A 54,722-nucleotide genomic window follows, 5' to 3' on the forward strand; every position below is an offset into this window, starting at 1 on the left:
GCTGTTGTCGACCAGGTTCTCCACCACCACGACCCGGGCGCCGGAGCCGGCCGCCTTCACCACGTTGGCGAGGGTCCGGCGGGTGCTCTCGTCGTCCCACTCCAGGATGTTCTTGATGATGTAGAGGTCGGCGCGGACCGGGATCTCCACCCGGCAGTCGCCCGGCACCAGGCGGGCCCGGGCGGCGAAGGCGCCGCCGGGCTGGAGCCGGGGGTCGGCGCCGGCCACCACCTTGGGCAGGTCGAGCAGGGTCCCGTGCAGTGCCGGGTGCCGCTCCAGCAGGCTGGCCAGCACGTGGCCCTGGCCGCCGCCGATGTCCGCCACCGAGTCGACGCCGGTGAGGTCCAGGTAGTCGGCGAAGTCCTCGGCGGACTGCCGGCTGGAGGTGGTCATCGCCTTGTCGAAGACCTTCGCCGAGTCGCCCCCGTCGCTGTGCAGGTAGTCGAAGAACTCCTTGCCGAACAGCTCGGGGAAGACGTTGCGGCCGGAGCGGACCGCCTCGTCCAGCTTCGGCCAGGCCTCCCAGGTCCACGGCTCGGTGCACCAGAGGGAGATGTAGCGCAGCGAGTTGGGCGCGTCCTCGCGCAGCAGCCGGGACATCTCGGTGTGCTCGAAGCGGTCGTCGCCGCTCTCCGCGAAGATCCCGTAGCAGGAGAGGGCGCGCAGCAGGCGGCGCAGCTGGCGGGGCTCGATGTCCAGTGCGGCGGCGAGGTCGGTGACGGCGGTCGGGGTGTCGCCGAGCACGTCGGCGACGCCGAGCCGGGCGGCCGCGCGGACGGCGGCGGCGCAGGCGGCGCCGAAGACGAGCTCGCGCAGGCGCATCGCGGACTGGGGGCTGGTGTGGGCGGGGGCGGTGGTCATGGCGTGGCTCCTCGGATCCATGGGAGTGCCTGGGGCGGCGGGCGGCGAGGGGGTGCCGGGGCTCAGCAGCGGCCGGCCGGCTCGGAGCGCTCGCAGGCGTTGCGGGCGAAGGTGTTGTCGGCGCCGGGGTCGCGGTCGGCGAGGTCGGCGGGGCCGTTGCCGCTCAGCTGGTTGTCGGTGATCACGGCGCGGGCGTTGGAGACGCCGACCACGCTCCGGAAGAGGACGATGCCGCCGGAGAAGTCCGAGGTGCCCGTGTTGTCGCGGACCTCGTTGTCCGTCACCCGGGTGTCCTCGGTGCCGGTGAGCACGATGCCGGCACCCTGGATGGCCCCCAGCCGCGGGTTGGCCGCGCAGAACTTGTTGTTGCCGATGACGGTGTTGCGCCGGATGTCGAGGTTCCCGGCGCGGGGCACGCCCTCGTCGCCGACCACGAAGACGCCGGCGCAGTTGCCGCTGATCCCGTTGTCCTGGACGGCCAGACCTCGCAGCCGGCGGACGGTGACGCCGACCCGGTTGCCGGTCAGCACGTTGCCCTCGACCACGGTGCCGCCGGTGTCGGGCGAGCCGCCCTCGCGGTAGGCGTAGTTGGCGAGGAAGACGCCGGACTGGCCGTTGTCGGTCGAGCGGTTGCCGCGGATGACGGCCCGGGTGGACATCTCCTGGCTGATGCCCTGCTGGGCGTTGTCGTGGACGTAGGTGCCGCTGACGGTCAGGCCGGTGGTGCCGCTGGCGTCGATGCCGTTCTTGCGGAAGCCGGTGACGGCGAGGTTGTCGATGGTCACGCCGGACAGCGGCTGCTCCTCGGTGCCGACCACGCAGAGGCCGTGCCCGGCGGTGCCGCAGGCGTTCTCGGTACCGTCGCCGGGGACGATCACGCTGTCCGCGCCGGAGCCGCGCAGGGTGAGGCCGGGAGTGGTGATGCGGACGCTGCCCCGGTAGGTGCCGGGGAGCAGCTGGACGGTGTCGCCCGGCCTGGCGGCGTCGACGGCCTGCTGGATCGACTGCCCGGGGTGGACGAAGTGCGGGGAGCTGCCGATGTCCGCGCGGGCCGCGGGGGCGGCGGCCAGTGCGGCGAGGGCGGTGGTCAGAGCGGTGGCGGCGGCGGTGGCCGCGGCGAGGTGGTGGACCCGTCGCGTGGGCATGAGTGGTGACCTGTCTCTTTCGGCGCGCGTGGTGTTCGAGCTGGTGTGGTGGTCCCGCACGGTCCGGCGGCGTGGGCTGACGCGCTGTGCGCGGGCGGTGACGGCCGGTGGGTGCGGCCGTGTCGACGGTATGGGCGGCCTGGTGGGCCCGCCACCAGGGCTGGGCTGCGGGGCTGACGGGGTGTCGGCCGGAGGTGGGACGGCCCGGCGTGGCGCGCGGTCGCGGGCGGTCGGGCGTGGCGCGGTCGCGGGCGGTCGGGCGCGGCGGGCGCGGGGTGGAGGGGAGTGGACGCCTTCTCGCCGGGGACGGTGGCGGGCGGGGCGGCGCCTCCGGACCTCCCGGACCGGCCCGCCCGACGCCGGGGGCCCGCCGCGTGGCATGCTCGGGACCATGAGCACCGTGCCCGTACCGTCCGCCGCCGCCCGCCGCAACCCGATCGGCGCCCACGTCCCGGTGGCCGGTCGCGGGCTGGCCGGCACCGGCCTGGCGTACGCGGACCGGGTCGGTGCGGAGACGGTGCAGGTGTTCGTGGCCAACCCGCGCGGCTGGGCCACTCCCCCGGGCAATCCGGCCCAGGACGAGGTGTTCCGCACCGCCTGCGCCGAACGGGGCATCCCGGCCTGGGTGCACGCCCCGTACCTGATCAACTTCGGCTCGGACAACCCGGCCACCCGGGAGCGCTCGGCCGACTCGCTGCGCCACTCGCTGCGCCGCGGCCACGCCATCGGCGCGCTCGGCGTCGTCCTGCACACCGGCTCGGCGGTCGGCACCGCGCCCGGCGGCGGCTCGCGCCGGGCCGAGGCGATGGCGCAGGTCCGCGCGGACGTCCGGCCGCTGCTGGAGGAGCTGGACGGGCTGGGCGACGACGCGCCCTGGCTGCTGCTGGAGCCCACGGCGGGCCAGGGCAGCTCGCTCTGCTCGCGGCTGGAGGAGCTGGCCGAGTACGTGGAGGCGCTGGACCATCACCCGAAGGTGGGAATCTGCCTGGACACCTGCCACGCCTTCGCCGCCGGACACGACCTGGCGGAGCCGGGCGGGGTGACGGCCGCGCTGGACGCCCTGGCCGCCGCGGCCGGTCCGGGCCGGCTGCGGCTGATCCACGCCAACGACTCCGAGGACGTCGTCGGCGCCCGCAAGGACCGGCACGCCAACATCGGCGCCGGGATGATCGGCGCCGAGCCGTTCCGCGAGCTGTTCGAGCACCCGGAGACGGCCGGGGTGCCGCTGGTGGTGGAGACCCCGGACCGCAAGCACGGCGGGGACGGCACCGGGCACGCGGCGGACATCGCGGTGCTGAGGGAGCTGCGGGCCCGGGCGGCGTTCCGGGGCCTCGCGGCCCGTGCGGCGCAGCCGCGGGAGCCGGTGGGCGCCGGACAGGCGTGAGCCCGGAGGCCGACGGACGGCCTCCGGGCCCGGAGGGTGCGGGGATCAGCAGCCGCAGTCGCTCTGGCCGTGCTCGGCGTAGTTGAACCAGGTGGCGTGCGGGCCGAACAGGCCGACGCCCGCCGTTCCGGACTCCAGGCTCTGCCCCTCCGACTGCGTCGGAGCGAAGCCGCCCGCCATGGCCGAGGTCGGGACCGCCACCACGGCACCGGCCACGGCGACGATCACGGCGAGCTTGCGGATCTTCCCACGAAGCGACATCTGATGTCCTTTTGGTTCGTCTCTGGTCCTCAACCCGCGCCCCCGACCGGCCGGTTCGACCGCCCGACGGGCCGGGCGGCGCCCCCACCGGGGAGGCGCCGCGCCAACGTTGGCACACGAACGCGCGGCTTCGGGCGCACGCCGCAACCGGGCTGAGGCATTCGGGTGAGGCAACTCCCCCGGCCGGACGAATCCGGGCGTACGTCTGCGAATCCGGTCGAACAGGCGGCGGAGGGTGCCGGACGAGTGCCCGTCGGGCCGCCCCGCGACCGCAAGTCTTGCGGTGAGGGACCGAGCGAACTGAACAAATCCCGTCGATTTGGTGCAAGGTGCCGCCCAGTCCGAGCATGAACGGTCGCTCCACGACGCTCCACCGAGCGCGAGCAGCAACAGGAGCAGCACCACGAAAGGCGCACCACCCTCATGCAGACCAGTCCCGCCGCACCCCGGCAGGCGACCCGACCGAGCGGCCCGGAGACCCCGGGGCCGGTCGGCTCCCCGTCGGACGGCCCGGCGCCGACCGGCCCCACACCACAGAAGACCGGCCCCGCATCGCAGAAGACCGGCCTGGCGCCGCAGAGCACCGGCCGCCGCTTCGGGCTGGTGACCGCCACCGCCCTGGTCATGGGCAACATCATCGGCGGCGGCATCTTCATGATCCCGGCCGCCGTCGCCCCGTTCGGCACCGTCAGCCTGGCCGCCTTCGCGGTGCTCACCGTGGGCGCGATCGCGCTGGCACTGGTCTTCGGGCAGCTGGCGCGCCGCAGCCCGCGCACCGGCGGACCGTACGTCTACGCCCGCGAGGCCTTCGGGGACTTCGCCGGCTTCCTGTCCGCCTGGTCGTACTGGATCACCACCTGGGTCAGCAACGCCGCGCTGGCCGTGGCCGCCGTCGGGTACCTGGACGTGCTGCTGCCGCTCCACCACTCCGTCCCGCTGGAGATCACCGCCGCGCTGGCCATCCAGTGGCTGCCGGCGCTGGCCAACCTGGCCGGCACCCGCTACGTCGGGGCGGTCCAACTCGTCTCCACCGTGCTGAAGTTCGTCCCGCTGCTGCTGGTCTCGGTGGGCGGCCTGTTCTTCTTCGACCCGGAGAACCTCGGCCCCTTCGACGCCGACGGCCGGGGCTGGGCGGGCGGCATGACCGCCGCCGCGGCGATCCTGCTGTTCAGCTACCTGGGCGTGGAGTCGGCCGCGATGAGCGCCGGCAAGGTCCGCGACCCGGAGCGCAACGTCGGCCGGGCCAGCGTGCTCGGCACCACCGGTGCGGCGGTGGTCTACCTGCTCGGCACGATCGCGGTGTTCGGCACCGTGGCGCACCAGCGGCTCGTCCACTCCACCGCGCCGTTCTCGGACGCCGTGGACGCCATGTTCGGCGGCACCTGGGGCGGCACGGCGATCGCCGTCGCCGCGCTGGTCTCGATGACCGGCGCCCTCAACGGCTGGACCCTGCTCTCCGCCCAGGCCCCGTACGCGGCCGCCAGGGACGGCCTGTTCCCGGCCTCCTTCGGCAGGGAACGGCGCGGGGTGCCGACCTTCGGCGTGCTGGTCAGCGTGGCGCTGGCCTCGGTGCTGACCGTGCTCAACTTCGCCAGCGGCGCGAAGGGTGCCTTCGACACGCTGGTGCTGGTCACCACCTTCACCGCCACCGTGCCGTACCTGCTGTCCACCGCCGCCCAGCTGTACTGGCTGGTGCGCGGGGCCGGCGAGAAGGTCGACCGCGGGCGGCTGGTGCGGGACGCCGTCCTCGGCCTCGGCGCCTTCGCCTTCTCGCTCTGGCTGCTCGCCGGGGCCGGCTATGCCGCCGTCTACCAGGGCGTCCTGTTCCTGTTCGCGGGCATCCTGGTCTACGTCTGGATGGCGGGCCGCCGCCGCGACTGAACTTCCCGGCGGCAGCCGGAAACCGGACACACCACCCCGAACCCCGTGCCGCGCGCCGGACTTGTCCGGTGCACGTCCGATGTGCACGAGGATTTCACTTCCCGGGTCTACCCGCGTAGGTGACCGGATCGCCACACTGGCGCACGCAACTCAGCAGTTCTTCCGATCTGATGATGGAGCGTTCGCCATGGCCCCCACCGCACCCGCGCGCCGGTTCCTGTCCTCCATAGCGGCTGCCGCCGCCCTCGCCGCCGTGACCGTGCTCACGGCCGGCACCCCCGCCCAGGCCGCCCTGCCGACCCCGATCTCCGCCGCCACCGCCCGCAGCTACCTCGCCGCGATGCCCGCCACCGCGGAGACCCACGGCGACACCTACGACCGCACGCTGTTCCCGACCTGGATCACCATCGCCGGCACCTGCGACACCCGCGAGTGGATCGTCAAGCGGGACGGCAGCAACGTCGTCACCGACACCGCCTGCAAGGCCACCAGCGGCAACTGGTCCTCGCCGTACGACGGCGCGACCACCACCACCGCCTCCTCCTTCGACGTCGACCACCTGGTGCCGCTCTCCGAGGCCTGGGCCTCCGGCGCCTGGGCCTGGACCACCGCCCAGCGCCAGTCCTTCGCCAACGACGTCACCCGCCCCCAGCTGCTGCTCGTCTCCGCCACCAGCAACCGCTCCAAGGGCGACCGCGACCCGGCCGAGTGGCTCCCCCAGGCCTCCTACCGCTGCACCTACGCCCGCGCCTGGGTGCAGGTGAAGCAGTACTACGGCCTGGGTGTGGACAGCGCCGAGAAGAGCGCGCTCACCGGCATCCTCGACAACTGCTGAACCCGGCGGGCCCGGCGGCCCGGCGCCCACCCCGCGCCGGGCCGCCGGGCCGCGGGGCCGTAGGACTGCGGGGCCGCACGGCCGCGCCCCTCGGACCGATCAGGCCGCCGAGTCCGCCCAGTCGGTCGTGTCCGCCGGGAAGGCGACCGGGTAGGCCTCCGCGAAGTCGGCCGAGCGGGCCACGTCGCGCCACCTGGTGTCCTCCGCCAGGAGCCGCCGGTCCATGGCGATCGAGCCCTCGGCGGCGTTGACCCCGAGCGGCAGGTGGTGGGGAACGTCGCGCCGCTTGGCCACCCGGACCAGGATCTCGGCGGCGCGGACCGGGTCGCCCGCGGTGCCGTCGCCGCCCTGCCGCAGCCGCCTGTTCACGGCGCCGACCGTCTCGCGGTAGGCCTCCGGGACGTCGTGGACGACCATCGAGGTGCCGGCCCAGTCGGTACGGAAGCCGCTGGGTTCGACCACCAGCACCCGTACGCCGAACGGCGCGGTCTCGGCGCGCAGCACCCGGCTGAACCCGTCGATGGCGAACTTCGCCGCCTGGTACGAGGCGATGCCCGGGGAGCCGCCGACCCGCCCGCCCATCGAGGAGAACTGCACGACCAGCCCGCCCTTCTGCTCGCGCAGGATGGGGAGCGCGGCCTTGGTGACGTGGTAGACGCCCCAGAAGTTGGTCTCGAACTGGGCGCGGAAGTCGGCGTCCTCGGTGGTCTCGATCGGCGAGACGTTGGCGTAGCCGGCGTTGTTCACCAGCACGTCGATCCGGCCGAAGGCGGCGCGCGCCTCGGCCAGGGCCGCGCGGGCGGCCGCCGGGTCGGTGACGTCCAGTGCGACCGGGCGAATCCGGTCGCCGAACTCCTCGACGAGGTCGGCGAGTTGCTCGGGCTTCCGGGCGGTCGCGACCACCCGGTCGCCGGCTTCGAGTGCGGCGCGCACGAGGGCGCGGCCGAAACCGCGCGAGCTGCCGGTGATGAACCAGGTCTGTTCGCTGTCCTGCTGCATGTTCTGCTCCATGCGGCTAGTAAAACACCGTTGCGTTATTAGCGCAACGCCGTTGCGGTATTACGGCAACGGCGTTGCCCTACCATGGGCGAGTGGAAGACGCATCGGAGTTCCAGCGCGCACGCTCGCCCGAGGCCAAGCGCCGGCGCGAGGCCGCGATCCTGGCGGCGGCCCGGTCGCTCGGCGCCCAGCAGGGCGTCAGGGACGTCACCCTGACCGACATCGCCGCCGCGGTGGGGATGCACAAGTCGGCGCTGCTGCGGTACTTCGAGACCCGCGAGGAGATCTTCCTGCGGCTGACCGCCGAGGGCTGGGCGGAGTGGTCGGACGCCCTGACCGCGCGGCTGCGGGAGAGCTCGGAGCCGGGCCCGGCCGCCGTGGCCCGGGCGTTCGCCGCCACCCTCGCGGCCCGCGGGATGTTCTGCGACCTGCTCGCCCACGCCCCGCTCAACCTCGAACGCAACGTCTCGCTCGACGCGGTGCGCGACTTCAAACTCGCCACGCTCGCCGCCCGCGAACCGATCAGCGCGGCCGTCCGCGAACGGCTGCCCGCCCTCGACGAGCAGGACGTCGTCGACCTGGTCGCCACGGCCGTCTCGCTGGCCGGGGCGATGTGGCAGATCGCGAACCCGGGCGCCGAGGTCGCCGCCCTCTACCGCGGCGACCCCCGGCTGGCCCACGCCGTCATCGAGGTCGAACCCCGGCTCGCCCGCATCCTGACCGCCACCCTCACCGGGCTGGCCGCCGGACGGAGCCGGCCGCAGGCCTGAACCGGCCACGCCCGACGCGCCCGCCCCGGTGCACTCGGATGGATCATCTGACGTGCCGCACAAGGGATTTGACCCTACGGTGCGGCCAGGGGGTCATCCGAGCGGAAGGCTGTTTCTGGCATGGCTGGCAAATTCGAGCTGTACATGGACGAGGGCGGCATGCACCGGTTCCGGCTCAAGGCGAGCAACGGGGCGATCGTGGTGACCGGCGACCCGCAGGAGAGCAAGGACGACTGCCTGAAGAGCATCGAGTCGATCCGCAAGCTCGCGCCGTACGCGGAGCTCAAGGAGACCGCCGGGTCGGTGTGACGGGACGCGTTCCGGAACGCGGGTGGGTGGTGCGAATCGCCGACCCGCGTTCGCCTGTACGACAGATCCCTTTGGCCGGGAGCACGCCGGGCGCGGACAGAACTCCGGCATGCGCGTCGTCATCGTCACCGAATCCTTCCCGCCCGAGGTCAACGGAGTCGCCCACAGCGTGCTGCGGACGGCCGAGCATCTGGTCCGCCGGGGCCACCGGCCCCTTGTCGTCACCCCCGCCCCGGCGCGGGGCACCGAGTGCCCGCCGGAGACCTTCGGGGGCGCCGGGGCGGACGGGATCCCCGTGGTGCGCATCCCGTCGGTGCCGCTGCCGGGGTACCCGCAGGTGCGGATCGCGCTCCCCAGCCGGCAGCTGGCCGCCGCGATCGCCGGACACCGGCCGGACATCGTCCACCTGGCCAGCCCGTTCGTGCTCGGCGCGCGCGGGACGCAGGTCGCGGCACGGCTCGGAGTGCCCGCCGTCGCCGTCTACCAGACCGACCTGGCCGGGTACGCGCACGCCTACCGGGCCGGGCGGGGGCTCGGGGAGGCCGCCGCCTGGCGGCGGATCCGGGCCGTGCACCGGGCGGCCGCCCGCACCCTGGCGCCGTCCACCCCCGCCGCCCAGGACCTGACCGCGCACGGGGTGCCGCGGGTGCGGCTGTGGCCGCGCGGGGTGGACTCGGTGCGGTTCCACCCCCGGCACCGGGACGAGGCGCTGCACCGGGCGCTCGCCCCGGGCGGGGAGGTCCTGGTCGGATACGTCGGACGGCTGGCGCCGGAGAAGCGGGTCGACCTGCTGACGGCAGCCTCGGCGCTGCCCGGGGTCCGGGTGGTGGTCGTCGGCGACGGCCCCTCGGCACCCGGGCTGAAGGCCTCGATGCCGGGCGCGGTGTTCCTCGGCCGGCGCACCGGTGACGAACTGGCGCGCTGCTTCGCCACCCTGGACGTCTTCGTGCACACCGGCCCGCTGGAGACCTTCTGTCAGACCATCCAGGAGGCGATGGCCAGCGGCGTGCCGGTGATCGGCCCGGCGGCGGGCGGCCCCCTGGACCTGGTCGCCCACCACCGCACCGGCCTGCTGGTCCCGCCCCGGGACGGTGCGGCGGTGGCCCGGGCGGTCGCGGACCTGGCCGCCGACCCGGCGCGGCGCGCCGCGTACGGGCGGGCCGGGCGGGCCGAGGTCACCGCGCGCACCTGGGAGGCGGTCGGGGACCTGCTGCTACGGCACTACGCCGAGGTGCTGGCCGAGCACCGCGGGCTGGCGCCGGCGCCCACCGCCCCGACGGCGGTCGAGCCGGTGGCGCCCGTCCTGCCGGAGGAGCTGCCGGCATGACCTCCGTTCCCGACGGCGGGGCGCCGGGGGTGGGCGCGGCTCCGGTGAGCGGCGGGGCGCCGACGATCGGTGGCGCGCCGGTGAACGGCGGGGCCCTGGCGAGCGGCGGGGCTCTGACGATCGTCCGGCTCGCCAACTTCGTCACCCCGGTCTCCGGCGGCCTGCGCACCGCGCTGCGCCACCTGGGCGCCGGGTACCGGGCGGCCGGGCACCGTCCGGTGCTGATCGTCCCCGGGGAGCGGCGCTCCGAGGAGGAGACCGAACAGGGCCTGGTGGTCACCCTGCCCGGCCCGGTGCTGCGGGCCAGCGGCGGCTACCGGCTGCTCACCGACCGGCGGGCGGTGGCCGCCGAGCTGACCAGGCTCTCCCCCGACCGGCTGGAGGTGTCCGACCGCACCACGCTGCGCTGGACCGGCGCCTGGGCGCGGCGGCACGGGGTGCGCTCGGTGATGGTCTCGCACGAGAGCGCCGCCGGGGTGCTGCGCGCCTGGGACCTGCCCGGGCCGCTGGCGGGCGCGGCGGCCGACCGGCTCAACGCGGCCACGGCCCGCGCCTACGACTCGGTGCTCTGCACCACCGACTGGGCGGCGGCGGAGTTCCGACGGATCGGCACCCCGAACCTGGTCCGGGCCCCCCTCGGGGTGGACCTGGACGCGATGCGCCCGCTGCCGCTCGCCGCCCGGGCCGCCGAGCGGGCGCGGTACGCCGCCCCGGAGGAGACTCTGCTGGTGCTCTGCTCGCGGCTCTCTGCGGAGAAGCGGCCCGAGCGGGCGATCGAGGCGCTGACCGTCCTGCGGGCCCGGCGGCGACCCGCCGTCCTGGTGGTGGCCGGAACCGGCCCGTTGCGGGAGCGGCTGGCGGCCCGGGCCGCCGGGCTGCGCCTGCCGGTGCGCTTCCTCGGTCACCTGGGCGGGCGCGCGGAGCTGGCCCGGCTGCTGGGCTGCGCGGACGTGGTGCTCGCGCCCGGACCGGTGGAGACCTTCGGGCTCGCCGCGCTGGAGGCGCTGGCCTGCGGGACCCCGGTCGCGGTCAGCCGCTCCTCCGCGCTGCCCGGGCTGGTCGGGACCGCCGGGGCGGAGGCCGTCGACACGGGCCACGGATTCGCTTCCGCCGTAGGGCAGTTGCTGGACCGGCCGGAGGAGTCGCGGCGGGCCGCCGCCCGGGCGCGGGCCGAGCGGTACGGCTGGCCGGCGGCGGTGGCGGCGTTCCTGGCGGCGCACGGCGTACCCGACGACGAGGCGGTGGACGGGGGTAGGGATGAGCATGCGGGAAGCCGGGCGTGACCGGGCGGCCGAGGAGCGTCCCGCGGCGGGCGAGCTGCTGCGGTTCGTCGCACTCGGGGACTCGCTGACGGAGGGGGTCGGGGACCAGGTCGGCGAGGGCCGGCGCGGCTGGGCCGCCGTCCTGGCCCGTTCGCCGGCGCCTGAGGGGCGGGCCGTCGAGTTCACCGACCTGGCGTACAGCGGGGCGCTCACCAGCGACCTGACGGTCCGTCAGCTTTCGACGGCACTGGCGCTGCGGCCCCGGCTGGCGGCCGTGGTGGTCGGCGGAAACGACACCCTGCGGTCGGGCTTCGACATCCGGCGCACCACGCTGGAGCTGGACGCCACGATGGGCGAACTGTCCGGCCACGGCGCCAGGTTGCTGACCGCCTGCCTGCCCGACCCGGGCGGCCTGCTCCGGCTCCCGGCGCCGCTCGCCCGTCCGCTGGCCCGCCGGATGCGGGCGGTCAACACCGTGGTGCACGCGCTCACCGAACGCCACCGGGCGGTGCACCTGCACATCGCCGGGCTGCCCTGGCTCGCTGAGCGCCGGCTGCTGAGCGTGGACCGCCTGCACCCCAGCGCCGAGGGCCACCACCTGATCGCCCGACGGTTCCACGAACTGCTCACCGAGGCCGGCCACCCCCTCGGCCCGCCCCCGGCCGCGGCGCCCGCCGAACCCCCGCCGGGCCCGGCCGCCGACCTCTGGTGGATGGCCACCCGGGGCACCCGCTGGCTCGCCGCCCGCAGCACCGACCTGCCGCCGGGCCTGCTCGCCCTGGCGGCCGCGGAGGGCGCCGCCCGACTGCGCGGAGCGAGCGGGCGGCACAACGAGCAGATGGCGCGGGCGGCGGCGCAGGCGCTGGCCTCGCTGGGGTGAGGCGGCGGGACCGCAGGGGTCGGTCGAGGCCGTCGGGACCGCAGGTACCCCGACGGCTGGGATCGGTGGCGCCTTCCGGCGGGAACCATCGGGGTGGCCCGGGTTGTCGTGTCCGGGGAGACCTGACGGAGGGAGCCGGGGTGGAGAACGCGGGCACGGGCGGTCGGGAGGTCATGGCGGCGGCGGGGGTGCTGTTCCCGGACGGGGCGGGGCGGGTACTGGTGGTCCGGCTGCCGTACGACCGGAAGCATCCGGTGGCGATCCCGGGCGGCGGCTGGGAGCCGGAGGACCGGTCGCCCCGGGAGACCGCCCTGCGGGAGATCCGCGAGGAACTGGGCTTCACGCCCCGGCTGGGGCCGCTGGCCGGCGTGGACTGGGCGCTGCTGCGCCACGGCGACCTGCCGATCGTCGTGTACCTGTACTGGGCCGAACCGCTGACACCGGAGCAGGCGGCGGCGTTCCGGCCGGACGCGGCGGAGATCGGCGGCTGGACCTGGCTGACGGCGGAACAGGCCGGGCACGCGCTGCCGCCGCGACTGGCGCGCCGGGTGACGGCCTGTCTGCTGGCACCGCGCGACGCCGGACCGCTGGAGCTGGAGGACAGCCGGCCGGTCGGGCACACGCTCGGACGACTGCCCGCCGACGGACCGGCGCCCGAGTACGCCGGGCTGGCCGCGGCGCCGGGGCTGACGCCGTCGGCCGGGGAACCTCCGGAGCCGCCGATGGACCGGGACACGTACTACGCCACCCGGCCGCGCATCCGGGCGAAGGCGCGGGCGCTGTTCACCGACGCCGCCGGGCGGGTCCTGCTGGTACGGCTGCGGCCGTGGGACGGGCCGCGCGGGCAGGAGCCGTACTGGACGCTGCCGGGCGGCGGGGTCGAGGCGGACCGGGAGATGCCCCGGGCGGCGGCCCGGCGGGAGGTCCGCGAGGAGCTCGGCTGGGAGGTCGAGCCGGGGCCGCTGCTGGTGCTGGACTGGCAGCCTGGTGCGGCGGCCGACCCGGAGGCGGACCCGGCGACCGGCCGGGACACCGCCGTCCTGGTGTACGTGTTCGACGGGGGCACGGCGACGGAGCGGATGCTCGGCTCGGTCGTGCTGCCGGAGGAGGAGCTGGTGGAGTGGCGGCTCTGCGACCCGGCCGAGGCCCGGGCGCTGCTCACCGGCCCGTCCTGGGACCGTACGGCCGCCGCGCTGGCCGCCCGGGGACGGGCGGGCGGGCCGGTCGAGCTGGTGCGCGGGCGGGCCGTCGGACCGGACCAGCCGCAGGACCTGCCGCAGGGGTTGTCACGGGGGTGAGACCCGCTGGACGGAGCCCGGCGGGGGCCTGAGCCGCCGCCGGGACCCGTCCGCGGCCCTACGCGTCAGACCTCCAGGTCGGCTTCGATCCTGCCCAGCTGGTGGCGGGCCATCGCGAGGTTGGCGCGCGACTTGTCCAGCGCGAGGTAGAGGAACAGGCCCTTGCCGGTGCGGCCGGTGAGCGGGCGGATCAGGTGGTACTGGCTGCTCAGGGTGATCAGGATGTCCTCGATCCCGTCCTGGAGCCCGAGCATGTCCATGGTGCGCATCTTGGCGCGGACCACGTCGGTGTTGCCGGCCGCGGCGACGTTGAGGTCCAGGCCGCCGGGGCCGTCGAGGGTGGCCAGCGCCATGCCGCTGTTGTAGTCCACCAGGGCCGCGCCGATGGCGCCCTCGATGCTGGTCATGGCCTGCTTGAGCGCGCCGGCTGCGTCGGTCATCTGGGTAACTCCCGTTCGATGGTGGATGGTTCGGTGGTTCGATGGTTGGCGGGTGGTACGGGTGGCTGGTTCCGGTCAGCCCGCGTCGCGCGGGTCCTTGGGCACGAGGGCGTCGTTGACCAGCCCGGCGATGCGCTGCGCGCTGCGGCGGGCCTCCAGGTGCAGCCGGCCGACGTTGACGTCGGGGTGCGCCAGCAGGGTCAGCACGCAGCTGCCGCCGGCCGCGTAGGTGGCGACGTAGCCGTTCTCGCCGCGCACCAGCGACTCGCGGAACTCGCCCTGGCCGGTGGTGTCGGCGAGCCGCTGGGCCAGCGAGAGCGAGGCCGCCGTCATCGCGGCCAGCCCCGAGGGCTCGGTGCCATGGGTGTCGTGCGCGATCAACAGGCCGTCCACGCTGGCGACCAGACCGCCCGCGAGGTGCGGAACGCGGTGTTTGACGGCACGCAGTTCGGCAAGCAACTCGGTCTCCAAGGCGATCAGTTGTCTCCTTCCGACACGCTGCTTGAGCGCCCGCCTCATGGCCGGAACGACGGGGTCGCGGGCGGGGAGTGGGTCAAAGTCGGGCCTCCAGAAGGTCTCGGACCCGGGTCAGCAGCGCGATGTCCGGGTCGGGGACGGCCGGCGGGTGGGCCACGGCCGTGGTGGGCGGGCGTTCGCAGCGCGTGGGGGCGGGGGCGGCGGCGGGGGCGGCCGTGACCGGGGTGCCGGGGAGTCCGGCGCCCCGGAGGCTGGCGCCGGGGACCCGGCGGTGCAGCCCTCCGGCCGGTCCGCTCGGCAGCGGTGGGGGAACTTCGGGCATCGGCAAGACCGTTGGCGGCGCCTCGGGCACCGGGGCGGCCGCCCCCGCGTCGGAGGGGAGCACCGCGTCGGACGGGAGCACTACGTCGGGCGGAACCGGCGCACCGGACGGGGCCGGCAGGTCCGACGGGGCCGCCGCACCGGGCGGGCGCGCGGCGTCCAGCAGCCCGGCGGCGGCCAGCCGGCGGACGTCGGCCGTCACCCCGAAGCCGGAGCGGCCGAGCAGCCGGGCCAGGTCCGCCGGGGTCCTGCGGCCGTCGGCGTGGTCCAGCAGCTCGCGGCGCCGGCGGCCGGACGGGCGGTGGGACGGCCGGCGGCCGTGCCCGGCCGGCCGGACGGGCGCGGTGTCGAGCTGCCCCCACGGCCAGATCCCGTCGAGCAGTTGCCGACGGCGTTCGACCTCGCGGCGGATCCGGGCCGGGTCGACCTCCGCGACCGGCCCGAGCCAGTGCCGGGCGTCGGCCTCGAACCGCCAGACGCCGCCGGCCGGGTCGGCGAGGACGAAGAAGGCTGCGTCGAACAGCGTTCCCAGATGGCCGAGTTCGAGCTCTCCCCGGGTGAGCAGCCGCCGTTCGACGAGCGCCTCGCCGACCCTGGACCGCGGGCCGTGGACCCGGAGCAGTTCCGCCCAGTCCTCGGGGGTGATCCGGCCGCAGCCGGTCAGCAGGTCGGCCAGGCCGGGCGCCCGGGGGGATTCGGCGGCGGTCACCCGGCCGCCGACCAGGTGGAGGCTGCCGAGCGGTCCGTGCAGGGCGCCGGTGGCGCGGCGGTCGGCGAGCAGGGTGAGGGCCTCGCCCGGCGTCCTCGGGGTGGCGGCCTCCACCGGGGGCGGCGCGGTGCCGGTCGCGGCGGTCACGCGCTCACCCCAGCACCAGTTCCTCGGTGAGCGCCCGGAGGCGGAAGCGGGCGGCGGCGAGGTTGCCCTCCGCACGGTCCAGCCAGAGGTGCAGGACGAGCCTGCTGTCGAAGACGGTGTCGATGAAGCGGATCAGGTGGTAGCTGCGGCCGGCGGTGACGATGATGTCCTCCAGCGGGGCGCGCCGGTCCTCCGCCGCGGTGAAGGTCTGGCTCTCGACGGCCGCCCGCACCAGGTCGGTCGCCTCGGCGGCCGAGGTGTCGTGCTCTCCGGTCGGGCTGTCCCCGAGGCTGCCGAGGGCGAGCCCGCTGCTCCAGTCGACCAGGCTCGCGGCGCGGGCCCCGGGGATCGCCATCGCTCCGGAGAGGCATTCGTCGATACCGGGCACACCGGCTCCTTCGCGGGGTCTGGGCGGCCGGACGCAGTGCGGCGCCGACCGGTTCACCACCAGCAGTGGCTAGTTCGACACGGAAGGCTACTGCCGGATCCCATATGACGAACATTCCCATGGCATATTCACATCGGCAGCGGCCAGTTCCAGCCAAGAAATGACACACCATCAGGCCGGACGGTGCGACGACGCCACTGGCGGACCAAGGTGATCGGAGCACCGTTCACCGGCCACCTGGCACGGGACCTTGGCCGAGACCGGGCTGCACCGGAGGATTTTGAGACCGAAAATGCGATAAGAGGATGAAGCTCCGGCCCCCTCACCCGCTCAGACCTGGCCGACGGCCTCGGCGAGCAGCCGGTAGGAGTCGAACAGCGCGGTGCGGTCGTAGGTGCTGGTGGTGACCAGGAACTCGTCCGCCCCGCTGTGCTCCACCAGAGCCGCCAGCTCGGCGACGGCCTGCTCCGGGGTGCCCGCGATGTGGCCCTTCAGCGACTGCTCGTACGCGGCCCGCTCCCTGGCGGTCATCTCCCGGGAGCGGATCTCGGCCGCGGGGGCCAGTGGCGGGAACTCGCCGTGGGTGCGGGAGTACGCACTGGACCAGGCCTCGGGGACGAGCAGCTCGCGCGCCCGCTCGGCCGTCTCCGCGACCGCCACCGTGCCCGAGACCACCACGTACGGCTCGGCGGCCCGCGCGGAGGGGCGGAACCGGCTGCGGTAGCGGTCGATCGCCGCCAGCATCCGGTCCTTCCCGCGCGGGGCGGCGATCACCAGCGGCAGCCCGGCCTCGGCGGCCAGGTCGGCGCCCTCGCCGGTGGCCAGGACGAAGGCCGGGACGTGCAGGCCCTCGGCCGGCCGGGCGTGGACCCCGCGGTGGGCCTGCTGCGAGCCGTCGAAGTAGCCGAGCAGTTCGGCCAGCTGGGCGCCGAACGCGTCCGCGGCGTCCTTCTCCCGTCCGAGTGCCCGCCGGACACCGTCGGTGAAGCCCACCGAGCGCCCGAGCCCCATGTCGATCCGCCCCGGGAACAGCGCGGCCAGCACCCCGAACTGCTCGGCCACCACCAGCGGCTGGTGGTTGGGCAGCATCACCCCGCCGGTGCCGACCCGGATGCGCGTGGTGGCCGCCGCCACCGCCGCGGCGAGCACGGTCGGCGCCGACCCGGCCGCCCCCGGCACGCCGTGGTGCTCGGAGACCCAGAACCGGTGGTAGCCGAGCCGCTCCGCCTCGCGGGCGAGGGCCACCGTGTCCCGCAGGGCCTGGGCCGGCTCCTCGCCCTGCCTGGTCCGGGAGCGGTCGAGCACGGAGAGCCTGGTGGTGGTCGCGGCACTGGTCACACCGGTGCACAACGCCCGGCTCCCGCCCGGGCATTCCCCGGCCGGGAGCGGCCAGGAGCGGTCCGGCGGTGGCGCCACCGCCGGACCGCTACCGGAACCGGACTCAGTCGGTCACCGAGAACCCGTGCGCCGAACCCAGCCGGTGCAGCGAGGCCTGGCCGGGAATCCCGTCCGCGGCCCCCGCCTCGTACCCGCAGCGCCGCTGCCAGGCCGCGTACGCGGAGACCGTCCGGCTGCCGAACGAACCGTCCACCCAGCGCTGTTCGAGCAGCCCCTCGTCGACCAGCGCCTGCTCCACGATCGCCGCCTCGGCCGGGTACGTCAGGTGCCCCTGCTCGGCCCCCGGGTCGGTCCTGGCGGCCGCGACCACGTGGGCCACCGAGACCGTCCGCCGGCCGGGCAGGTAGCCGAGCAGCCGGCGCAGCGAGCCCTCGCCCGGGACGCCGTCCGCCGCCTGCCCGGAGTAGCCCAGGCTCGCCTGGTAGTCCGCGTAGTTCAGGGTGTCCGCGTCCGTCCAGTCCGGGCCCGGGCCGGAGCGGTAGTGGTCGCCGAAGCCGTGCGAGACCAGCGCCCGCCCGACCGCCGTCACCTGGTAGCCCTGGGCGCCGTAGCCGTACGGCAGGCCGTTGATGCTGACCTGGTAGCGGGCGGGCGCGCCCGGGGGCACCGGCTGCTGCTGCGAGGGCGGGTCGCCCGGGGAACCGGACCCGGCCGTGAAGTCGGGCCAGGAGCCGGGGTCGGTGTGGTCGTTGTACGGCACGTGGGCGTGCGCGTACCAGCCGCCGCGGGTCTCCCAGGCCTGTTCGTCGCGGTGGCCGGAGAAGTCGCCGGGCCGGCCCATCGGCCAGAGGTCGGGCACGCCCCAGGAGGAGACCCAGGCGTGGATCCGGTCCCAGCCCGCGCACGGGGTGTCCACCAGCCGGGGGTAGACGACGCCCCGGTAGCGGCAGTAGGGGAAGAACACCGCCTCGATCTGGATCACCACCCGCCCGGCCCGGTTGGTGCGGGTCGGGCTCTCGGCGGGGCTGAGCAGGCTCTTCGAGCGGGAGTCGGCCGGGAACAGCTGCGCCGCGCGGCCGCTGAACGGGTCCCAGACCAGGTGCGGCGCGCTGCCGGCGCCGCTGCCGGTGAAGTAGCCGACCAGGTCCTCGTAGGAGCACCAGTCCTGCGGCGCGGCGGCGGTCGCGTTGCGGTCCCAGGTGATGTGGGCGATGGCCTTCGGCGGGTACTGCTGGTCGGTCGGTGCGTGGTCGCCGAGGTCGTGGATCTCGGCACCGGGCAGCCACTGTTCGGGCATTGCGGTCTCCTCCGAACGGCGTGAGGGCATCACCTCGGTTATCGGCAGGTACGGCTCGCGGATTGACCCCAGGGCGCAAATGCGGGGCGGTGAACCCCCCGCACCCGCGCGGCCGTTCGACTCCACAGGGGGCGCTCGTCCCCGCGTGCGATTCGACCGCCCGTGCGGGGGCGGCCGATCGCGCGGAGGGGGCGCATTCCACCCCCGCCAGGGCCCCGCTGTCAATCGTTGACATCACAAGTGGTCTAGTCCACGGTGGTCCGGCGGACCGGTGCCCGCCCGTGCCCGGGGCCTCTCAGCGCGCCCAACAGACCGCTGTGGAACCGAATCTGACGATCCGATGGAGAAACCCGCACCATGCAAAGAGTCTGCCTCGCCCTGCCCACCATGCGGTCCTGCCCCGACACCATCACGGAGCTCGCCGAGGAGGCGGCCTACGCCGTCGCGAACTTCGGGGTCGAGGTGCACCTCCTCATCCTCGACACCACCGACGCCGCCCGGTTCGCGGAGAACGCGGACGCCGTGGCCGCGCTGGAGCCCACCCCCGGCGTGGTCGTCCACCACCTCGGCGAGGCGCGGCAGCGGGAGTTCCTGCGCCGGGTGGCCGAGCGCACCGGCGCCGCCGACCCCGAGCTGCTGCTCGACCTGATGCTCCCGCGAGCTGTCGCGTACGGTTCCTGCGTCAACCGGCTCTTCCTGGGCGCGGCCGCCCTGGGCTGCACCTCGGCGCACCTGCGCAACGACGACGCCGACTTCCAGGTCGTCGACGGACAGAAGATCTTCCCGATCCACCACGAGCTGCTCTCGATCGGCCGGCCGGCCGGCGAGGCCGCGGCCGGCGTGACCCGCTCCGAGCTCGACCCGGCCGACGCGGACAAGCCGGTGATGCTGGTCAGCGGCTCCTTCATCGGCGAGCTCAACGTGGACATCAGCGAGATCCACGAGCTGGACCCGGCCGTCTACCGCGAGGTGGTGCGCCTGTGGACCCCGCCGGTCTGGTCGGAGGAGGAGCGGGACGCGATGGTGGACGTCTCCTTCAAGGGCGCCGGCTCCGAGCCGTTCGGCACCGACGAGTCCGTCCTCGGCGTGCCCGACATCTGGGACGTCTACATGTGCAACATCGCCCTGGACCACCGGGCCTACGAGGTGCTGCCGCTGCTGCCCTCGATCGAGACCATCGGCAGCGACTACGCCCTGCTGCACGCCCTGGTCCACTCCCGGATGCCCGGCGTCGTCCACAACCGCCACATCGTCAACTACTACACGCCCGAGCGCCGCACCGGCGCCGGCTTCGTCTCCTACCAGCTGCGGTTCGTCAAGTTCCTGCTCTCGATGCTGTACCTGTACCCGGTCTACGGCGGGATGATCGACCTCGGCCGCGGACTGCTGGACGAGCGGCACGGGCTGAGGGTCGAGCCGATCCTCGACCTGGTGCGCGGCAGCGTCGACTGGGACCGGGCCGGGAACGAGCACTGCCTGGACGTCCTGGACCGCTCCTACCGCAAGCTGGGCGGCAAGTACGCCGAACTCGCGGACGTGGTGGCCGGGAAGCGGCAGCAGCTCCTCGACGAGGCGCGGGAGGACGCCGAGCGCTGGGCGGTGCTGGTGGAGGCCTGGGCGGGGCTGGTGGCCGCCGCCCGCGCGGAGGGGCTCGGCGCCGCGTCCGAGGCTCCGGCCTGGTGAGCGAGGACCTCCGGATCCGGCTCCTGACCGACGGCGACTGGGACGCCGTGGTCGCGCTGGAACACGACGCCTACGCGGCCGACGGCCTCTCGGAGGGCCGGGAGGCGCTCCAGTCGCGTGCCCTCGGCTCGCCGGAGACCTGCTTCGTGCTGGAGCAGAACGGCACGGTCCGCGGCTACCTGCTGAGCCTGCCCTACCCGCCGCTGCGCTGCCCCGACCTGGCCCGGCCGGAGGCGGCGGCGTACGCGTCGGACAACCTGCACGTGCACGACCTGGTGATCGCCGAGGACCTGCGCGGCCGGGACGTCGCGCTGGGCTTCATCCGGCACTTCCGGGAGCGGGCGGAGGAGCAGGGGTACCAGCGGATCTCCATGGTCGCGGTCCGCGGCGCGGACATCCTGCTGCGGCTGCTCGGCTACCGGGCGCACCGGGAGGTACCGGTGCCCGCCTGCTACGGGCGGCGGGCGGTGTACATGTCCATGCCGGTGAGCTGAGCGACCGGCCCGCTCCCGCCTGCGCCGGGACGTCCACCGGCCGGGCGGGTTCGTCCGGGTGGGGTTGCAGTTGCGTCTCCGTTCCGTTCGGCGGGGGTACGAACCGGGCGGCGGTCCGGGATCGTGGGGGCGACCACTCGTACGGCAAGGGGAGTTGCCATGGGGGACGGCCGGGGGCCGGCAGCGGAGACGGTGGCGGCGGCGATGCTGGGTGACGGGCCGCATCGGGCGGTGGCGGACGTCGTGCGGGCGCGGTTGCGGATGGTGCCGGAGGGGGCCCGGGCGCTCGCGGCGGCGGAGGCGAGCCCGGCGGACGCCCAGGCGCGGGCGCTGCTGACCGCCGCCGTCGCGCAACTGCTGGCCGCGGACCAGGCGTTCGCCCGGTACCTGGCCACCACCGGGCTCGGGAAGCCGGGCGATCCGCCGACCGTCCAGCTGCGGAGCGAGCCCGGCACCGTGCGGCTGCGGGTCGGCCCGCCGTCCGCGCCGCCGCCGAAGGGCCCGACCACCGTCCAGCTGCGGACCGGGCCCACGGCCGCCCGGCGGAGCGGCGCCGGGATCGTGGTGGCGCTCGTCCTGGTGCTGGTCGCCGCGCTGGTCGCGCTCGGCGTCCACCTGGGCTCGCGCCCGCTGCTGAAGCCGGGCGGACCGGGCCTGGCGCACGCCGCGCCGACGCTGAGCGACCCTGCGCTGGTGCGGGCGGTGCTGCCCGACGAACAGGCGATGCCGGGCGGGTGGCGGGTGCAGCGGGAGCCACGGTCGGGGACGGGTACGGCCGGGGAGCTGCCGTGCCTGCTGCCGGACGCCTGCGACCAGCAACTCTCGTACGCCACGGTGACGTTCGGCGCGGCCTCGGTGCAGAGCGTGGAGTTCAGCGCGGTGGCCTTCGTCTCCCCCGAGGCCGCCGCCAAGGCCTTCGACAGCGCGTTGGAACGCACCGGCGGCGAGGAGTCCACGGCGGTCGCCGTCCCGCAGGTCGGCGACCGGAGCGCCACCCGTACCCACGGTTCCTCGTCGGCGGTGGCGCTGGTCCGGGTCGGCGGCGTGCTGCTCCTGGTGCGCGAGGAGGGGCCGGGCGCCGCCCTCACCGCGCCCGGTCTCACCGTGTTCGCCCGGCTGCTCGCCGACCGCGCCAGGCAGGCCCAGGACGGCCGCACCCCGGACGCCTCCGCCCGAGGGACGGCGGGTTGACCGGACGACGGGCTGACGGGAAGGCGGGCTGACGACAAGGGACCGCTGGTCAGGGCTTGTTGAGGTACGCCAGCACGGCCAGCACCCGGCGGTTGCCGTTCGCGTCGTCGGTGAGCCCGAGCTTGCCGAACATCGAGGTGGTGTACTTGCCGATCGCGCTGTCGCTGAGGAACAGCCGTTGCGCGATGGCCTGGTTGGACAGCCCCTCCGCCATCAGGCCGAGCACCTCCAGCTCGCGCTCGGTGAGCCGGTCGAGCCGCCGGTTCGACGGGGCGGAGGAGACCAGCGCGCCGATCACCGCCGGGTCCATGGCCGTCCCGCCCGCCGCCACCCGTTCCAGGGCGTCGACGAACTGGTCGCCGTCGAACACGCTCTCCTTGAGGAAGTAGCCGATGCCGCCGGCGCCATCGGCCAGCAACTCGCGGGCGTACAGCTGCTCCACGTGCTGGGAGAGGATCAGCACCGGCAGCCCGGGCACCTCCCGGCGCGCGGCGAGGGCCGCCTGGAGGCCCTCGTCGGACTGGGTCGGCGGCATCCGGACGTCGACGACGGCGACGTCCGGGCGCCAGGTCAGCAGGGCGTCGAGGGCCTCGGGGCCGGTGGCGGCCGTCGCGACCACCTGGTGCCCGTAGGCCTCGACCAACCGGACCAGGCCGTCCCGCAGCAGGTACAGGTCCTCGGCTACAACGATTCGCATGGCACCATCATGGTGGCTCTGGTCGGGCCGCCCACCGGGCTGGTGAGTTCCAGAGTGCCGTCGAACACTGCGAGGCGGCGGCGCAGCCCGGCCAGGCCGCCCGCACCCTCCGTCGGGCCGCCGCCCGGCACCGCGCCGCCGCGGCCGTCGTCCCGGACCTCCACCACGATGCCGGTCCCGCTGTGCCCGATGGCGATCCGCACGCTGGTCGCCCCGGCGTGCTTGGTCGCGTTGGTGAGCAGTTCGGCGACCCCGAAGTACACCGCGGACTCGATCGGCGGCTCCAGCCGGAACGGCCCGTCGGCGGTGACCGCCACGTCGAGCGGGCTGTTCAGCGCGAGCGCCCGGACCGCGTCCACCAGCCCGCGCTCGTTCAGCAGCGGCGGGTTGATGCCCCGGACGAGGTCCCGCAGTTCGGCCAGCGAGCTCGCCGCCCCGGCCCGCGCCGCCCGCATCAGCGCCCTGGCCCGCTCGGGGTCGGTCTCCATCAGCTTCTCGGCGGTCGCCAGCGAGAGCCCGAGCGCGACCAGGCCCGCCTGCGCGCCGTCGTGCAGGTCCCGCTCGATCCGGCGGATCTCGGCGGCCTGGGCGACCGTCACGTCCGCCCGCTGGGCCGTCAGTTCGTCCACCCGCTCGGCCAGCCGCATCGCGGCGGACGGGCGGAGGAAGCGGACGGCCACCGGCTCCACCGGCCGCCAGGCGTACGGGGCGGAGAGTACGGCCACCACCGCGGCGAGCGCCCCGAGCACCCGCGCCACCGGCTCCGGCCGGAGCAGCCCGAGCACCGCCGCCGCCACCGCCGCCGGCGGGATCGCCGCGACCGGGCCCGCCGTGAACGGCGCGATCCCGGTGAACCGCAGGTCGCGCCAGGTGGCCGGGTCGCGCCACCGGATCCGCCAGGACTGGTCCATGAGGGCGTCCCGGCGGCTGCGTTCGTACGTGTACCCGTTCCACCAGTAGCCGGTGGACATCCGGGTGATCGGTCCGGCCGTCCGGTAGCCGGCCGGGACGGCGGTGCCGGTCCACCGCTCGACCAGGAGGCGGACCGCCCGGCAGACCGGACGGGCCAGGGCGAGCGTGCCCGTGCCCGCCACCACCACGGGCAGCAGCCACGACCACGGGTTGGCCGGGCCCCACCGGATGCCCAGGGCCACGGCGGCGGCCCACACCGCCGGTATCGCCAGGGTGACGGCCGCCACCGCGCACGACCGGACGAATCCCACCCCCACGCGTTCGGCCCATGCCGCCGGCTGTCCCATGTCCGCGTCCCCCGCTCTCCGCTCGATACCCCCACTCTGCACCCTGGGGAGCCCGTCGACGCCCTGGTCAGGCGAATGGTGCGGCTGGGCCCACCCCGTCGTGGGTCCAGGCCCCACCGGCCTCCGGGCGCACCCTGCGGTCGGACTCGCGCCTCCGGGCAGACGCCGCACCCGGGGAGCGGCCGGCGGGGCCGTAGCCCGAATGCATGTATCGCTCTCTTGACTGGCGTCACCGACGCGCCATACTGGCCTCACTCCCCGCTCGCACGATGAGGTGCCCGCCCATGGAGCTCTCCCCCTCAGCGCACGTGGACACGTTCTGTCGAGACCACCTCCCGCCCTTCGAGCAGTGGCCGGAACTCCTCTTCGAACTCCCGGAGTTGGCCTACCCCGACCGCCTGAACTGCGCCGCCGCACTGCTCGACGACACCATCGACCGCCTCGGCCCGGACCGCCCCTGCCTGTTGACCCCCACCGGCGGGTGGTCATACGGCGAACTGCGCGACCACGCCGACCGGATCGCCCGTCTGCTGACCGAGGACCTCGGCCTCGCCACCGGCAACCGGGTCCTACTGCGCGGCCCCAACACCCCCTGGCTGGCGGCCTGTTGGCTCGGCGTCCTGAAGGCCGGCGGGGTGGCCGTCACCACCGTGCCGCTGCTGCGGGCCGCCGAGCTGACCGAGCTGCACCGGATCGCCCGGCCCGTCCTCGCGCTGTGCGACCACCGCTTCCTGGACGAGCTGCACCGGGCGCGCACCCCCGGCCTGCGCGTCCTGCGCTACGGCGGCCCCGGCCCCGAGGACCTCACCGCCCGCAGCGCCGCCAAGCCCGCCGGCTTCCCGGCCGTCCCGACCGCCGCCGACGACGTCGCACTGATCGCCTTCACCTCCGGCACCACCGGCCGCCCCAAGGCCACCCTGCACTTCCACCGCGACGTGCTCGCCATCGCCGACACCTTCTCCCGCCACCTGCTCCACCCCACCCCCGAGGACGTCTTCACCGGCACCCCGCCGCTCGGCTTCACCTTCGGCCTCGGCGGCCTGCTGGTCTTCCCGCTGCGGGCGGGCGCCGCCAGCCTGCTGCTGGAGCAGGCCACCCCCGAGCAGCTCGCCGAGCAGGTCCGCCGGCACCGGGTGAGCGTGCTGTTCACCGCGCCGACCGGGTACCGGGCGATCCTGGCCGCCGGGCTGGCCGACCGGCTGGCCGGGGTGCGGCGCTGCGTCTCGGCGGGCGAGCCGCTGCCCGCCGCGGTCGGGCAGGCCTTCCGCGCGGCCACCGGGCAGCGGCTGATCGACGGCCTCGGCGCCACCGAGCTGCTGCACGTCTTCATCTCGGCCGCCGACCAGGACGTCCGCCCCGGCTCCACCGGTCGGCCCGTCCCCGGCTTCCGGGCCGCGGTCCTGGACGAGCGGGGCCGCCCGGTGCCCGACGGCGAGCCCGGGCTGCTCGCCGTCAAGGGCCCGACCGGCTGCCGCTACCTGGACGACGAACGCCAGCTGGACTACGTCCGCGACGGCTGGAACATCACCGGCGACACCTACGTCCGGGACCAGGACGGCTACTTCTGGTTCCGCGCCCGCAACGACGACATGATCGTCTCGGCCGGTTACAACATCGCCGGACCCGAGGTGGAACAGGCCCTCGCCACCCACCCCGACGTGGCCGACTGCGCGGTGGTCGGTGCGCCGGACGAGCGGCGCGGCGCGGTGGTGAAGGCGTACGTGGTGCTGCGCGAGGGCGTCCCGGCCGGGCCGGAGACGGCGCGCGGGCTCCAGGAGCACGTCAAGCGCACCATCGCGCCGTACAAGTACCCGCGGGTGGTCGAGTTCGTGGCCGAGCTGCCGCGCACCGCGACCGGCAAGCTGCACCGCGCCGAGCTGCGCCGACGGGCCGCGCCGGCCCCGGCCAGCGTCGCCGTCGAGCGCCGGGTGGAGTGGTCCGACACCGACGCCGCCGGGCACTACCACTTCTCCGCCGTGCAGCGCTGGGCCGAGGCGGCGGAGGCGGCGCTGCTGCACCGGCTCGGGCTGGCCGACCTGTTCGGGCGGATTCCCCGGGTGCACTTCGAGGCCGACTACCGCGAGCGGCTCTGGTTCGGCGACCTGGTCCGCACCGAACTGCGGGTGGTCCGGGTCGGCGGCTCCTCGCTGCACTACGCCTTCGAGGTGCACGGCCCGCACGGGCTGGCCGCGAGCGGGCGGATGTCGGTGGTGCACTCCCCGCCGCAGGACGGGGGCAGCGAGCCGTGGCCCGCACAGGTCCGCCGCACGCTGGCGGAGTCGGGGCCGCAGCGGCCCGAGGTGCTCGCATGAGCCCGGCACCGGGCACCGCCCGGATCGCGGTGATCGGCGCCGGCCCCGGCGGGCTCTACTTCGCCGCCCTGGCCAAGCGGTTGGCGCCCGACCGGGAGCTCACCGTCTTCGAGCGGGACGCCCCGGAGGACGAGTCCGGCTTCGGCGTGGTCTTCTCCGACGAGACCCTGGACGGCATCGCCCGGGCCGACCCCCGGGTGTTCGCCGCGATCAGCGCCGAGTTCGCCCGCTGGAGCGACATCGACGTCCGGTACGCGGGCGAGGTCCGCACCAGCGGAGGCCACGGCTTCGCCGCCCTGGACCGCAACCGGCTGCGCGCCGTCCTGAGAGAGCGCTGCGCCGAACTGGCGGTGGACGTGCGCTACCGCACCCCGGCGCCGCCGGTCGACCGGCTGGCCGCCGAGTACGACCTGGTGGTGGCCGCCGACGGCATCCGCTCCGGCACCCGGGCCGCGTTCCCGGAGAGCTTCCGCCCGGACCTGGACGAGCGCCACTGCCGCTACATGTGGCTCGCCACCGACAAGGTCTTCGAGGCCTTCACCTTCATCGTCGAGCGGTACGACTTCGGCGTCCTCCAGGTGCACGCCTACCCGTACAGCGCCACCCGCTCGACCTTCATCGTCGAGGCGGCCGCGGACGCCTGGCACCGGGCGGGCTTCGAGGCCATGGCCGCACGGGAGTTGACGCGCGGCGAGAGCGACCTGGCGAGCGTGCGGCGCTGCGCGGAGCTGCTCGCCGGGCACCTGGACGGCCACCGGCTGATCCCCAGCGCGTCCCGCTGGATCCGCTTCACCACGGTGCGGAACGCGAGTTGGCGCCACCGCAACGTGGTGCTGCTCGGCGACGCCGCGCACTCCGCGCACTTCTCGATCGGCTCGGGCACCAAGCTCGCCCTGGAGGACGCCCTCGCCCTGGCCGCCGCGCTGAGCGAACAGCCCTCCCTGGACGAGGCGTTGGCCGCCTACGAGGCCGAGCGCCGCCCGGTGGTGGAGTCCACCCAGCGCGCCGCGCAGGCCAGCCTGGAGTGGTTCGAGACGATCGGGCGGCGCACCGGGCAGGGCGTCGACCAGTTCGCCTTCAACCTGCTCACCCGCAGCCGGCGGGTCACCTACGGCAGCCTGCGGGCCCGCGACCCCGCCTTCGTGGACGCCGTGGACACCGCCGTCGGCGGCTCGCCCGGGGTGCCGCCGATGTTCCGACCGCTGAAGCTGGGCGCGCTGGAGCTGCGCAACCGCGTCGTGGTGCCCCCGCTCGCCACCTTCACCTCCCCCGACGCGCTGCCCAGCGGCTTCGACCGGGCCCAGCTGACCGGGCACGCGCTCGGCGGCGCGGGGCTGGTGATCGCCGGGATGACCGCGGTCGGCCCCGAAGGCCGGGCCACCGACCGGTGCCCGGGCCTGTGGACCGACCACCAGGAGGCCTCCTGGCGTCAACTCGTGGACGCTGTACGGGCGGTGAGCGACACCCCGCTCGGCATCCAGCTGACCCACGCCGGCCGCCGGGGCGCGACCACCGCCCCCGGGCCGGACGGCGTCGGGCGCCCGCTCGCCGAGGGCTGGCCGCTGCTCGCCCCCTCAGCCATTCCCTGGGACGCCGACAGCGCGCTGCCGCACGAGGCGAACGACATCCAACTGGCCGCCGTCACCGCGGACTTCGCGGCCGCCGCCGAGCGGGCCGCCCGGGCCGGCTTCGACGCGCTGGAGCTCCAATTCGGCCACGGCCACCTGCTCTCCTCCTTCCTCTCCCCCCTCACCAACCGCCGCACCGACCGATACGGCGGCCCGCTCGCCCACCGGCTGCGGCTGCCGCTGGAGGTGCTGACGGCGGTGCGCGCCGTCTGGCCGACCGGACGGCCGCTGCTGGTGCGGATCTCGGCGAGCGACTGGGCGCCCGGCGGCACCACCGAGGAGGAGGCCGTGGCGATCTGCCGCGCGCTCGCCGAGGCCGGGGCGGACGCGCTGGACGTCTCCACCGGCGAGGTGGTGGCGCACCAGCGGCCGCCGTACGGGCGCGGCTACCAGACGCCCTTCGCCGAGCTGGTCCGCGCCGCCACCGGGCTGCCGACCATCGCGGTCGGCGCGATCTCCGGGTCCGACGACGCCGACTCCGTCCTGCTGGCCGGGCGGGCCGACCTGGTCGCGGTCGGCCGCGCCCAGCTGTACGACCCGCTCTGGACGCTGCACGCCGCCGCCGAACGGGGCTACACCGGGCCGGGCGCCCGCTGGCCCGAGCCCTGGCGGGCGGGCAGCCGCAGGCCGCCGGGCCCGAGCGCCGACCGGGTCGCCCCGCGCCTGCACCTGCTGCGCGAGCCGCCCGCGCCCGTCCACCGCCGCTGGTCACCCCGCCCGGATCCGCCGCGCTCTGAGCCACCGCGTGCTTGAGCCGTCCCGTCCTTGAGCCGCCCGCGCTCGAGCCGTCCCGAGGAGAGCCGAGGAGCCATGCCCCAGCTGCCCCGCTTCACCGCCGCCGCCGTCCAGGCCGCCCCGGTCTACCTGGACCCCGCCGCCACCGTCGACAAGGCCGTCGCACTGGTCCACGAGGCGGCCGGGCAAGGCGCCGAACTGGTGGTCTTCCCCGAGGTCTTCGTGCCCGGCTACCCGTACTGGAACTGGACGATGAACCCGGTGCAGGGCTCGACCTGGTACGAGCGCCTGTACCGGGCCGCCGTGGACGTCCCCGGGCCGTACGTCGACACCCTGCGGGCCGCCGCCCGGCAGGCCGGCGTGGTGCTGGTGATCGGGATCAACGAACGCGGCCGGCCCGGCCTCGGGCCGCTCTACAACACCGTGCTGGTCATCGACGCGGACGGCGGACTGCTCAGCGCGCACCGCAAGCTGATGCCGACCTGGGCCGAGAAGCTGACCTGGGCACAGGGCGACGGCTCCACCCTCACGGTGCATCCCACCGCCGTCGGCCCGCTCGGCGCGCTGGCCTGCGGCGAGAACACCAACCCGCTGGCCCGCTTCACCCTGCTGGCCCAGGGCGAACTGGTCCACGCCGCCTGCTACATCGCGCTGCCGGTGGGCCCCGAGGACTACGACATGGCGGACTCGATCGCGTTGCGCACCGCCGCGCACTGCTTCGAGGGCAAGGTGTTCTCCGTCGTCTCCTGCTCCACCGTCTCACCCGAGATGGTGGACCTGATCGCGGGCGACGACCCGCAGGTCCGCAAGCAGCTCGCCCGCCCGCACAGCGCCCTGTCCGGGATCTTCGGCCCGGACGGCCGTCCCGTCACCGAACCGCTGGTGGACGAGGAGGGCATCGTCTACGCCGAGATCGACCTCGGCCACTGCGTCCGGCCCCGGCAGATGCACGACATCGTCGGCCACTACAACCGCTTCGACGTCTTCCGGCTGCACGTGGACAAGCGCCCGCTGCGGCCGCTGGTGTTCCCCGAGGAGGAGGCATGACCAGCCCCGAGCACGTCCCCGACCGTCACGACGACTTCGACGACGACCGGATCGGCCGGTCCCGGGTCACCGACAGCCCCGAGCTGCTCGCCTACTACGAGGAGTTGGCCGCACACGAGGCCGGCGCCCTGTGGACGGTCGCGAACGAGATCGAGCCCTGGTACCCCCAGCCGAAGTCCGTCCCGGTGCTCTGGCGCTACGCCGACCTCCGCCCGCTGGTGCGCAAGGCACTGCCGCTGGTGAAGGCCGACGACGCCGGACGCCGGGTGGTGATGCTGGTGAACCCCGGCCGCCGCGAACTGAGCGCCGCCGTCGGCCTGTTGTACACCGGCCTGCAGATCATGGGCCCCGGCGAGGCGATGACCGCGCACCGCCACCAGGCCTCCGCGCTGCGCTTCGTCCACGAGGGCACCGGCGCCTGGACCATCGTGGACGGGCAGAAGCTCAGGGTCGGCCCGCGCGACTTCGCGATCACCCCGAACAACACCTGGCACGAACACGGCAACGAGGCCGACGACGCCCCGGTGATCTGGCAGGACGGCCTGGACATCCCGCTGGTCAACACCCTCGACGCCAACTTCTACGAGGTCCACCCGGAGCTGTACCAGCGGCCGGGCCCGGTCATCAACTCCTCGCTGCTCAGCTACGGCGGCAACCTGTTGCCGTACGGCGCCGAGAAGTGGACCAGGCCCTACTCGCCGCTGTTCGGCTGGCCCTGGGAGCCCAGCTACCACGCGCTGTGCGAACTCGCCCGCGCCACCGCGGGATCGCCGTACGACGGCGTGATCATGGAGTACACCAACCCGGTCACCGGCGGCCCGGTGATGCCGACCATGTCCGCCCACCTCCAGCTGCTCCGCCCGGGCCAGGCCACCCGCGCCCACCGGCACACCGGCTCCGTGGTGTACACCGCGGCCAAGGGCCGGGGCGTCTCGGTGATCGCGGGACAGCGCTTCGCCTGGCAGCAGGGCGACATCTTCGTCGTCCCGTCCTGGGCCTGGCACGAGCACGCGAACCTCGACCAGGGCGAGGACGCCTGCCTGTTCTCCTTCAACGACTTCCCGGTGATGCGGGCGCTCGGCCTCCACCGCGAGGAGGCCCACCCGGACGGGCAGCAGCCCACCACCACCGCCTGACCAGGAGCCCCACCACCATGCACCTGTTGACCTTCCGTACCCACCACGCCGACGACACTGGCGACGCTGGTGCCCCGCGCCTCGGCGCCCGGCTGGACGGCGACCGGGTCGCCGACCTGACCGCCCTCGCCACCGCCGCCGGCGCCCAACTTCCCCCCGACCTCCTCGGGTTGATCCGCGCCGGCGAGCCTGCCCTGGCCACCGCCCGGGAGCTGCTCGCCGGGGCTCCGGCCACCAGGCCGCTCGCCGAGGTCGCGCTGTGCGCGCCGCTGCGCCCCGGCAAGATCGTCGGCGTCGGCCTCAACTACGTGGAGCACGTGGCGGAGTCGCACCGCACCCTGGACACCGACCGCGAACTGCCCGACCGCCCGGTGCTGTTCGACAAGCCCTCGACCGCCGTCACCGGCCCGGGCGGCCCCATCCTGCACAACGCCGACCTCACCAAGCAGCTCGACTGGGAGTGCGAACTCGCCGTGGTGATCGGCGCACCGGCCTTCCGGGTGGCCGAGGCGGACGCGCTGCGGTACGTGTTCGGCTACAGCATCGTCAACGACATCAGCGCCCGCGACCAGCGCCGTTCCGGCCAGTGGTTCTTCTCCAAGGGCCAGGACAGCTACGCGCCGTTCGGCCCGGTCGTGGTGACCGCCGACGAGATCCCCGACCCGCAGCGGCTCGACCTCTCGCTGAAGGTCAACGGCGAGCTGCGGCAGGACTCCAACACCCGCCACATGCTGTTCGGCGTCGCCCGGCTGATCGCCGACATCTCCTCCGGTGTCACCCTGGAACCGGGCGACGTGATCGCCACCGGCTCCCCCTCGGGCGTCGGCGCCGGGATGGTGCCCCCGCAGTTCCTCCAGCCCGGCGACCTGGTCGAGGCCACCGTCGAGCGGATCGGCACGCTCGCCAACCCGGTGATCGACGCCCGCTGACCCGTCCGGACCGGAAAGGACCGTCCACCCGATGACCACCTACCGGATCGGCCAGATCGTCCCGAGTTCCAACGTCACCATGGAGACCGAGGTCCCCGCCCTGCTGCGGGCCCGCGAGGCGGTCGCCCCCGAGCGGTTCACCTTCCACTCCAGCCGGATGCGGATGACCAGGGTCACCCCCGAGCAACTGCGCGCCATGGACCGGGAGTCCGACCGCTGCGCCACCGAGCTCTCGGACGCCCGGATGGACGTGATCGGCTACGCCTGCCTGGTCGCGGTGATGGCCGCCGGCCCCGGCTACCACCGCGAGGCCGAACGGCGGCTGCACCTGCGGACCGTCCGGAACGGCGCCCCCGCGCCCGTCGTCACCAGCGCCGGCGCCCTGGTCGCCGGACTGCACGAGCTCGGGGCGGCGAAGGTCGCCATGGTCACCCCGTACCTGCGGCCGCTGGCCCGGACGGTGGTCGAGTACCTCGCCGCGGAGGGCATCGAGGTGCTCGACCACGCCGCCCTGGAGATCGCCGACAACCTGGACGTGGCCGCCCACGACCCGGCCCGGCTGCCCGCGATCGCCCGCGGCCTCGCGTACTCCGACGCCGACGCGGTGGTGCTGTCGGCCTGTGTGCAGCTGCCCTCGCTGTCCGCCGTCGAGGAGGCCGAACGGCAGTTGGGCAAGCCGGTGGTCTCGGCCGCCGTCTGCACCACGCACCAGCTCCTGCGGGCCCTCGGCCTGCCCGCCTTCGCGCCCGGGGCCGGGCACCTGCTCTCCGGGGCCTACGCGTAGCGGCCCGCACTACGCGCCGCGGGCCGCCCCACGCGCAGCGGCCCGCACTACGCGCCGCGGGCCGCCCCACGCGCAGCGGCCCGCACTACGCGCTGCGGGCCGCCCCGCGCGTGGGGCCCCGGCCATGGGCGACTTGGAAACGCAGGAATCCGCGTCCCCCGGACCGGCCCTCTCGTTATGATCGCCACCAGTCGCCGGGGAGGAGGGCCCGCATGTCCGACAGCACACCCCGGCCGAGCTCCCTGATCCACACCGTCTACGGCGAGTTCGTGCGCCGCCTCGGCGGCTGGATATCCATCGCCGACCTGATCGCCCTGCTGGCCGAGCTGGACGTCGACGGCCAGGCCGTCCGCTCGGCGACGTCCCGGCTGAAGAAGGCCGGCACCCTGCTCCAGGAGCGCCGCGCGGGGACCGGCTACCGGCTGGCCCCGGCGATGGAGCCGGTGTTCGAGGAGGGCGACCGGCGGATCTTCCACAGCCTGGAGCCCGCCGCACTCGACGACGGCTGGGTGGTGGCGGTCTTCTCGGTGCCGGAGTCCGCCCGCGCCCACCGCCACCAGCTGCGCTCCCGGCTGAGCTGGCTCGGCTTCGGCAACGCCGCGCCCGGGGTCTGGCTGGCCCCCGCCCGGCTGCTACCGGACGCCCGCCGGCTGCTGGACCGGCTCGGGCTGAGCGCCTACGTCCACCTGTTCCTCTCCGCCGAGTACGTCGGCTTCGCCGATCCCCTCGCGGCGGTGGCGAGTTGGTGGGACCTCCCGGCGATCGAGGCGCAGTACGCGGCGTTCGCCGACACCTGGCGCCCGGCCGCCGAGGAGTTTCGCGGACGGTCGCCGGTCGACCCGGCCGAGGCGTTCCGCGACTACGTGCCGATGCTCACCCAGTGGCGCCGGCTGCCGTACCTGGACCCCGGGCTGCCCGCCCAGCTGCTGCCCGCCGACTGGAACGCGGTGCCCGCCCGCGCGGTGTTCACCGAGTTGCACGGACTGCTCGCCGAGCCCAGCCTCCGGTACGTCGAGAAGGTAACCGGGCTGTCCCACCCCCAGGAGCCGCGATGACCGACCCCGCCCCCGCCGACCTGCTGATCCGCGCCGCCGCCGTGCAGACCCTGGTGCCCGGCGCGCCGCCCCGCCGGGCGGTCGCCGTCACCGGCGGCCGGATCACCGCCCTCTCCGCCGCGCCCGACGGGCTGGACGCCCTGGTCGGCCCGGCCACCGAGGTGGTGGACGCCCCGGGCTCGACCGTGCTGCCCGCCTTCGACGACACCCACACCCATCTGATCCTGGCCGGGCACAGCGTCCACGGCGTGCCGGTCCACCGGGCCCGCGACCTCGCCGGCTTCCTCGGCCTGATCCGCGAGCGCGCCGCCGCGACCCCCGCCGGCGAGTGGATCCACACCACGGTCAACTGGCAGGAGGTGCTGCTGGCCGAGCAACGGCTGCCCACCACCGGGGAGTTGGACACCGCCGCCGCCGAGCACCCGGTGCTGGTGCGCCGCGGCGCGTACAACATGGTGCTCAACTCGGCCGCTCTGCGGCTGGCCGGGATCACCGAGTCGACCGAGGCGCCGCCCGGCGGTGCGATCGAGCGCGACGAGCACGGGCGGCTGACCGGCCGGCTGATCAACCGGGCGGTCGAGCTGGTCGAACGGGTGCTGCCGCGCCCCACCCTCGCGGAGCGGATCGAGGGCCTGCGCGCCGCCTCCGCCGACTACGCGGCCGGCGGGATCGGCACGGTCCGCGACTGCCTGGTCCCGGTCGAGGACCTCGACGTGCTGGACGCCGCCCGGGCGGCGGGCGCCCTGGCGGTCCGGGTCCGGGCACTGGTCTCCGGCTTCGCCGCCCGCACGCCGGAGCAGGTGGACGCGCTGCTGGACCGGATGGACGACTGGCGCGCCGCCGGTCGGGACGACGACCGACTGCGGCTGTGGGGTGTCAAGTTCGGCATCGACGGCGGCTTCGAGGCGGCCGCGGTGGAGGAGCCGTACCAGGGGCAGGCCTGCTACCACGGCCGGCTGCTCTGGGAGCCGGCCGAGCTGCTCGCGGCGGTGGACCGGGTGGTGGAGCGCGGCTGGCGGGTCGGGGTGCACGCCTGGGGCGACCGCGGGCTGCGGGTGCTGCTGGACGTCTTCGAGCAGGTGCTGAAGCGTCGCCCGGGCCTGCTGCCCGGCACGCTGGTGGTCGAGCACGGCGGCCTGGCCCGCCCGGGGCAGCGGGCCCGGGCGATCGCGCTCGGCATCCCCGTGACGGTGCAGCACCCGCTGCTGCACGACGGCGCCCTCACCCAGCAGCGGGCCTGGGGCGAGGAGCGCACGGCCGCGCTCTTCCCGCTGCGCGAGTGGCTGGACGAGGGCGCGCTGATCACCGGCGGCTCGGACTTCCCGGTCGGCCCGTACGGCGCGATGGTGTCGGTGTGGGGCATGACCACCCGGGGCACCACGGCCGGGGTGGTCGGGCCGGAGCACGCGATCGGCCGGGCCGAGGCGGTCGCGCTGCACACGGTGAACGCGGCCCGGCTGACCGGCGAGAGCGCGGTGCGCGGCAGCCTGCGGCCGGGGACGTTCGCCGACCTCACGGTGTGGCCGGTCGATCCGCTGGACTGCCCGGTGGACGCGCTGCGCGAGCTGCGACCCATCCGGACGGTGGTCGACGGGCGCACGACGCACCGCATGTGACGGTATGTCAGACTGCGGCGAGCTCCCGCAGGTCGATGCCGCGGTGCAGCGCGCGCAGGTCCTCGTGCAGGGTGGACGGCGGGACGGCGAGCACCCCGCAGCCGGCCCGGCTCAGGCAGCGCCGGGTGACCGAGCGGCGCGTCAGCCCGCGCACCCTGGCCCGGACGCCGCCCTGCTCGCCGGTGCTGACCACCAGCAGGTCGCCGGGACGGTCGGCGAGCCCGGTCAGCACCGCCGCGGCCTCGCCACGGATGACCAGCGGCCGCACCGCCACACCGATCGGCAGGCCGCCGAAGGCCTGCTCCAGCGCGCTCTCCATCCGCGCCTCGGCGAGTTCCTGCCAGGCGCGCAGCAGCGGCGGGCACGGCCGGGCGCGGTAGTTGCGCTCGCCGCCGACCGGCGTCCAGGCGAGCACCGGTACCAGGACGGCCCGCCGGACCCGGGCCTCCTCGGCCGCCCGGTGCAGGGCGGTCAGGCTGTGCAGGGAACCGCTGACTCCGACGATGACGCGGGCGCCGTCCGACATGATCCTTCACTTTCCGATGCAAAAACTCTTCGATGTCTGCGATTAGGTTGCCACCGTCCACCTTTAGCCTGCAAATCCAAGGCATTAACTGAATGCGACCTTGCATCTCTCGGCATATCCATGCCCCGGCCACCCGCCGGGCGCCCCAGTGCCGGCCTACCCATGCTCGATCACATGTTCGAATGAAGGCGTACGCTGATCCCATGCACGGCACCGTCCACCTCCAGCCCTCGCTGTTCGACGACGCGGACCGCGGCGACATCCGCCTCGGCCCGCTCGACGGCCTGCGGCGGCAGCCGCTCGGCGACGGCGCCTGGCTGGACGTGCTCCCGGGCTGGCTGCACGGGGCGGACGAGCTGTTCGAACAGCTGGCCGCCACCGTGCCCTGGCGGGCCGAGCGCCGCGAGATGTACGAGCGGACGGTCGACGTCCCGCGCCTGCTGGCCTCCTACCCGGCGCAGGCCGAACCGCCGCACCCGGTGCTGGGCCTGGCCCGGGCCACGCTGAGCCGGCACTACGCCCGGGAGCTCGGCGAGCCGTTCCGCACCCTCGGCCTCTGCTACTACCGGGACGGCCGGGACAGCGTGGCCTGGCACGGCGACCGGATCGGGCGCGGCGCCCGCGAGGACACCATGGTGGCGATCCTCTCCGTCGGCGAGCCGCGCACCCTGGCACTGCGGCCCCGGTCCGGCGGCGCGGCCGTCGTCCGCCACCCGCTGGGCCACGGGGACCTGGTGGTGATGGGCGGCTCCTGCCAGCGCACCTGGGAGCACGCGATCCCCAAGACGGCCCGCCCGGTGGGCCCGCGGATCAGCATCCAGTTCCGGCCGCACGGGGTGTCCTGATCCCCCGCTTGCCGCGCACCCGCCGGGCGCGGAGGCTGGCGAGTGGGGCCGGACGCACGAACCCCACAGCCACCGGGCACCGAACGCCCGGGAGCCGAACGCCGGACCCCGAACCCCGAACGCCGCACACCGGGCCCGTCAGGAGGCCGCATGCCGAAGCCGGGCGTCTACCACGCCGGGGTCCCGTGCTGGGTCGTGCTCACGACGCCGGACACCGCACGGGCGCAGGCCTTCTACGGTGCGCTGTTCGACTGGGAGTTCGTCCCGACCGGCCCCGCCGAGGCAGTGGCCACCCGGTACGGCGCCCAGGTCGCGGCCGTCGAACGGGCCCGGTCGGCCGACCCGCCCGCCGCCTGGACCACCTTCCTCGCCTGCCCCGACCCGCTGCACACCGCCACCGCCGTCCGGGCCGCCGGCGGCCGCCTCGCCCGGGAGCCGTACGAGGTGCCCGAGCAGGGCCGCGCCGCACTCGCCGTGGACCCGCTCGGCGCCCGCTTCGGGCTCTGGCAGGCAGGCACCATCGACGGCGCAGGCCTGGTCGACGAGCCGGGCGCGCTCGCCTGGAACGAACACCTCTCCCCCGACCCGGACGCCGCCCGGGCGTTCTACCGCCGGGTGCTCGGCTACAGCTACGACCGCCCGCGGGCGGGCCACGCCCTCGCCCGGGTGGCCGGCCTGCCCGCGTGCAGCATCGGCCCCGCCGACCCGGGGACGGGCGCGGGCGCGCGCTGGCTGGTCCACTTCGCGACCGAGGACACCGACCGTGCGGCCGACCGGGTGCGCGCCCTCGGCGGCACCGTCGTCACCGGCCCGGCGCCGGCGCCGTTCGGCCGCACCGCACGGGTCCGGGACGACGCCGGCGCGGAGTTCGTGCTGGTCGCCGTCCCGGCCCGGGACGCCGCGGCGGCGGCCTGAGCCCGGACCGCCCACTCGCCTGCGGGGCCGACCGCCCCGCGCGCCGGTCCCGGCCACCCCTTCCGTCAGTCAATTTGCCTTCCTGGCAAGACCGTTCGACCCGGACCTCACCGCACTGGGCGATCGGCCCCGCCGACCCGGCTGTCCGTTGCGACCGCTACCGTGCTGGCATGAGTTCCTTCCTGCGCGCGTACCTGGTCGACCCGGCGGAGCTCCGGCTCCGCGTCGGCAGCGGCAACGAGGGGGCGGTCGACGAGGCCCTCGCGTACTTCGGCCCGTCCCTGGACCGGTCCGACGAGCACTTCGCCGACGAGATCGCGCAGGGCGCTCCGACCGCCCTGGCGGCGCTGCGCGCCGTGGTGCACGGCGGCCCCTTCTCCGGGGACGAGGACCACGCCTTCCAGTACGGCTACGCCTACCGGCGGCTGTGCTGGCTGGTCGGGCAGCCGCTGGAGGTCGACTCCTTCGGCCCGTTCCGGGGCAACTGGCTGGAGGTGGTCGACGACGGCCTGAAGGCGTACGGGATCACCGCCGTCTCGGTCGCGGACTTCCAGTACGGCGGCGGCCTCCCCGCCGGACTGCCCCACTGCGACGTGCCGTCCTGCGCCGCCTGGTCGGCCGAGGACTGCCGGCGGGCCCTGGAGCAGTTCGAACGGGCCGAGCGCGAGGGCCGCACACCGGCGCCGGAGCGCGAGGTGGCCGAGGCCGTCGCGGAGGTCGTCGGCTGGCTCCGGCTCGCGCGGCACCGGAAGGGCGGCGACGTCGTCGGCTTCGTCTCCTGAGCCGCCTGGCCCCGGACGACCCCGCCTGGCCCCGGACGACCCCGCCTGACCCCGGACGACCCCGCCTGACCCCGGACGACCTCGGGAGTCCCGACCGGTGGCGGGACTCCCGAGTGGGCCGGTGGCCGGCGGAGGTCAGTCCTTCACCGCGCCGGCCAGCCCGGAGACCAGCTTGCGCTGCACCGCGATGAAGAAGATCAGCACCGGCACCGTCATCAGCGTGGACGCCGCCATGATGCCGCCCCAGTCGTTCTCGTCCGGCTTGAAGAAGACCAGCAGCGCCGAGGGCAGCGTCTGGTTCTGGGTGGCGCTGATGATGAAGGTCTTGGCGAAGACGAAGTCGTTCCACGCCGCGATGAAGGAGAACACGCTGGTCGCGGCGAGGCCCGGCGCCACCAGCGGCAGCAGGATCCGCCACAGGATGCGGGTCCGGCCGGCCCCGTCGATCTGCGCGGCCTCCTCGATCGACACCGGGACGGCCGCGACGAAGCCGCGCATCATCCAGATCCCGAACGGCAGCGAGAACGCCAGCTGCACCAGGACCAGCGAGGCCAGGGTGTTCAGCCCGATGCCCGGGGCGAACCGGCCGGCGTCGCGGAACATGAAGAACAGCGGGATGGTCAGAGCCTCGACCGGGATCATCTGGGCGATCAGGAACATCACCATGATGGTGGTGCGGAACCTGAACCGGAACCTGGTCACGGCCACCGCCGCCAGGAAGACCACGACCGCCGACAGCACCACCACCGACAGCGCGACCACCAGGCTGTTCACGAAGTAGCGGCTGAAGCCGTCCACGCTGAGCACCTGGCGGAAGCTCTCCAGCGTGGGGTGGGCGGTCCACGGTCTGGGGTCGAGCGACTGGATCTCACCCTTGGGCTTGAAGGCCGAGAGCACCATCCAGAAGATCGGGAAGGCGGTGACCACGCCCAGCAGGACCGCGCCGGTGTTGGCGGCCAGCCGCCACCGGCCCCGGGTGCTCCGACCCCGGGTGCTCCGGCCCCGGCCGTCCCGGTCGCCGGTCCGGCCCCGACCGGTTCGGCCGTCGGCGGCCCCGGAGCCGTCGGAGTCCCGACTCGGCTTCACGGCAAGGGAGTTCACCGGGCTCACAGTTCGTTCCCCGTCCGTCGCAGGGTGCGGATGTACAGGACCGTCGGGATCACCAGGATCAGCAGCATGATCACGCCGATCGCCGCGCCCAGCCCGTACTGCGAGGAGGCGAACGCCTTCTGGTACGCGTACACGTTGAGCACCAGGTTCTGGCCGGCGATGCCGCCGCCCTCGGTCATCACGTAGATCTGGGTGAAGACCTTGAAGTCCCAGATCACCGACTGGATCACCACGATGGTCAGGATCGGCCGCAGCATCGGCGCGGTGATCCGGCGGAAGGTGGTCCAGGTGTTGGCGCCGTCCAGGGCGGCCGCCTCCATGACCTCCTCCGGAATGGCCCGGATGCCCGCGTAGAGGGTGACCATCACGAACGGGTAGGAGTGCCACACCACCACGGCGCCGACGATCAGGAACGCCGTCCACTTGTCGTAGAACCAGTTGAACTCGTGGAAGCCGGAGAGTCCGAGCCCCTCCAGGGTGTGGTTGACCAGGCCGAGGTTGGTGTCGAACAGGAAGCTCCACACCGTCGAACCGGTCATCGCCGGCGCCGCCCAGGCGGCCATCGCCGCGGTGGTCAGCACCAGCCGCGGCCACCGGCCGACCTTGGTGAGCAGCACCGCGAGGGCGGCGCCGACGGCCAGGGTGGCGACCACGCAGAACGCGGCGAAGCCGATGGTCTGGAACAGCACCGTCCAGAACTGCTCGTCCTCGAGGATCCTCGTGTAGTTGCCGAAGCCGACGAAGGAGGTCGGGACGCCGCCGGAGGCCTGGGCCTGCCCGAAGTCCAGGACGGACAGCAGGCCCAGCTGGTAGATCGGATAGGCGACCAGCGGGATCAGGATGACCGCGGCCGGCAGGAGCAGCAGCAGCGGGGGCCGCCGGCGCCGACCGCCCGGGGGTGCGGCCGGCGCCCTGCCCCCTCGGCGCCTCTGCGGGGAAGGCGGCGCCGGGGCGGTCGAGGTGGATACGGACACGTGCGGGACCTGTCTCTCTGTCGGGCGTCAGCGCGCGGCGAAGGCCGAGGAGACCTGCGCGGCGGCGTCGGCCGAGGCCTTGGCCACGTCCGCCTTGCCGGTGACGACCTGCTGGAGCATCGTCGGGATCACCGCCTGGGCGTCGATCTGCGTCCACGCCTGGTCGAGCGGGACGAACCTGGTGCCGGCCGCGATGGTGTCGGTGAAGGGCTTCAGGAACGCGTCCTTCGTCGCGACCTTGCCGCTGACGGACTTGAGCGTCGGCAGGTTGCCCATCGCGTCGTACATCTGCTCCTGGTACGTGGGGCCCGCCAGCAGCTCGGCGAACTCGACGGCCAGCGTGCGGTGCTTGGCCGCCTTCATCACGCCCAGGTTGTTGCCGCCGGCGAAGGCCGGGGCGATCGAGCCGGGCTTCTCGCCGGGCAGCGGCACCACGCCGTACTTCCCCTTGACCGCGCCCGCCTCCACCTTGCCGCGGTTGGAGTTCAGCAGCACCGCCATGGCCGACTTGCCGGCCGCGAACAGGTCGACGGTCTTGCCGCCGGTCAGGTCCGCGCACTGCTGGGCGGGGCAACCGTCGGCGCCGAACAGGTCGGTGTAGCGCTTGATCCCGGCCTGCGAGGCGGGCGAGTCGATCGCGGCCTTGAACGAGGAGCCGTCCTTGGTGGCGATGTCGCCGCCCGCGTCCCAGACGAAGGGCAGCGCGGCGAAGGTGTACTTGCCGCCGACGGCGATGCCGAAGGTGTCCGGGTGCGCGGCGTGGATCCTCTGGTTGGCGGCGACCAGTTCGGCGTACGAGGTCGGCGGGGTGAGGCCGGCCTCGGTGAACAGGTCGGTGCGGTAGTACAGCGCGCGCACGCCGACCCACCAGGGCAGGCCGTAGGTCTTGCCGTCGACCACGGCGGTCCTGGCGATCGCCGGGTCGAGGTCGCCCTTGTCCTGCCACTTGTCCAGCTCGGCGGTGATGTCGGCGAGGCCGCCGGCGGCGACGTAGCCGGGCAGGTCGGTGTTGCCGAACTCGACCAGGTCGGGGGCGCTGTTCGGGTCGTTGAACGCGCCCTTCATCTTGGCCGCGCGGGCCGAGGCGTCGGTGTCGATGTAGCTGACGTCGACGGTGACGCCCTGATGGGAGGACTGGAACTCGGTCACCGCCTTGGCGATCACGGCCTCCTTGGCGGCGTTGCCCGCCTCGTTGTACAGCCAGACCTGCAGGGTGCCGGTCCGGTCGTCGGCGGCCTTGTCGCTCGCCGGCGAGGCGGTGCCGGGGGCGCAGGCGGTGGCGGCCAGGCAGCCGGCGGCGAGCACGACGGCTGCGGCGGTCCGTCCGATGAGTCGCATGGTGGAGACCTCCCCTCCCGACAGCTGCCGCCGAGACGTCCGCCGCTGGGGGCGGGCACGTCGAAGCAGGCCCTGACCGGGGCCGATGGTGGGTGAAGTGGTGGGGGTACGGCAGGGCGCAGCGCTCGGGTGGGGCGACGTCGCCTGCTCGATGGCAGGGACGTTAGGCGGGGGCGATCGGCGCCAACAAGAGGGAGTTGGCCAAAGTTTTGCACTGCACAACGTTGTATCGAAGATGCGGCCATCCGGCCGCGACCGGGTACGTTCTGACAACCGCTGCCGACCAGCGGGGGAACACCGGCAGAACGACCACCAGGGGAACGGACCCATGACGGAGACGGCGCCCAAGAAGCCCGCGACCGAACGCAACCAGTCCTCCTCGCTGCGCCGCGCGCTCGCCGTCCTCGGCTACGTCCGCGACCACGGCGACGGGCGCGGCGTCCCGCTCGCCCAGCTCGCCGACGGACTCGGCCTCAACAAGAGCACGGTGCTGCGGCTGGCCGGCCCCCTGCTGGACGAGCACCTGCTCGACCGCGACCGCGAGACCGGCTGGTTCCGGCTCGGCCACGGCTCGCTGCGGCTCGGTCAGGCCTACCTGACCACCCTCGACCTGCGCAGCGTCGCCGCCGAACACCTGCGCCGGCTCCAGCGCGAGGCGGGCGAGACCGTCCACCTGACCGTCTGGCAGGCCCCCGGGATCGTCTACCTGGACAAGGTCGAGGACGAGACCAACGTCCGGATGGCCTCCCGGGTCGGCAGCCGCGCCCCCGCCTACTGCACCGCCACCGGGAAGGCGATCCTCGCCTGGCTGGCCGAGGAGGCCGTCGCCGAGGTGGTCGCGGCGGGCCTGCGCCCGGTGACCGCCTGGACCATCGCCGACGAGTCCCGGCTGCGCGCCGACCTCGCCCGCATCCGCGCCCGCGGCTACTCGATCGACGACCGCGAGAACGAGCCCGAGGTCCGCTGCGTCGCCGCCCCGATCTTCGACCACACCGGCGAGGTCACCGCCGCGCTGTCCGTCTCCGGCCTCACCTCGCGGATGACCGCCGCCCGGGTCCGTGCCCTGGGCCCGGTGGTCGCCCAGGTCGGCCTGCGGATCTCCCGCGAACTCGGCTCCGACCGCCAGCCGTCCTGACCGCCAGCCGTCCCGGCCGCCAGCCGGCCCGACCGCCCGCTGGTCGCCCGGTCTCCGGGAACGCGGACAGGGCCCGGCACCGTTTCCACGGCACCGGACCCTGTCCGATCTCGGAGCGCCAGGCCCGGGTCGCACGGACTCTTCCTACTGAAAGTAGGACGTGCTCTGGTAGCACCACTGACGCCTGACGAGGAATCACTCCCTCGCGACGGGAAGTACAGTACCAGCTCCGTGATCATTCGCCGAACCGGAGGGGAATCCCGCATGACGAACGCTCGACCCGAGGCCGGTCCGGCCGTCGTCCCGTACGCGGACGGGCGGCTGCTGGACGTCCACCGTCCGGCCGCCGACGCCACCGGGTCGGCCCCCGTCGTGCTGCTCTGGCACGGCAGCGGCCCGAACGAGCGCGACGTGCTGCGGCCGCTGGCCCAGGAGGCCGCCGGGCTGGGGCTGCTGGTACTCGTCCCGGACTGGAGCGCCGAGCAGCCGGACGGCGGCGGCGCCGAACTGCTCGCCTCACTGGCCCGGGCCCGCGGGATCGCCGCCGAGCACGGCGGGGACCCGGCCCGCTTCGTCCTGGCCGGCTGGTCGATGGGCGGCCGCGAGGCGATCGCCGTGGCCACCCACCCGGACACCCCCGCGGAGCTGCGCCCCACCGCCGCCGTCGGCATCGCCTCCCACTACTCGACCAAGGCCGTCACCACCGGCGAGGCCCCGCTCGACCACCTGGCGCAGGCCCCCTCCCCCGTCCCGCTCCGGCTGGTCCACGGCACGGCGGACGACATCGTGGCCGTCGAGCACACCCGGCGGTTGAGCGCTGCTCTTACAAAGCAGATGTCGGCGGTACGCACCCTCGAACTCCCCACCGACCACGCCGGTGTGGTGATGACCGTCTACCGCCGCGAGGCCCGCCGCTGCCTCCCGGCCACGGACGCCGCCACCCTGGCCGCCGGCCGACGGACCGCCGCCGTCCTCGCCGAGGCGGCCGGGCTGCCGGCCTAACCGCCCGCCGGCTCCCACAGCCCGTGGCCCCGAGCCCCAGCGCCTCCAGGTCATGCTTCAGCGGGGGCGCGGGACGGCCAGGACCGGGCAGGCGGCGTGCCTGACGGGGTGGCGGCCGCGCAGGCGGAGCTCACCCGGGCCGGGCCGGCCCACGGCCGGGCGTTCATGGTGGTGGGCGAGGAGGGGCTGGGCCGAGCCGCACACCGAAGACCCGCCCCGCCGAATCGAGGTCGGCGGGGCGGGCGGGGCCGAACCGGGCTACGCCAAGCTCGCCGTCCGCTGCGCGGTGACGGTGGTGGACCAGTCCCGCGGCGCCGAGGCTGGCCCGGAACGGTCGGAGGATGCTCGGCAGGTGCTCAGCAGGCCTGGTTGATCCGGTAGAACGAGGCGTAGTGGTCGCCGGTGTAGTAGTCCTCCTGGTAGGCCTGGCCGGTCACGATCCGGCGGGCGCCGCGGGTCGGGGATCCCGGGGTGATGACGGTGTACTCGTGGTAGTAGCCGTAGTACTCGCTGGGCAGGACGCGCTCCCGGTTCTGGAAGACCACACCGTCCTGGGAGTAGGGGAACGGCCCGCCGGAGGCGATCAGGTCGAGGGTGTCGGCGGCCTGCGAGGGCAGGGCGGAGAGGCAGACCGTGCCACTCACGTCGGCGTGCGCCTCGGTGGCGACGGCGACCGGGGCGAGGGTCATCAGGGCGACGGCGGTGACGGCGGCGGCGCGGGACTTCCACGCGCGTAGAGTGCGGGTCATGCCCCCCAGTGTGGCGAGACACCGTCAACTCCGGAAGTCCCCTGAAAAAATGTTAACCGGCAAGTAACTTCTCTTTCCCTCCGGCGACTTGAGCCGTACGCCGACTTCCGCGCCGCCTCCGCCGCACGCCCCGCGCAGCGCCCACGAACCGCCCGCCCGGCACAGGGGTCGACCGTCGTCGAACTCATGCCGGAGCTGTCCCGGTCGAAGCGAGCCGCATAGAGTGCCGAACAGAGCGCCGCGCAGCGCGGCGGACACGGCGGGCCGGAACGATCTCTGACGGGGTGGGCATGGGTACGGGCTCGGGCACGGCACTGACGGCCCACCAGTTGATCGGCCTGCTGGTCGACCCGGGCGGCTTCCGCAGCTGGGACGAGCCACCGACCGTCGACCGGACCGACCCCGGCTACCGCGCCTCACTCGACCGCGCCCGCGAGCGCACCGGCCTGGACGAGGCCGTCCTCACCGGCCTGGGCCTGATCGACGGCCGCCCGGTCGCCCTGGTCGCCTCCGAGTTCGGCTTCCTCGGCGGCTCGATCGGCGTCGCCACCGCCGAGCGGATCACCCGCGCCGTCGAACGCGCCACCGCCGAGCGGCTGCCGCTGCTCGCCCTGCCGGTCTCCGGCGGGACACGGATGCAGGAGGGCTCGGCCGCCTTCCTCTGCATGCTGCGGATCACCGCCGCCGTCCAGGCGCACCGCGCCGCCGGCCTCCCCTATCTCACCTATCTGCGCAACCCCACCATGGGCGGGGTCTTCGCCTCCTGGGGCACGCTGGGGCAGCTGGTCCTCGCCGAGCCGGGCGCCCGGCTCGGCTTCCTCGGCCCGCGCGTGTACGAGGAACTGCGCGGCGTGGAGCTGCCGCCGGACGTCCAGCGGGCCGAGACGCTCGCCGGGCAGGGGCTGGTGGACGCCGTCGTCCCGCCGCAGGAGCTGCGCGAACTGCTCCGCCGTACGCTCGCCGTCCTCACCGCCGCACCGCCGTCGCCTTCCGCTCCTTCAGCCCCGTCCGCTCCTCCGGCGCCTTCCACTTCCACCGCGTCCGCGACCGCTTCGGCCGACCCCGAGCGCCCCGAGCGCCCCGACGCCTGGGACGCCGTCCGCCGCACCCGGCGCCCCGAGCGTCCCGGCACCCGTGAACTGCTGCGGCACACCGCCGAGGAACTGGTGCTGCTGGACGCCCCCGGCGGGCGCGGCGGCGCACTGGTCCGGGCGCTCGCCCTGCTCGCCGGGCGGCCCGTCCTGGTCGTCGGCCAGCAGCGGCAGACCCCCGAGCACGAACGCCCCTTCACCGCCGCCGACCTGCGGGCCGTACGGCGCACCGCGCGGCTGGCCGAACAGCTCGGGCTGCCGCTGGTCACCGTGGTGGACACGGCCGGCGCCGAGCTGTCCGCCCAGGCCGAGCTGGACGGCATCGCGGTGGAGATCGCGCACTGCCTGACCACCCTGCTCGCACTGCGCACGCCGGTCCTGGCCGTGCTGCTCGGCCAGGGGTCGGGCGGCGGGGCGCTCGCGCTGCTCCCGGCGGACCGGGTGATCGCCGCCGAGCACGCCTGGCTGGCGCCACTGCCGCCGGAGGGCGCCTCGGCGATCGTCCACCGGGACGGCGCCCACGCCGCCGAGCTGGCCCGCTCCCAGGGGATCGGGGCGCGCCACCTGGCCGAGGTCGGGCTGGTCGACGAGGTGGTCCCGGAGCTGCCGGACGCCGCCGAGGAGCCGGAGGCCTTCTGCACCCGGCTCGGGCAGGCCGTCGGTGCGGCGCTCGGCACCCTGGCGGCGGCCACCGAAGCGGACCGGCTCGCTGCCCGGGCCGTCCGGCACCGGCGGCTCGGCGACCTGCGCTAGCCGCTCGGAGCACGGCGAGGTGCCCGTCCGGAGGTGTCGGAGCACGGCGAGGTGCCCGTCCGGAGGTGTCCGGCCAGGCACCTCGTCACCTGCCCCGCCGCCCGCCTCCGGGGTGTGGCGCCGGTCTCAGCGCGGGCTTGATCGCCTGCACTCAACGTGCCGCACCCGGGTCGCCGAGTGACGCCTCGCGACCCCCGAACGGTGAGTGCGCTCACACGTGATCAAGGCCCACGACGGGCCGTAGTAGACGTCCACCGAACACCCGCCCCGCCCCCGCACTCCCCGCGTCCGCGCAGCTCAGCACCGGTCGGCGCGCCCCGCGCGACAGGTCCTTCGAATCCACGGCGCCCCGCCGCGTACGACCGCGGGTCGTAACGAGGGGGTCTTGGCGACGGCCGATCCGGTCTGGCAACAATGGCTTCCGTCGTCAGCCGCACCGGCACCTGTCCCGCCGGTGAACGGCTTACTGCCGAGTCACGCCCCGCGACCGTTCCGGCCCCTGTCCGGCCGTGGTCCAGGGCGGGGTGTGACCCGGCCCAACCTGATTGAGGTCTTGTTCTTCATGCCCGCTTTCAAGCTCCGTATGCGCACTTCCGCCGCGATTCTCGCCGGCGCCGCCGGTCTGACCGCCCTGGGCGCGGGTGTCCTGCCCGCCACCGCGAACGCCGCCACCGCCTCCCCGCAGGCCGTCGCCGCCCAGATCGTCCCGGCCAACCAGCTGTCGTCCTTCAGCCAGATCATCGCGCACGAGTCCAGCTGGAACGTGACGGCGACCAACCCGAGCTCGGGCGCGTACGGCCTGGCCCAGGCCCTGCCGGGCTCCAAGATGGCCTCGGCGGGCGCGGACTGGAAGACCAACGCGGCCACCCAGATCAAGTGGGCGCTGGACTACATGAACACCCGCTACGGCAGCCCGAACGCCGCCTGGGCCTTCTGGCAGGCCAACCACTGGTACTAAGCCGACCCCATCGGCCCACCAGCCTCCTCCCGCCACCTGACCACTCCCCCACACCCCGGGGGTCGGACAGGGACCACCGGGTGCCCGAGAGGGCCCGGACCCGCGCGACCCGCGTGGTCCGGGCCCTCTCGTGGTTCTCCGGCGGCCCCGGCTCGCGGACTCCCGCCCGTGGACGCCTGCCCGTGAACTCCCGCCCCTGAACTCCCGCCCGTGAACGGCGGCTCGTGGACTACAGCTCGCCGGTGAGCCCGAGCAGCTCACGCATCCGCGCGTACTTGGCGACCAGCCGCTCCGCGGTCGCCGGGTCCAGGGTGGCCAGGCGGGCCGGATCGGAGTTGTGCGCCAGGTCCGCGCGTTTGACCAGCAGCGCGCCCGGCGTGGCCAGGATGCGCGCGGCGTACTCCTCGACCGGCTCGTCCGGGCGCCGGGTGAGCGCCTCCACGATCGCCTTGGTCTCCGCCGGCAGCGCGGCCCCGGCCAGCCACTCCCAGCTCAGCCGGTCGTCCTCGACGGTGTCGTGCAGCCAGCCCGCCGCGATCTGCGCCGCACTGCCGCCGCGCGCCGCGGTCCCCCGGGCGACCGCGGCGATGTGCTCGCCGTACGGGTGGCCGTTCTTGTCCACCTGCCCCCGGTGGGCCCGGCGCGCGATCGTCTCCACCTCGGACAGGCTCAGGTACTGGTCGTCCTCCATCGGCTCATCGTAGGCCCGGCGCGGTCGGCACGGTCGGCGCGGACGGCGCGGTCGGCGCGGACGCTCGTCCCAGGAGACGGCGCCCGGGTGGCGTGCCCGCGCCAGGCCCGTTGATCACCCCGCCGACGGCCACTGGTTTACTGCCCCGGGGGTTCATGGGCTTCGGGGGGGTCACCACGCTCGGGACTCGACGCCCCCGACGGGAGATCCCCGTCGCACCGGCAGATCCGTCCGAGCGATCCGAGGAACCATGCCAGCCCTGCACCCCCTGCTGTCCGCCTTCGCGCCGATCTGGGCGCTCACCGGCGTCGGCTACGTCGTCGGCCGCACCGGGCTGCTCGGACCGCAGGCCGAGACGGTGCTCAACCGGTTCGTCTTCCACGTGGCGATGCCGGCCGCCCTGTTCCTGATGATCGCCCGCACCCCGCTGGACCGCTTCGCCAACGCCTCGATGCTCGCCTTCGCGGCCGGCACGGTGGCCGCGATCGGCCTCGGGCTGCTCGCCGGGCGGCTGCTGTTCCACCGCAAGCCCGGCGAACTGGCCATCGGCGCGATGGCCTCCGGCTACGTCAACTCGGCCAACCTCGGCATCCCGGTGGCGGTGCAGGTCCTCGGTGACGCCTCCTTCGTGGCGCCCGTGGTGCTGTTCCAGATCCTGCTGGTCACCCCCGCCGCCCTGGCCGTCCTGGACGGCGGCGCGGCCGGCCGCCGGGCGCTGCTCTCCCTGCCCGTCCGCAACCCGATCCTGCTGGCCACCGCGCTGGGCGCGGTCGCCTCGGCGACCGGGGTGCACCTGCCCGCCGAGTTGAATCGTTCCTGCGAACTGCTCGGCGGCGCCGGCGTCCCAACCGCCCTGATCACCCTCGGAATCTCCCTGCACAACCGCCCGCCGGCGGACGGCCGACCGCGCCGCACCGAAGTGGGGCTGACCGTCGCGCTCAAGACCCTGACCCAGCCCCTGGTCGCCCTCGCGGTGGCCGGCCCCGTGCTCCACCTGCCCGCACACCAACTGCTCACGGTGGTGCTGTTCTCCGCGCTGCCCACCGCGCAGAACGTCTACACCTACGCCCGCGAGTACCAGCAGGGCACCGCCCTCGCCCGGGACGCGGTGCTCTGGTCGACGCTGGCGTCGATGGCGACGCTGTCCGTGATCAGCTGGACCCTCGGGCCCGCGTAGATCCGGCCCGCTCACTTCTCCCTGGCGGCCGCCACCACCCCGGTCATGGCCGCCAGGAAGCGCCGGGCGGTGTCCAGCTCCCCCGGCTCGAACTGCCGCATGGCCGCGACCAGATCGCCGATCAGCCCGCCGAAGAAGCCCTCCCCCAGCTCCATCGCCCGTTCCTCCACCAGCAGCCGCACCCGGCGCCGGTCCTGCGGGTCCCGCTCGCGCCGGATCAGCCCGAGCCGCTCCAGCCGGTCCACCAGACCGGTGGTGCCCGCCGAGTTCAGCCCCAGCGCCTCACCGAGCCGGCCCGGGGTGACCACCTCCCCCGCCCGGGCCGCGTCCAGCAGGTGGATCAGCGCCCGCAGATCGGTCGGATGCAGACCGTTGCGGGCCGCGAACTCGGCGCCGAACAGATCGAGTTCGACCGTCAGGCCACGCAGCAGATGGACCAGCCGCATCGGCTCCACAACTTCGGACACCCTGTCGTCCTTCCTCGGGTAAGGCATGTGCCAGTATTCTCTCGCTCAGCGAGATACTTGTTCAACGTGATACTTGCCCGACGAGTGGCCAGGCCGACTCGGCCGCCCATCACACCACACCCGCGGAGGCCCACATGTCCGCCCGCACCGCCCCCTTCCTCGCCGCCTACGACGCCCTGCTCGCCCGCTGGCCCGTCCCGGTCGAGGCGCTCACCGTCCGCACCGCCCACGGCACCACCCGGATCAACGCCTGCGGACCCGCCGACGGCCGCCCGCTCGTCCTGCTCCACGGCGGCGGCGCCACCTCCACCGTATGGTTCGCCAACGCCGGCGCCTGGGCCGAGGCCGGACACCGCGTCCTCGCCGTCGACCTCATCGGCGACCCCGGCCGCAGTGTCCACGACGGCGCCGCCCTCGACGGCGTCCCCGGGCTGCTCGGCTGGCTGGACGCCGTCCTCGACGGACTCGGCGTCCCCCAGGCCGACTTCTGCGGCCACTCGTACGGCGGCTGGATCGCCCTGGAATACGCCCTGCACGCCCCCGACCGGGTCGGCCGGCTCGCCCTGCTCGACCCCACCCAGTGCTTCGCCGGCTTCCGCCCCGGCTACCTGCTGCGCGCCGTCCCCCTCTTCCTCCCCCACCGCACCCCCGCCCGCGCCCTCTCCTTCCTCGACTGGGAGACCGGCGGCACCTCCCGCCTCGACCCCGCCTGGCGCGAGCTCTACGCCCTCGGCTACGCCGACTTCCCCGCCTCCCGTGTCGTCACCGGCCCCCGCCCCACCCCCGAACGCCTCCGCACCCTCACCACCCCCGTCCTCACCCTCCTCGCCGAGCACAGCCGCACCCACGACCCCCACCACATCGCCCGCACCGCCCGCCGAACCCTCCCCACCGCAGAAGTCGCCATCCTCCCGGGCGCCTCCCACCACAACCTCCCCATGGCCGCCGCCCACGACCTCAACCCCCGCCTCACCACCTTCCTCAGCCCCGCACCCCGAACCTGACCCCGCCCACCATCACGAGAAGTCACCCCGCCCGGCTTCCCACGCACGCGCCCGACGGTCGCCAGGCCACCCCAGCCACACCAACACCCCGCGCCCCGCACAAGAAGTCGGCGGGGCCGACTTCTCACGCCGCCGGATTGGCCTACGTAGGAAGTCAGCCTGGCCGACTTCCTACGCGGGCAGGGCCGACCAGCGGCAGGAGTTGAGCGGGCCGTTCCGGAGAGGGGGCCGCACGAAGCGGCGGGACCACGACCGCGCGCCCCCTGCCCTCACTACACCGGGGATCACGCCTTGCTCGCGGCTTGACGGCTGTTGCAGCTGGCCCGGGAACGGGCTTCATGACGACGCCGCCAGTAGGACCAGCGGAGCCAGTGGTCGGCCCCGTGAACATGTCGGCCGACCAGGGCGATGAAGAGCCCCTGGATTTCGTCGCAGGTCAGCGGAATCAGTTCGTCGGGGCCGGGACGGGGAAGGTGCTCGTCGGCGCGGACGACAGCCGGGGAGGCATCGGCGAGCATGGGCGAGCGTGGCCCAGTGGGACCCGGACGTGTAGCAGCGGAGCTGGTGCTCGTTCAGTCCAGCCAGACCTTTTCCGGGCTGGAACGTCTCTTCGACCCGCCACCGAGATCCTGCGACCCGCACCAGGACTGTCAGGGGTGCCGACTCCGGCGGACAGCTTCGGCCAGGATCGCTTGGGAGCTTCTCGGCGTAGACAGCGACTTGGGAGTTTTCGACTCTGCCCGCGATACCGGCGTATTGGCGCTGTACACCGACCGTGTGGCCGCCCTTCTTCACGTCACCGGTCTCGTCGACCACGAGCACCGCCTGGTCGTCGTGCAGGTGCTCGATCACGTACTCGCGCAGGTCGTCGCGGACTGCGTCGGCGTCCGCTTGGCGCGGCTGAGCAGGTGCTTCATGGCGTCGGGCGTGGCCTCGCCGACCCGTTCGGCAACGGTCCAGCAGTTCTTCCGGGGCAGGTCCGCGAGCAAGTCCCAGGACCAGGTGCCGTATTCACAGTCGGGGTTCGACCCGGGCGAACCGGCCTGCGATGCAGTCCATCAGGCCCTCGAACGCTTCCTGCCAGCGGGCGGCGCCTACGCTGTGACCTGCGGCCACCGCGTGATCGTTTGTCTTCACACGCCGATGATCAACGGTAGCCGCAGCTGCCGGCGCCGGCAGGGCGGAACGGCTCGTCGAAGGAGACGCAGTGCTGGGATTGCTGGGCTTCTACGACGAACTGGACGACCGCTCCGGCCAGCCGAGCGGATCGATCCTCGACGCCGTTCGGCCCGTCGGCGAGCCGGACGAGGCGGACCTGGTGGCCTACCTGGACACCGGCCACGTGCTGATCGACGTCATGGAATCCGGACGCGACGTCATCACCGGCAGCATCCACCGGCACTCTCCGGGATGTTCGTCCCTGGTGACCGACGGCACCTGGTTGTGGCGCCAGGACTTCCCGCACTACCTGGAAACCCACCACGTCCGGATGCCCCAGGCGTTCCTCGACCACGTCCGCAGCCTGAACTACCAGATGCCCGCCATCGCCGTGGCACAGTTCGCTCCGCGCTACGACGAGACCATGCCCCTGGTCGGCTGGGCCTCGGCTGCCCCCTGGCGATCGACGGCGACCACGCTGGTACCTGAACCACGAGCCGTGACCAGCAAAGCCCAGTTCGACGCGATGATGCTGGCCCAGGACCGGCCGCAAGACAGCTGGGGCAAGCGGCGCAAGCCACGGAGAGCGTAGACACCGCCAGCCCAGGAGCGATCTACCGACTGGAGTACCAGTGTCCTGCGCCGGAGATCCGTCGTCGGACCTTGAGTGAGTGATTCGTCGGATGTGCCGGTGCGTCGTCGCGGTCCCGCGTCGGGGCCGTTGTTGCTTTCCGGGAAGGAGCGGGGAGCGCCGACGCGACGGGCCCGCCGGGCGACGTCCGCCCAGGCGCCGGCTCTGCGAGCCCGGACCGTGCTCGCCTGTGACGGCCCGGAAGTACCGCCGATCGTCGGCGTGGCAAAGGAGCTGGGCATCTCGGCGGACACGGTCCGCAAGTGGCGGCGGCGGCCGCGGTCCCAGGCCGCCGTAGGGCGGCCGGTGCGGCTCGGCGTCCTCGGTGTAGGCGGTCATCTCGCCGTTGGCCCGCAGCACATAGGCCACGTGGCGGTCTTCCAGGCCGTGACGGAAATCGGCGTTGGCGCCGTAGGCGGTGTCCGCGACCAGCACGGCGGGCCGCAGTCCCGTGCCGGCGAGTTCGTCGAGCATGTCCAGCGCCAAGCGCCATTTCGGCCGGTGGTGCTCGTTCGCGGGGATCCGGCAGGCCGCTCGCCGGCCGGCGGCTTCGGGTCCGTCCCATGACTCGGGCAGGAACAGGCGCCAGGACAGCGGGCAGGAGGTGTCGGCGGACACGGCGTGGACGCTGACGCCGATCTGGCAGTTGCCGACCTTGCCCAGGGTGCCCGAGTACTGGCGGGCGACCCCGGGTGAGGCCTTGCCGTCCTTGGGGAAGCCGGTGTCGTCCACGGCCCACACCTCGGGCCGCACCGCCCGCACGGCCCGCCGCGCCAGGCGGGCCCGGAACGTCCTCGACCGGTCAGGTCGAGGACGTCATGAACTGCTGCAACCTCTGATGATCGACCCCCAGGTGCCCGGCCATGGGCTGCATCGACTTGCGCCGGCCCTCCAGCAGCAGCCCCCGCAGATACAGTCCGCCCTTGGCCCGCTGATCACGCCGGGCCAAGGACGCGAACACCTCAGCCGCGACCTCCTCCAACCGACCCCGCCACAACGCCAACTCCCCAGCCCTCATACGACCGGAGAACTACCGACCACACGATGCGACAAGCCTCCTAACAAAGCACTACTAGGCCACAAGGTGCAGTGGGCGGTGTCGGGGGCCAGGGGGTGGCGGGGGCGTGCGTAGCGTTGCCGGATGACCGAAACCACGCGGGGCGGCGGGGCGGCGCGGGCGAGTGCGGCTCATGTGATGGCGCCGGCGGTGGTGTTCGCCGTTCCGGTGCTGAAGTTGGCGTGGACGCTCGGGGGCGGGGACGCGGCTCGGGACGCGCTGCTGGCGATGGGGCCGGCGAACTGGGTGGACGTCGTCATCGGGATGTTCTTCGCCGAGCCGGTGCTGGCGGTCGTGCTGGCCGCGGTGCTGTCCCACCTCAGTTACGCCTACCGGGCCGCTCACGGCGGGGCCGCCCGGCACCAGGGGCGGGCCCTGGCGGAGACGGCGGCGCGGGCGGCGATCGTGCCGGGATCGCTCGGGGTGGTGGTCGGGGCGTTCAACGGGCTGTGGTGGGGTGTGGCGGCCGGTGTCCTGGGCTGTCTGCTGCGGCTCGGCGTGGTGGCCGAGTACCGGACCGGCGCGCGGTCGACCGCCACCGGCCGCCGCACCGGGAAGCCGGCCGTGGCCTTCGGGTCCCGGGTCGTCGAGGCGGCCCGGGTCGTGGCACTGCTGCTCTCCCTGGCGGTGCTTCCGGCGCTCTCGGTTGTGGCCGCCCTCGACGGCCGGTCCTGGACGAGCGTGCTGGTGTGCGACGTCGACACCGGCGGCGGCCCGCAGCGGGCCCGAGTGGTCGAGCTGGACCGTCAGGCCGCGGGCGTCGTGGGCTGGGACGTCCCCGCCCACGAGGTGGTCAGCGGCACCAACTGCGCCGTCGACCCGGACGACGTGCTGCGCGATCCCTGGTGGCGTCGGTAGGACCGTCCCGGCGGACGCAGAACGCCGCGTCGGCCACCAACGCCACGACGGGCACCCGGTGGCCGGACACGGGACGCGGTGGCGTCGTAACCGCCGTGGGCGCCGGGATCGGCGGGATCGGCGGGGCACCGGTGGACTCAGTAGATCAGGTAGTCCGGGCGTCGCCCTTCGTCGTCGATCTCCCCGGTGGCCTGGGTCCGCAGCTTGGCGGACAGTTCCTCCAGGGCCCGGGAGGCCGCGACCTCTTCGCCGATCCTGGCGAGCGGACGGTCCTCCGCGCTCTTCACGGACTCGCCGTGCGCGCTCAGGCCGGGCGCCCTGGCGCCGGTCAGCCTGGCCTCACACGTCGTGTGCACGCCGTCTTCCTCGAAGCTGAGCTCCACGTCCCACTGGTTGTGCATGCCACACCTCCTGGCGCAGGCCCCCGTCACGCCTGTCCGGACCGGCACGGACGGTGACCCGTGGCGGCCGCTCACACCAGCGTGCGCCTGCCCCGCCGGTGGCGGCAAGCGCTGCCGGACGACGCGGTGCCGGCCACGCCGCGCGCGTGTCGTGCGATCGGCCCGGGCACCGGCCCGGCGGTAGGCTGACGGGAGCGGCCGCGAC

At 74.5% G+C, this 54,722-nt stretch carries 52 protein-coding genes and 5 pseudogenes (1 of these 57 running past the window's edge); 33 read left to right on the forward strand and 24 right to left on the reverse strand.

The features are described 5' to 3' along the window. Positions 1-861, reverse strand: the 5' portion of a protein-coding gene (locus ACZ7RU_RS29130) for a methyltransferase (RefSeq protein WP_470343944.1). It extends 174 nt beyond the left edge of the window; only the first 861 of its 1,035 coding nucleotides appear in the window; the start codon lies at positions 859-861; its stop codon lies off the left edge, out of view. Between the two features lie 62 nt (positions 862-923). Continuing rightward, positions 924-2,006: a right-handed parallel beta-helix repeat-containing protein gene (locus ACZ7RU_RS29135; RefSeq protein WP_470343945.1), complete on the reverse strand. Its 1,083-nt coding sequence runs from the start codon at positions 2,004-2,006 to the stop codon at positions 924-926. Positions 2,007-2,397: 391 nt separating this feature from the next. On the opposite strand from ACZ7RU_RS29135, the gene ACZ7RU_RS29140 reads away from it, so the two are divergent. Continuing rightward, positions 2,398-3,390, forward strand: coding sequence for a deoxyribonuclease IV (locus ACZ7RU_RS29140; protein WP_470343946.1), 993 nt, complete (start codon positions 2,398-2,400; stop codon positions 3,388-3,390). Between the two features lie 45 nt (positions 3,391-3,435). Here ACZ7RU_RS29140 and ACZ7RU_RS29145 read toward each other — a convergent pair whose 3' ends face one another. Beyond that, positions 3,436-3,651 (reverse strand): hypothetical protein, encoded by a 216-nt coding sequence (locus ACZ7RU_RS29145; RefSeq protein WP_470343947.1) that lies wholly within the window; start codon positions 3,649-3,651, stop codon positions 3,436-3,438. Between the two features lie 423 nt (positions 3,652-4,074). Here ACZ7RU_RS29145 and ACZ7RU_RS29150 point away from each other — a divergent pair, with 423 nt between their 5' ends. After that, the gene (locus tag ACZ7RU_RS29150) at positions 4,075-5,532 is read left to right on the forward strand and encodes an amino acid permease (protein WP_470343948.1); all 1,458 of its coding nucleotides are present in this window, start codon (positions 4,075-4,077) and stop codon (positions 5,530-5,532) included. A 187-nt stretch (positions 5,533-5,719) separates the two neighbouring features. Continuing rightward, positions 5,720-6,367 (forward strand): HNH endonuclease family protein, encoded by a 648-nt coding sequence (locus ACZ7RU_RS29155; protein ID WP_470343949.1) that lies wholly within the window; start codon positions 5,720-5,722, stop codon positions 6,365-6,367. A 99-nt stretch (positions 6,368-6,466) separates the two neighbouring features. On the opposite strand, the gene ACZ7RU_RS29160 is transcribed toward ACZ7RU_RS29155, so the two are convergent. Next, a complete protein-coding gene (locus ACZ7RU_RS29160; RefSeq protein ID WP_470343950.1) occupies positions 6,467-7,378 on the reverse strand; it encodes an SDR family NAD(P)-dependent oxidoreductase in 912 nt (303 codons plus the stop codon). Between the two features lie 80 nt (positions 7,379-7,458). Here ACZ7RU_RS29160 and ACZ7RU_RS29165 point away from each other — a divergent pair, with 80 nt between their 5' ends. The 6 genes from ACZ7RU_RS29165 to ACZ7RU_RS29190 all read left to right on the forward strand — a co-directional run bounded on the left by ACZ7RU_RS29165 (position 7,459) and on the right by ACZ7RU_RS29190 (position 13,212). Beyond that, the gene (locus tag ACZ7RU_RS29165; protein ID WP_470343951.1) at positions 7,459-8,136 is read left to right on the forward strand and encodes a TetR/AcrR family transcriptional regulator; all 678 of its coding nucleotides are present in this window, start codon (positions 7,459-7,461) and stop codon (positions 8,134-8,136) included. 120 nt (positions 8,137-8,256) lie between these two features. Beyond that, positions 8,257-8,445: a YegP family protein gene (locus tag ACZ7RU_RS29170; RefSeq protein ID WP_470343952.1), complete on the forward strand. Its 189-nt coding sequence runs from the start codon at positions 8,257-8,259 to the stop codon at positions 8,443-8,445. Between the two features lie 109 nt (positions 8,446-8,554). Then, positions 8,555-9,772, forward strand: coding sequence for a glycosyltransferase family 4 protein (locus ACZ7RU_RS29175; RefSeq protein WP_470343953.1), 1,218 nt, complete (start codon positions 8,555-8,557; stop codon positions 9,770-9,772). Further along, positions 9,769-11,055 (forward strand): glycosyltransferase, encoded by a 1,287-nt coding sequence (locus tag ACZ7RU_RS29180; protein WP_470343954.1) that lies wholly within the window; start codon positions 9,769-9,771, stop codon positions 11,053-11,055. Before ACZ7RU_RS29175 ends, ACZ7RU_RS29180 begins: the two co-directional genes overlap by 4 nt. Next, positions 11,030-11,914 (forward strand): SGNH/GDSL hydrolase family protein, encoded by an 885-nt coding sequence (locus ACZ7RU_RS29185; RefSeq protein WP_470343955.1) that lies wholly within the window; start codon positions 11,030-11,032, stop codon positions 11,912-11,914. Before ACZ7RU_RS29180 ends, ACZ7RU_RS29185 begins: the two co-directional genes overlap by 26 nt. 140 nt (positions 11,915-12,054) lie before the next feature. Further along, positions 12,055-13,212, forward strand: coding sequence for an NUDIX domain-containing protein (locus tag ACZ7RU_RS29190; RefSeq protein ID WP_470343956.1), 1,158 nt, complete (start codon positions 12,055-12,057; stop codon positions 13,210-13,212). A 65-nt stretch (positions 13,213-13,277) separates the two neighbouring features. Here the strand turns inward: ACZ7RU_RS29190 and ACZ7RU_RS29195 are convergent, their stop codons facing one another. From ACZ7RU_RS29195 to ACZ7RU_RS29220, 6 genes are all read right to left on the reverse strand, one after another. After that, positions 13,278-13,652, reverse strand: coding sequence for a hypothetical protein (locus ACZ7RU_RS29195; RefSeq protein WP_360356456.1), 375 nt, complete (start codon positions 13,650-13,652; stop codon positions 13,278-13,280). 75 nt (positions 13,653-13,727) lie between these two features. After that, a complete protein-coding gene (locus ACZ7RU_RS29200; protein ID WP_470343957.1) occupies positions 13,728-14,123 on the reverse strand; it encodes a roadblock/LC7 domain-containing protein in 396 nt (131 codons plus the stop codon). 82 nt (positions 14,124-14,205) lie between these two features. Continuing rightward, the gene (locus tag ACZ7RU_RS29205) at positions 14,206-15,306 is read right to left on the reverse strand and encodes a hypothetical protein (RefSeq protein ID WP_470343958.1); all 1,101 of its coding nucleotides are present in this window, start codon (positions 15,304-15,306) and stop codon (positions 14,206-14,208) included. Between the two features lie 4 nt (positions 15,307-15,310). Further along, the gene (locus ACZ7RU_RS29210; RefSeq protein WP_470343959.1) at positions 15,311-15,694 is read right to left on the reverse strand and encodes a hypothetical protein; all 384 of its coding nucleotides are present in this window, start codon (positions 15,692-15,694) and stop codon (positions 15,311-15,313) included. A gap of 330 nt (positions 15,695-16,024) precedes the next feature. Next, positions 16,025-17,032 carry an LLM class flavin-dependent oxidoreductase gene (locus ACZ7RU_RS29215; RefSeq protein ID WP_470343960.1) on the reverse strand — a complete coding sequence of 336 codons (1,008 nt, stop codon included), beginning with the start codon at positions 17,030-17,032 and terminating at the stop codon, positions 16,025-16,027. A 103-nt stretch (positions 17,033-17,135) separates the two neighbouring features. Then, positions 17,136-18,329 carry a peptidoglycan-binding protein gene (locus tag ACZ7RU_RS29220; protein WP_470343961.1) on the reverse strand — a complete coding sequence of 398 codons (1,194 nt, stop codon included), beginning with the start codon at positions 18,327-18,329 and terminating at the stop codon, positions 17,136-17,138. A gap of 357 nt (positions 18,330-18,686) precedes the next feature. Here ACZ7RU_RS29220 and ACZ7RU_RS29225 point away from each other — a divergent pair, with 357 nt between their 5' ends. The 3 genes from ACZ7RU_RS29225 to ACZ7RU_RS29235 all read left to right on the forward strand — a co-directional run bounded on the left by ACZ7RU_RS29225 (position 18,687) and on the right by ACZ7RU_RS29235 (position 21,697). Further along, positions 18,687-20,012, forward strand: coding sequence for a DUF6271 family protein (locus ACZ7RU_RS29225; protein ID WP_470343962.1), 1,326 nt, complete (start codon positions 18,687-18,689; stop codon positions 20,010-20,012). Further along, positions 20,009-20,506, forward strand: a complete 498-nt coding sequence (locus tag ACZ7RU_RS29230) for a GNAT family N-acetyltransferase (RefSeq protein ID WP_470343963.1) — start codon at positions 20,009-20,011, stop codon at positions 20,504-20,506. The genes ACZ7RU_RS29225 and ACZ7RU_RS29230 overlap by 4 nt, the downstream gene beginning before the upstream one ends. A 159-nt stretch (positions 20,507-20,665) precedes the next feature. Beyond that, positions 20,666-21,697 (forward strand): hypothetical protein, encoded by a 1,032-nt coding sequence (locus ACZ7RU_RS29235; RefSeq protein ID WP_470343964.1) that lies wholly within the window; start codon positions 20,666-20,668, stop codon positions 21,695-21,697. Positions 21,698-21,746: 49 nt separating this feature from the next. Here the strand turns inward: ACZ7RU_RS29235 and ACZ7RU_RS29240 are convergent, their stop codons facing one another. Both ACZ7RU_RS29240 and ACZ7RU_RS29245 read right to left on the reverse strand, forming a co-directional pair. Further along, complete coding sequence (locus ACZ7RU_RS29240; RefSeq protein WP_470343965.1) at positions 21,747-22,394, reverse strand: response regulator transcription factor; 648 nt, start codon at positions 22,392-22,394, stop codon at positions 21,747-21,749. Then, positions 22,379-23,653 (reverse strand): sensor histidine kinase, encoded by a 1,275-nt coding sequence (locus ACZ7RU_RS29245; protein WP_470343966.1) that lies wholly within the window; start codon positions 23,651-23,653, stop codon positions 22,379-22,381. The genes ACZ7RU_RS29240 and ACZ7RU_RS29245 overlap by 16 nt, the downstream gene beginning before the upstream one ends. A 284-nt stretch (positions 23,654-23,937) precedes the next feature. Between ACZ7RU_RS29245 and ACZ7RU_RS29250 the strand changes: the two are divergent. The 9 genes and pseudogenes from ACZ7RU_RS29250 to ACZ7RU_RS29290 all read left to right on the forward strand — a co-directional run. After that, a pseudogene (locus ACZ7RU_RS29250) lies at positions 23,938-25,548 on the forward strand (AMP-binding protein); the annotation flags it as partial. A gap of 93 nt (positions 25,549-25,641) precedes the next feature. Next, a pseudogene (locus tag ACZ7RU_RS29255) lies at positions 25,642-25,965 on the forward strand (acyl-CoA thioesterase); the annotation flags it as partial. After that, entirely contained in the window at positions 25,962-28,346 is a 2,385-nt protein-coding gene (locus tag ACZ7RU_RS29260) for an oxidoreductase (protein WP_470343967.1), read from the forward strand. The pseudogene ACZ7RU_RS29255 and the gene ACZ7RU_RS29260, both read left to right, overlap by 4 nt. A gap of 57 nt (positions 28,347-28,403) precedes the next feature. Continuing rightward, positions 28,404-29,375, forward strand: coding sequence for a carbon-nitrogen hydrolase family protein (locus tag ACZ7RU_RS29265; protein WP_470343968.1), 972 nt, complete (start codon positions 28,404-28,406; stop codon positions 29,373-29,375). After that, positions 29,372-30,511 (forward strand): cupin domain-containing protein, encoded by a 1,140-nt coding sequence (locus ACZ7RU_RS29270; protein ID WP_470343969.1) that lies wholly within the window; start codon positions 29,372-29,374, stop codon positions 30,509-30,511. Before ACZ7RU_RS29265 ends, ACZ7RU_RS29270 begins: the two co-directional genes overlap by 4 nt. Before the next feature lie 17 nt (positions 30,512-30,528). Next, the gene (locus ACZ7RU_RS29275; protein WP_470343970.1) at positions 30,529-31,440 is read left to right on the forward strand and encodes a fumarylacetoacetate hydrolase family protein; all 912 of its coding nucleotides are present in this window, start codon (positions 30,529-30,531) and stop codon (positions 31,438-31,440) included. Positions 31,441-31,471: 31 nt separating this feature from the next. Continuing rightward, complete coding sequence (locus tag ACZ7RU_RS29280; RefSeq protein ID WP_470343971.1) at positions 31,472-32,224, forward strand: maleate cis-trans isomerase family protein; 753 nt, start codon at positions 31,472-31,474, stop codon at positions 32,222-32,224. A 212-nt stretch (positions 32,225-32,436) separates the two neighbouring features. Then, positions 32,437-33,279 (forward strand): PaaX family transcriptional regulator, encoded by an 843-nt coding sequence (locus ACZ7RU_RS29285; protein ID WP_470343972.1) that lies wholly within the window; start codon positions 32,437-32,439, stop codon positions 33,277-33,279. Then, positions 33,276-34,895: an amidohydrolase gene (locus ACZ7RU_RS29290; RefSeq protein WP_470343973.1), complete on the forward strand. Its 1,620-nt coding sequence runs from the start codon at positions 33,276-33,278 to the stop codon at positions 34,893-34,895. Before ACZ7RU_RS29285 ends, ACZ7RU_RS29290 begins: the two co-directional genes overlap by 4 nt. Before the next feature lie 7 nt (positions 34,896-34,902). Here the strand turns inward: ACZ7RU_RS29290 and ACZ7RU_RS29295 are convergent, their stop codons facing one another. After that, entirely contained in the window at positions 34,903-35,421 is a 519-nt protein-coding gene (locus ACZ7RU_RS29295; RefSeq protein ID WP_470343974.1) for a universal stress protein, read from the reverse strand. Positions 35,422-35,624: 203 nt separating this feature from the next. On the opposite strand from ACZ7RU_RS29295, the gene ACZ7RU_RS29300 reads away from it, so the two are divergent. The 3 genes from ACZ7RU_RS29300 (at position 35,625) to ACZ7RU_RS29310 (ending at position 37,963) form a co-directional block, all read left to right on the forward strand. After that, positions 35,625-36,266 (forward strand): alpha-ketoglutarate-dependent dioxygenase AlkB, encoded by a 642-nt coding sequence (locus ACZ7RU_RS29300; RefSeq protein WP_470343975.1) that lies wholly within the window; start codon positions 35,625-35,627, stop codon positions 36,264-36,266. Between the two features lie 150 nt (positions 36,267-36,416). After that, a complete protein-coding gene (locus ACZ7RU_RS29305) occupies positions 36,417-37,181 on the forward strand; it encodes a VOC family protein (protein WP_470343976.1) in 765 nt (254 codons plus the stop codon). A gap of 170 nt (positions 37,182-37,351) precedes the next feature. Beyond that, positions 37,352-37,963: a DUF7691 family protein gene (locus ACZ7RU_RS29310; RefSeq protein ID WP_470343977.1), complete on the forward strand. Its 612-nt coding sequence runs from the start codon at positions 37,352-37,354 to the stop codon at positions 37,961-37,963. 135 nt (positions 37,964-38,098) lie between these two features. Here ACZ7RU_RS29310 and ACZ7RU_RS29315 read toward each other — a convergent pair whose 3' ends face one another. From ACZ7RU_RS29315 to ACZ7RU_RS29325, 3 genes are all read right to left on the reverse strand, one after another. Further along, on the reverse strand, positions 38,099-38,923 hold the full coding sequence (locus ACZ7RU_RS29315) for a carbohydrate ABC transporter permease (RefSeq protein WP_470344051.1): 825 nt from the start codon (positions 38,921-38,923) through the stop codon (positions 38,099-38,101). Between the two features lie 146 nt (positions 38,924-39,069). Continuing rightward, the gene (locus tag ACZ7RU_RS29320) at positions 39,070-40,047 is read right to left on the reverse strand and encodes a carbohydrate ABC transporter permease (protein ID WP_470343978.1); all 978 of its coding nucleotides are present in this window, start codon (positions 40,045-40,047) and stop codon (positions 39,070-39,072) included. Positions 40,048-40,074: 27 nt separating this feature from the next. After that, positions 40,075-41,385, reverse strand: coding sequence for an extracellular solute-binding protein (locus ACZ7RU_RS29325; RefSeq protein WP_470343979.1), 1,311 nt, complete (start codon positions 41,383-41,385; stop codon positions 40,075-40,077). Between the two features lie 328 nt (positions 41,386-41,713). Between ACZ7RU_RS29325 and ACZ7RU_RS29330 the strand changes: the two genes are divergently transcribed. The 3 genes and pseudogenes from ACZ7RU_RS29330 to ACZ7RU_RS29340 all read left to right on the forward strand — a co-directional run. Further along, positions 41,714-42,520, forward strand: a complete 807-nt coding sequence (locus tag ACZ7RU_RS29330; RefSeq protein ID WP_470343980.1) for an IclR family transcriptional regulator — start codon at positions 41,714-41,716, stop codon at positions 42,518-42,520. 264 nt (positions 42,521-42,784) lie between these two features. Continuing rightward, entirely contained in the window at positions 42,785-43,522 is a 738-nt protein-coding gene (locus tag ACZ7RU_RS29335) for an alpha/beta hydrolase family protein (protein ID WP_470343981.1), read from the forward strand. 184 nt (positions 43,523-43,706) lie between these two features. After that, positions 43,707-43,853, forward strand: a pseudogene (locus tag ACZ7RU_RS29340) (MOSC domain-containing protein); the annotation flags it as partial. A 25-nt stretch (positions 43,854-43,878) separates the two neighbouring features. Here ACZ7RU_RS29340 and ACZ7RU_RS29345 read toward each other — a convergent pair. Continuing rightward, a complete protein-coding gene (locus ACZ7RU_RS29345; RefSeq protein ID WP_470343982.1) occupies positions 43,879-44,271 on the reverse strand; it encodes a ribonuclease in 393 nt (130 codons plus the stop codon). 290 nt (positions 44,272-44,561) lie between these two features. Here ACZ7RU_RS29345 and ACZ7RU_RS29350 point away from each other — a divergent pair, with 290 nt between their 5' ends. Together ACZ7RU_RS29350 and ACZ7RU_RS29355 are read left to right on the forward strand one after the other, a co-directional pair. Next, positions 44,562-46,115, forward strand: coding sequence for a carboxyl transferase domain-containing protein (locus ACZ7RU_RS29350; RefSeq protein ID WP_470343983.1), 1,554 nt, complete (start codon positions 44,562-44,564; stop codon positions 46,113-46,115). 583 nt (positions 46,116-46,698) lie between these two features. After that, positions 46,699-47,073, forward strand: coding sequence for an aggregation-promoting factor C-terminal-like domain-containing protein (locus tag ACZ7RU_RS29355; protein WP_470343984.1), 375 nt, complete (start codon positions 46,699-46,701; stop codon positions 47,071-47,073). Positions 47,074-47,302: 229 nt separating this feature from the next. On the opposite strand, the gene ACZ7RU_RS29360 is transcribed toward ACZ7RU_RS29355, so the two are convergent. Next, on the reverse strand, positions 47,303-47,764 hold the full coding sequence (locus tag ACZ7RU_RS29360) for an HD domain-containing protein (RefSeq protein ID WP_470343985.1): 462 nt from the start codon (positions 47,762-47,764) through the stop codon (positions 47,303-47,305). A 250-nt stretch (positions 47,765-48,014) separates the two neighbouring features. Here ACZ7RU_RS29360 and ACZ7RU_RS29365 point away from each other — a divergent pair, with 250 nt between their 5' ends. Further along, positions 48,015-48,941, forward strand: a complete 927-nt coding sequence (locus ACZ7RU_RS29365; RefSeq protein ID WP_470343986.1) for an AEC family transporter — start codon at positions 48,015-48,017, stop codon at positions 48,939-48,941. 11 nt (positions 48,942-48,952) lie between these two features. On the opposite strand, the gene ACZ7RU_RS29370 is transcribed toward ACZ7RU_RS29365, so the two are convergent. After that, positions 48,953-49,387, reverse strand: coding sequence for a MarR family winged helix-turn-helix transcriptional regulator (locus ACZ7RU_RS29370; protein WP_470344052.1), 435 nt, complete (start codon positions 49,385-49,387; stop codon positions 48,953-48,955). 155 nt (positions 49,388-49,542) lie between these two features. On the opposite strand from ACZ7RU_RS29370, the gene ACZ7RU_RS29375 reads away from it, so the two are divergent. Beyond that, positions 49,543-50,412 (forward strand): alpha/beta fold hydrolase, encoded by an 870-nt coding sequence (locus tag ACZ7RU_RS29375; RefSeq protein WP_470343987.1) that lies wholly within the window; start codon positions 49,543-49,545, stop codon positions 50,410-50,412. 284 nt (positions 50,413-50,696) lie between these two features. On the opposite strand, the gene ACZ7RU_RS29380 is transcribed toward ACZ7RU_RS29375, so the two are convergent. The 3 genes and pseudogenes from ACZ7RU_RS29380 to ACZ7RU_RS29390 all read right to left on the reverse strand — a co-directional run bounded on the left by ACZ7RU_RS29380 (position 50,697) and on the right by ACZ7RU_RS29390 (position 51,549). Beyond that, on the reverse strand, positions 50,697-50,930 hold the full coding sequence (locus ACZ7RU_RS29380) for a hypothetical protein (RefSeq protein ID WP_470344055.1): 234 nt from the start codon (positions 50,928-50,930) through the stop codon (positions 50,697-50,699). A gap of 190 nt (positions 50,931-51,120) precedes the next feature. Further along, positions 51,121-51,401: pseudogene (locus ACZ7RU_RS29385) on the reverse strand (transposase); the annotation flags it as partial. Between the two features lie 22 nt (positions 51,402-51,423). After that, the gene (locus ACZ7RU_RS29390; protein WP_470343988.1) at positions 51,424-51,549 is read right to left on the reverse strand and encodes a hypothetical protein; all 126 of its coding nucleotides are present in this window, start codon (positions 51,547-51,549) and stop codon (positions 51,424-51,426) included. Positions 51,550-51,619: 70 nt separating this feature from the next. Between ACZ7RU_RS29390 and ACZ7RU_RS29395 the strand changes: the two genes are divergently transcribed. Further along, entirely contained in the window at positions 51,620-52,162 is a 543-nt protein-coding gene (locus ACZ7RU_RS29395) for a hypothetical protein (RefSeq protein ID WP_470343989.1), read from the forward strand. A 177-nt stretch (positions 52,163-52,339) separates the two neighbouring features. Here ACZ7RU_RS29395 and ACZ7RU_RS29400 read toward each other — a convergent pair. Continuing rightward, positions 52,340-53,219, reverse strand: a pseudogene (locus ACZ7RU_RS29400) (IS701 family transposase); the annotation flags it as partial. A gap of 123 nt (positions 53,220-53,342) precedes the next feature. On the opposite strand from ACZ7RU_RS29400, the gene ACZ7RU_RS29405 reads away from it, so the two are divergent. Then, positions 53,343-54,116 carry a hypothetical protein gene (locus ACZ7RU_RS29405; RefSeq protein WP_470343990.1) on the forward strand — a complete coding sequence of 258 codons (774 nt, stop codon included), beginning with the start codon at positions 53,343-53,345 and terminating at the stop codon, positions 54,114-54,116. A 137-nt stretch (positions 54,117-54,253) separates the two neighbouring features. Here ACZ7RU_RS29405 and ACZ7RU_RS29410 read toward each other — a convergent pair whose 3' ends face one another. Beyond that, on the reverse strand, positions 54,254-54,517 hold the full coding sequence (locus ACZ7RU_RS29410) for a dsRBD fold-containing protein (protein ID WP_470343991.1): 264 nt from the start codon (positions 54,515-54,517) through the stop codon (positions 54,254-54,256). Between the last annotated feature and the right edge of the window lie 205 nt (positions 54,518-54,722).

The organism is Kitasatospora sp. NPDC114501, from assembly GCF_055633695.1.

Coding starts and splice junctions, on each gene's coding strand:
- ACZ7RU_RS29365 (WP_470343986.1), top strand. CDS start 48,015: ATGCCAGCCCTGCACCCCCTGCTGTCCGCCTTCGCGCCGATCTGGGCG.
- ACZ7RU_RS29265 (WP_470343968.1), top strand. CDS start 28,404: ATGCCCCAGCTGCCCCGCTTCACCGCCGCCGCCGTCCAGGCCGCCCCG.
- ACZ7RU_RS29310 (WP_470343977.1), top strand. CDS start 37,352: ATGAGTTCCTTCCTGCGCGCGTACCTGGTCGACCCGGCGGAGCTCCGG.
- ACZ7RU_RS29300 (WP_470343975.1), top strand. CDS start 35,625: ATGCACGGCACCGTCCACCTCCAGCCCTCGCTGTTCGACGACGCGGAC.
- ACZ7RU_RS29160 (WP_470343950.1), bottom strand. CDS start 7,378: ATGGAGCAGAACATGCAGCAGGACAGCGAACAGACCTGGTTCATCACC.
- ACZ7RU_RS29170 (WP_470343952.1), top strand. CDS start 8,257: ATGGCTGGCAAATTCGAGCTGTACATGGACGAGGGCGGCATGCACCGG.
- ACZ7RU_RS29220 (WP_470343961.1), bottom strand. CDS start 18,329: ATGCCCGAACAGTGGCTGCCCGGTGCCGAGATCCACGACCTCGGCGAC.
- ACZ7RU_RS29225 (WP_470343962.1), top strand. CDS start 18,687: ATGCAAAGAGTCTGCCTCGCCCTGCCCACCATGCGGTCCTGCCCCGAC.
- ACZ7RU_RS29235 (WP_470343964.1), top strand. CDS start 20,666: ATGGGGGACGGCCGGGGGCCGGCAGCGGAGACGGTGGCGGCGGCGATG.
- ACZ7RU_RS29240 (WP_470343965.1), bottom strand. CDS start 22,394: ATGCGAATCGTTGTAGCCGAGGACCTGTACCTGCTGCGGGACGGCCTG.
- ACZ7RU_RS29305 (WP_470343976.1), top strand. CDS start 36,417: ATGCCGAAGCCGGGCGTCTACCACGCCGGGGTCCCGTGCTGGGTCGTG.
- ACZ7RU_RS29360 (WP_470343985.1), bottom strand. CDS start 47,764: ATGGAGGACGACCAGTACCTGAGCCTGTCCGAGGTGGAGACGATCGCG.
- ACZ7RU_RS29260 (WP_470343967.1), top strand. CDS start 25,962: ATGAGCCCGGCACCGGGCACCGCCCGGATCGCGGTGATCGGCGCCGGC.
- ACZ7RU_RS29370 (WP_470344052.1), bottom strand. CDS start 49,387: ATGCGGCTGGTCCATCTGCTGCGTGGCCTGACGGTCGAACTCGATCTG.
- ACZ7RU_RS29275 (WP_470343970.1), top strand. CDS start 30,529: ATGCACCTGTTGACCTTCCGTACCCACCACGCCGACGACACTGGCGAC.
- ACZ7RU_RS29345 (WP_470343982.1), bottom strand. CDS start 44,271: ATGACCCGCACTCTACGCGCGTGGAAGTCCCGCGCCGCCGCCGTCACC.
- ACZ7RU_RS29380 (WP_470344055.1), bottom strand. CDS start 50,930: ATGCTCGCCGATGCCTCCCCGGCTGTCGTCCGCGCCGACGAGCACCTT.
- ACZ7RU_RS29145 (WP_470343947.1), bottom strand. CDS start 3,651: ATGTCGCTTCGTGGGAAGATCCGCAAGCTCGCCGTGATCGTCGCCGTG.
- ACZ7RU_RS29375 (WP_470343987.1), top strand. CDS start 49,543: ATGTCCGCCCGCACCGCCCCCTTCCTCGCCGCCTACGACGCCCTGCTC.
- ACZ7RU_RS29150 (WP_470343948.1), top strand. CDS start 4,075: ATGCAGACCAGTCCCGCCGCACCCCGGCAGGCGACCCGACCGAGCGGC.
- ACZ7RU_RS29405 (WP_470343990.1), top strand. CDS start 53,343: ATGACCGAAACCACGCGGGGCGGCGGGGCGGCGCGGGCGAGTGCGGCT.
- ACZ7RU_RS29270 (WP_470343969.1), top strand. CDS start 29,372: ATGACCAGCCCCGAGCACGTCCCCGACCGTCACGACGACTTCGACGAC.
- ACZ7RU_RS29330 (WP_470343980.1), top strand. CDS start 41,714: ATGACGGAGACGGCGCCCAAGAAGCCCGCGACCGAACGCAACCAGTCC.
- ACZ7RU_RS29410 (WP_470343991.1), bottom strand. CDS start 54,517: ATGCACAACCAGTGGGACGTGGAGCTCAGCTTCGAGGAAGACGGCGTG.
- ACZ7RU_RS29355 (WP_470343984.1), top strand. CDS start 46,699: ATGCGCACTTCCGCCGCGATTCTCGCCGGCGCCGCCGGTCTGACCGCC.
- ACZ7RU_RS29295 (WP_470343974.1), bottom strand. CDS start 35,421: ATGTCGGACGGCGCCCGCGTCATCGTCGGAGTCAGCGGTTCCCTGCAC.
- ACZ7RU_RS29155 (WP_470343949.1), top strand. CDS start 5,720: ATGGCCCCCACCGCACCCGCGCGCCGGTTCCTGTCCTCCATAGCGGCT.
- ACZ7RU_RS29245 (WP_470343966.1), bottom strand. CDS start 23,653: ATGGGACAGCCGGCGGCATGGGCCGAACGCGTGGGGGTGGGATTCGTC.
- ACZ7RU_RS29325 (WP_470343979.1), bottom strand. CDS start 41,385: ATGCGACTCATCGGACGGACCGCCGCAGCCGTCGTGCTCGCCGCCGGC.
- ACZ7RU_RS29180 (WP_470343954.1), top strand. CDS start 9,769: ATGACCTCCGTTCCCGACGGCGGGGCGCCGGGGGTGGGCGCGGCTCCG.
- ACZ7RU_RS29350 (WP_470343983.1), top strand. CDS start 44,562: ATGGGTACGGGCTCGGGCACGGCACTGACGGCCCACCAGTTGATCGGC.
- ACZ7RU_RS29285 (WP_470343972.1), top strand. CDS start 32,437: ATGTCCGACAGCACACCCCGGCCGAGCTCCCTGATCCACACCGTCTAC.
- ACZ7RU_RS29290 (WP_470343973.1), top strand. CDS start 33,276: ATGACCGACCCCGCCCCCGCCGACCTGCTGATCCGCGCCGCCGCCGTG.
- ACZ7RU_RS29135 (WP_470343945.1), bottom strand. CDS start 2,006: ATGCCCACGCGACGGGTCCACCACCTCGCCGCGGCCACCGCCGCCGCC.
- ACZ7RU_RS29280 (WP_470343971.1), top strand. CDS start 31,472: ATGACCACCTACCGGATCGGCCAGATCGTCCCGAGTTCCAACGTCACC.
- ACZ7RU_RS29185 (WP_470343955.1), top strand. CDS start 11,030: ATGAGCATGCGGGAAGCCGGGCGTGACCGGGCGGCCGAGGAGCGTCCC.
- ACZ7RU_RS29140 (WP_470343946.1), top strand. CDS start 2,398: ATGAGCACCGTGCCCGTACCGTCCGCCGCCGCCCGCCGCAACCCGATC.
- ACZ7RU_RS29335 (WP_470343981.1), top strand. CDS start 42,785: ATGACGAACGCTCGACCCGAGGCCGGTCCGGCCGTCGTCCCGTACGCG.
- ACZ7RU_RS29175 (WP_470343953.1), top strand. CDS start 8,555: ATGCGCGTCGTCATCGTCACCGAATCCTTCCCGCCCGAGGTCAACGGA.
- ACZ7RU_RS29195 (WP_360356456.1), bottom strand. CDS start 13,652: ATGACCGACGCAGCCGGCGCGCTCAAGCAGGCCATGACCAGCATCGAG.